Below are 56,448 nucleotides of genomic sequence, written 5' to 3' on the forward strand. Positions count from 1 at the left end.
CGTCTTGCGTCAAGCCTGGCACGCGAAGAGTCAGCCGGGCCTGGAGGAAGTAGGCCGGACCGGTCTGGCCCAGATCGACCTCAATATCAACGGCCAGATTGGGCGGCAGCGTCACCTTCATATTTTTCGCCGCCAGTTCGACGGCAGCGGTGTAGCAGGCCGACCATGCGCCGGCGAAAAACTGCTCTGCCGTTGGGTGCGGCACAATGGCTGCGAACTCGTGTGCCAGTCTAGGGTTTCCAGGCGACGAGAGCTCGATGGCGAGGCCGCGGGAAGAGTTGTCACCGTCGCTGAACGTCGTGTGGGTTTTGCCTGTGGCCAGGACTTTTTCGATCTTGTTCATGGATGAGTCCTCATCATTTTGTTGGGGTTGTGATTCGTATGCGCTTAAAGCGCATGCGATATATATGGTGTATCGACAATGCCGATCGACAGCAACGCCGCGCGGTGCGTCAAGCCGTGAGGACGTTCAGGGCCACGTCAATGTTACCCCGCGTCGCTTTCGAGTACGGGCAGATTTGATCGGCGGTGTGCGCCAGTGTGGTCGCAACATCGTTCGACAAACCCGGTACGCGCAGGGTCAATCGAGCCTGAAGGAAGTAGGCCGGACCGGTCTGACCCAGATCGACTTCGATGTCGACGGACAGATCCGACGGCAGCACCACGTTCATTTCTCCGGCCACCAAGCCGACGGCGGCGGTGTAGCAGGCCGACCATGCGCCGGCGAACAGTTGCTCGGCCGTCGGGTGCGGCTGGGTGGCGGCGAACACGTGGGCTGGCTTGGCGTTGCCAGGCGTCGACAGGGTGATGTCGAGGCTGCCGTCATGGCCGCGCGAGGTGTTGCTGACGGTGGTGTGGGTTTTGCCGGTGGCCAGTACTTTTTCGATCTTGCTCATGATGATTTCCTGAGTTGTTACTGTTTTCGTATGCGCTTATATCGTATGCGACATATTTAATGGATTAAAACGATCTTCACGCCGTCAGGACGTTCACCGCCACGTCGATGTTGCCCAGCGTCGCTTTCGAGTACGGGCAGAGTTCGTGTGCGGCGTGCGCCAGTGCCGTTGCGACGTCGTGTGCCACGCCCGGCAAGCGGACAAAGAATCGAGCCTGAAGGAAGTAAGCCTGACCGGTCTGGCCCAGATCGACCTCGATGTCGACGGACACATCGGCCGGCAGCATCACTTTTTTCGCCTTGGCTATGTGTTCGATGGCGGAGATGTAGCAGGCCGACCATGCGCCGGCGAACAGTTGCTCGGCCGTCGGGTGCGGTTGGGTAGCTGCGAACACGTGGGCCGGTTTCGCGTTACCTGGCGACGACAGCTCGATGTCGAGGTTGCCGTGGGCACGGGTCGCGTCGCTGAACGTGGTGTGGGTTTTGCCGGTGACCAGTACTTTTTCGATCTTGCTCATGGAATGAATCCTCAACGTTTCAATAGGTGGTGCTTGTCTGTCGTATACGTTTGTATCGTATGCGATAGAAATAATACTCGCGCAGAGCTCAATCGGTGTCAAGGGGTGGTGTGGCGTCCAGCCGACGAATGGCCGGGCTGCCGGGATATGCCGAATTCGTCGTCGACCGGGTCTAAAGCGATCAAGCCGTGGCGTCGGGAATGGGCCAGTCTGGGCGGTCTGTCCAAGGAGTTGATGATGAAACGACTGTCCCTGGCCGAAGCTCGCGAGCTGGCCGAATCGATCTTGCTGCACAACGGTTTCAACCTTGCCCACGCTCAGGCGGTGGCCGCCACGGTGATTGCCGGGGAGCGCGATGGCTGCGCCTCCCACGGTTTGTATCGGGTATTGGGGTGCGTAAATTCGCTTAGGGCCGGAAAGGTAATGGCCGATGCCGAGCCACGGGTGATCGACCAGGCCCCTTCGATCGTGCGGGTCGATGCGGCGGGTGGTTTTTCCCAGTTGGCGTTTCAGGCGGGTCTGCCATTGCTGGAGGAGAAAACCCGGGCAAACGGGATTGCGGCGCTGGCGATCAATCGCTGTGTGCATTTTTCCGCCCTGTGGGTCGAGATCGAGCAACTGACCGCTGCCGGCCTGGTGGCGCTGGCGTGTAATCCCAGCCATGCCTGGGTCGCGCCGGCGGGAGGCAGTCAACCGGTGTTTGGTACCAATCCCATTGCGTTTGGCTGGCCGCGTTCGGGCAAGGATCCGTTTGTGTTCGACTTCGCCACCAGTGCGATTGCCCGTGGCGAGATCGAGTTGCATCGACGCGCCGGCAAAGCGATTCCCGAAGGCTGGGGCGTCGATGCAGACGGGCAGCCGAGTACCGATGCGAACGTGGTGCTCGATGCCGGCGCGATGCTGACGTTCGGCGGGCACAAGGGCTCGGCGCTGGCCGCCATGGTGGAGTTGATCGCCGGGCCGTTGATTGGTGACCTGACCAGTGCGGAATCGCTGGCGTACGACGCGGGCAGCAAGTCATCGCCGTACCACGGCGAGCTGATCATCGCCCTCGATCCGCGGCGCTTTCTCGGCGAGGCCACCGAGCAGCACCTGGCCCGTGCCGAAGTGATGTTCCAGAGCATACAAGGGCAGGGCGCACGCTTGCCGTCGCAACGGCGTTACGAGGCGCGAGCACGCAGTTTGGTGGAGGGCGTGCAGATTCCCGAAGCCTTGTACAACGACTTGAAGGCACTGCTGGATTGATGAGAAACGGGCGCCAGTGGCGCCCGTTTGGTTTTACAGCGGTTCGCGGTGGCTGTTGCCGTCGACCAGACGGGCGATGCCCAGCGGATTGGCGTTTTTCAGCGCCTCGGGCAGGAGCGCATCCGGGCAGTTCTGGTAGCACACCGGGCGCAGGAAACGCTCGATGGCCAGGCTGCCGACCGAGGTGCCACGGGCATCGGAGGTGGCCGGGTAGGGCCCGCCATGCACCATCGCATCGCAGACTTCGACGCCGGTCGGGTAGCCGTTGAACAGTACCCGTCCGACTTTCTGCTCGAGCAGCGGCAGCAGTTCGCTATGGGTTTGCAGGTCACCGGCTTCGGCAATCAGCGTGGCCGTAAGTTGACCGTGCAAACTCTGCAACGCCCGTTGCAGTTCGGCCTTGTCGGCTACTTCCACCAGCACCGTGGTCGGCCCGAAAACTTCTTCCTGCAACAGCGGGTCGCCGTTGAGCAGCAGGCTGACGTCGGCCTTGAACAGCTGCGGCTGGGCCTGCTTGCCCTGCTGTTCGCAGCCAGCCAAGTGGCTGATGTGCGGATGCGCGTGCAGCGCCTGCACGCCCTTGGCGTAGCTGGTTAACGTGCCGGCGTTGAGCATGGTTTGCCCCGGCTGGTCGGCCATGATCGCACTGAGTGATTCAACAAATGCGCTGAACTCGGGGGAGCGAATGCCGATTACCAATCCGGGGTTGGTGCAGAACTGCCCGCAGCCGAGTACCACTGACGCGGCGAGTTCGCGGGCGATTTTATCGCCGCGCAGTTGCAGGGCTTCGGGCAGTACCAGCACCGGATTGATGCTGCTCATTTCGGCGAACACAGGAATTGGCTGCGGCCGTGCGGCGGCCATGTCGCAGAGGGCGCGACCGCCTTTGAGCGAACCGGTGAAGCCCACCGCCTGGATCGCGGGATGCTTGACCAGTGCTTCGCCGACACCCGCGCCGTAGATCATGTTGAACACGCCTTTGGGCATGCTGGTTTGCTCGGCGGCGCGGATGATCGCATCGGCCACGAGTTCGGCAGTCGCCATATGCCCGCTGTGGGCCTTGAACACCACCGGGCAACCGGCGGCCAGGGCGGCAGCGGTGTCGCCACCGGCAGTGGAGAACGCCAGCGGGAAATTGCTCGCGCCAAACACCGCGACCGGGCCGATGCCGATCCGGTACTGACGCAGATCCACCCGTGGAAGTGGCTGACGCTCAGGCAAGGCGCGGTCGATGCGCGCGCCGTAGTAGTCGCCACGGCGCAGGACCTGAGCGAACAGGCGCATCTGACCGCTGGTGCGGCCGCGTTCACCCTGAATACGCCCGAATGGCAGCGCCGTTTCGCGGGTTACCAGGGCAATGAACTCATCGTCCAGCGCATCCAGTTGCGCGGCGATGGCCTCGAGAAACTCCGCGCGCCGGTTCGCCGGCAAGTTGCGGAAGGCTGGGTAGGCGGCAGCCGCTGCCTGGGCGGCGGCGTCGACTTCCTCAACGGTGGCTTGCATGAACGAGTAGGGCAGCGCTTCACCAGTGCTGGCGTCATGGCTTTGCACGGTGATGTTGCCGGCGGCACTGCGCGCACCGCCGATGTAGTTGTGGCCGATGATGTGGGGCATGAAAAACTCCTGTCGAAAGAGGGCAAAGGGAAAGGCGCGTCGGACAAAAAACTGTGGCGAGGGGGCTTGCCCCCGTTCGACCGCGCAGCGGTCGCAAATTCAACGAATGCGGAGTGCCTGACGCAACCGATTGCTGGTTTTGGGGCCGCTTCGCGACCCAACGGGGGCAAGCCCCCTCGCCACATTTGATCGCCAGGCTCAGGCCAACGAATCGCCCCGGCGCGGGATGGCGGATTCGGCGGTATCCAGAGCAGCAATCCGTGCAGCAGATTCGCTATCCACCAGGTGCAGCGACTTGCCACGGGTTTCCCGAGTCAAACCGACGGCGACAATAGAGATCAGCGCAGCGCCGACCAGGTACCAGGCGATCGGTGTCGAGCTGTGGTACTTGTTGAGCAGGGTGAGGGCAATCAACGGCGCCAACGAGCCGGCGAAGATCGGTGCCACTTGGTAGCACAAGGACAACGCGGTGTAGCGCACGTGGGTCGGGAACATTTCGGCCATCAGCGCCGAGTAGGGCGCGTAGGTCATCGACTCGATCGCCAGGCCCAGGGTGATAGCCCCGATGATCAGCCAGTTGTTGCCGGTGTCCATCATCGGGAAGCCGATGAAGCCCCAGAACGCGGTGAGGATCGCACCCGTCAGGTATACCGGTTTGCGCCCGACCAGGTCGGACAGATAACCCATCAGCGGGATCATGAAGAAGTGCAGCAGGTGCGCGCCGAACATCAGAAACAGAATCTCTGAGGTGTCCTTGTGCACCACCAGTTTCAGATAGGTAATCGAGAAGGTCACGACGGTGTAGTAGAGAATGTTCTCGGCAAACCGCGCGCCGATACCGACCAGCACTGCACGCCAGTGATGACGCAGCACTTCGACCACACCCAGCTGTTGTTGCTTGTTTTGCGCCTGACGGGCCTGGGCTTCCTTGAAGATCGGCGCGTCATCGACGCTGGTGCGAATCCAGTAGCCGATCAGCACCACCACCGCCGAGAACCAGAACGCCACACGCCAGCCCCACGCTAGGAATTGCTCCTCCGACAGGTTCGACGACAACAGCAGCAACGCGACGGTCGCCACCAGGTTACCGGCCGGTACACCGGCTTGCGGCCAACTGGCCCAGAAGCCTCGGCGATTGTCCGGGCAGTGTTCGGACACCAACAGAATCGCACCGCCCCATTCACCGCCGAAGGCGAAACCCTGGATCAGCCGCAGCAACACCAGTAACACGGGCGCGGCGTAGCCGATCTGGTCGAAACCGGGCAGGCAGCCCATCAGGAACGTGGTGATACCGACCACCACCAGGCTCAGTTGCAGCAGGCGTTTGCGGCCGAACTTGTCACCGTAGTGACCGAACACCAAACCACCCAATGGACGGGCGAGGAAGCCGACGGCATACAGGGCGAAGGCAGCGAGGATGCCATCGATCGGGCTGTCGGTCTGGCGAAAAAACAGCTGGCCGAAGACCAGTGCCGAGGCGGTGCCGTAGAGGAAGAATTCATACCATTCGGCGACGGTGCCGGCCATGGCGGCGGCTACGACACGTTTGAGTCCCGAAGGTGTGGTTGCGCGGGCGGTGTTGTGAGGATTGGGCATGCTGACGTTTCCTGTAGAGGCGCAAAAAACAGGCAGCCGGGCTGGGTCCGCAAGGGACCCGCCCGGCAATCACTCAGAGACCGACGTCCGGCAGTTCCGGACGGTTGGCCAGGGCCTTGGCCATGATCTGCTCGACGAAAACCCGATCGGCTTCCGGCAGTGCCAGGCGTGGTGGACGGGTCAGGGCGCTGCCGCGACCGGCAATGGCTTCGCACAACTTGATGCACTGCACCAGGTCGGCACGGGCGTCGAGGTGCAGGATCGGCATCAGCCATTCGTAGATCGGCATGGCTTCGGCGAAGCGACCGGCCTTGGCCAGGCGGAAGATGGTTTCGCCTTCTTTCGGGAACACGTTGGACATGCCCGAGACCCAGCCTTCGGCACCCACCGCGATGCTTTCCAGTACCACGTCATCGAGGCCGGCGAACAGCACAAAACGGTCACCCACTTCGTTGCGAATGTCGATGAAGCGGCGGGTGTCGCCAGAGGAATCCTTGAAGCACACCACGTTGTCGCAGTCGGCCAGGGCAATCAGGATGTCCGGGGTGACGTCGTTTTTGTAGATCGGCGGGTTGTTGTAAACCATCAGTGGTACGTCGGCGTTTTTTGCCACGTAACGGTAGTGCTCGGCGGTCTCGAATGGCTTGGAACCGTAGACCAGCGCGGGCATCAGCATGACCCCGTCGACACCCACCCGGCGCACGGCATTGGCGACCTTGGCCGCTTGAACGCTGGTGAATTCGGCCACACCGCAAATGACCGGCACGCGGCCGCGGGAAGCGTCGACCGCGACTTCAGTCACGGCGATTTTTTCTTCGGCGGTCAGCGAGGTGTTTTCCCCCACCGAACCACACACCACCAGGCCCGACACGCCGTCACGGATCACGTTGGAAATCACCTGATGGGTTTTTTCCAGGTTGATGGTGAAGTCGTCGTTGAATTGAGTGGTCACCGCGGGGAAGACGCCACTCCAGTTAATGCGCTTGCTCATTGTTGCCTCCGGTTCATTTATTGTATTTCGTATACGATATTGCATGTGAAAAGACTCGGCCAGTGCTTTTTTCAGTTACGAAGGGTTTTTTACTAGCCGTTTGTCAGAGTTTTTGGGTGAGGGTTTGTAAGGCTGTGTTCAGGCCCCAGGCCAGGTGTCAGACAGTCGATAGCCTTGTGGCCACGGATCGCTTGGATCAAGCAGCAACTGGTGGGTGCCGGTGATCCAGGCCCGGCCGGAAATGCACGGGTAAATCGCGGGGCGTCCAGCCACTTCCGTCAACGAATCGATGCGGCAGTGGAACTCGGAACCGATGATCGAACGGCCGATAAATCGCTCGCCCACCTGCATCAATCCCTTGGCCTGCAGCACCGCCATGCGCGCCGAGCAGCCGGTACCGGTCGGCGAACGATCGATCTTGCCGGGTTGAATCACCACCGCGTTGGCGCCGGTGGCGATGCCATTTTCATAGACGAGGGGAGCCGCGATCTGACAGAAGGAAATGTGCGACCACTCGGGGTTCAGCGGATGAACGAAGCCCAGTTGTTCATTGGCTGCGCGGGTGATTTTCAGCCCGACCTCGACCAGCTCCGCCGCTTCATCAGGACGAATGGAAAAGCCCAGGCGCTTGGCGTCGGCGATCACAAAACTGTCGCCGCCGTACGCGGTGTCGACCTGCAATGAGCCGACGCCTTCGACTTCGATCCAGGCGTCGAGGCGGTCAGCGAAGGAGGGCACGTTCTTGATTTCCACTCGTTCGACCTTGCCGTCACGGCAGTCGGCCACCGCTTCGATCAGTCCGCCCGGTGCTTCGAGCACCAGCCGGGTTTGCGGTTCGGTCATCGGCAGGATGCCGCTGTCGAGCAACACGGTGGCCACGCACAGCGAGTTGGAGCCGGACATCGGCGGAGTGTCGGCCGGTTCCATGATGATCCAGGCCATCTGCGCCCGAGGATCCTTGGCCGGCACCAGCAGGTTGACGTGGCGGAACACGCCACCGCGTGGCTCGTTGAGCACGAAATTGCGCAGGGTCTGATCCTTGGCAATCCAGCGCGACTGTTCCCACACGGTGGCCCCGGGCGGTGGCGCGACGCCGCCGACGATCACGTCGCCGACTTCGCCTTCGGCGTGACAGCTGACTACATGGATGACTTTCGATGAGCGCATGGTTTGCTCCTTGTTTTGTCTGTTAGGGCGCCTTCGCGAGCAAGCCCGCTCCCACATTTGACCGAGTTCTTCCAGAAGAAATGCGAACAGTGTGGGAGCGGGCTTGCTCGCGAAGGCGCCATTAGTTATTTCACTGACTTGAGGAACGCCGCAGTTTCCGCATGCACCGGATTACCAATCACCTGATCCGGCGAACCAATCTCGTGCACCAGCCCATTGCGAAAGAACGCCACGCGGTCGGACACATCGCGGGCAAAGCGAATCTCATGAGTCACCAGGACCATGGTCATGCCGTCTTCAGCGAGCATGCGCATGGTGTCCAGCACCTCGCCTACCAACTGCGGATCGAGGGCCGAAGTGGCTTCGTCGAACAGCATGTAATCCGGCGACATGGCCAAGGCGCGGGCGATCGCCATGCGCTGTTGCTGGCCGCCGGAGAGCTTGCCGGGAAAGGCCTTGAGCTTGTCGCCCAGACCGACGTGGGTCAGTTGCTTGACCGCCAGTTCCTCGGCTTCGGCCTTGCTCTTGCCCAGCACTTTGCGCGGCGCCAGCATCACGTTTTCCAGCACGGTCAGGTGCGGGAACGCGTTCCATTGCTGGAAGACGATGCCGATCTTCTGTCGCAGACGGTTGAGGTCAGTGGCGCTGTGATGGACCTCGACACCGTCGACGCGGATGTTGCCTTTCTGGATCGGCTCCAGGCCGTTGATGCACATCAGCAGGGTCGACTTGCCCGAGCCGGAGCCGCCGATGATTGACACCACCTCGCCCTTGTTCACCGTCAGGTTGACGCCCTTGACCACTTCGAGGTTGCCGAAGGATTTGTGTACGTTGTCGATCTCAATCATTTTCTTGCCACCTTCTTTCCAGACGAGCGCCGAGGCGAGCGACCACCAGGCTCATGACGTAGTAGATGAGGCCCGCGATGCACAGCACCAGCAGCGGTTCCTGAATGCGGGTCACGATGGTTTGCGAAGCGCGCAGCAGTTCGACGATGCCGATCCACATCACCAGCGCGGTGTCTTTCATCACACTGAGCACCAGGTTCAGCCAGCCGGGAAAAGCTACCCGCGTGGCCATCGGGAGGACGATCCAGCGCAGGTCCTGCAGGAAGCTCAGCCCCAGGGAACGACTGGCCCGGCGCACAGTGAATGGCACCGAAAGCACACCGCTGCGCACGATCTCGGTGAAGTACGCGGCGGCGTAGACCCCGAGCACAATGCAACCAACGCTGAAGGCGCTGATGTTCAAACCGACGATGCTTTTCAGCGAGTTGAACAACACAAACTGGATCAGCAACGGCACGCTGCGAAACACGTCCAGCACCCAGGCCAGTGGCAGGCTCGCACGCGGAAACAGCGCCCGCAGCAAGCCGAACAACAGCCCGGCGAAAGAGCCGAGGATGATCGACCAGAACGTGAGTTTCAGAGTGACCCAGGCGCCATCAAGCAAGAACAACAGGTCATTCCAGGAAAAACTGGTGGTCAACATGGTCTCCTCCTCAGTAGCGGAACAGTCGCCAGGCCATCAGCCGGGCGACGGCGACGATCGCCTTGGCAATCAGGTAATACAACGCCGCTGCGATGGCGAAGTATTCGAAGGTGCGGAACGTCTTGACGTTGTAGTCCTGGGTCACGCCGGTGAGGTCATTGTTCAGCCCGACGATCACCCCCAGCGACGTCATCAATACCGCCCAGACCATCTGGTTGCTCAACGGGTAGAACACAATCCGCAGCAGCTGCGGGACGATGATCATCCGGTAAGCCTGGAAGGCACTCATGCCCAGCGAACGCGCGGCGCGAACTTGCGTGCCCGGCACAGCCTTGAGGCCACCGCGAAAGTTTTCCGCCAGGTAGCCGGCGTTGTTGAAGGTGATCCCGGCCAGCAGTGCGAACCATGAGCTGACATGCAAATCCAGCGAGCCGAGGCCGAAGTAGAGGACGTAGATCTGGAACAGCGACGGGGTGTTGCGGGCGATCGACACCCAGCCGTTGCCGATGCCGCGCAACAATGGCTGTTTGGTTTCACGCATCACCGTCAGGGCCAGGGCGATCAGTACGCCGAAGATCATCGACAGCGCGGCGGTCTCGAAGGTGACCCAGGCGCCAGCGAGCATGTCCGGCAGGGCGCGCAAGGTTGCGCGCCATTGGAAGGTGTAATCAAACATGCGCGGGGCTCTCCAGAGAGGCGGCCGATTGCAGCCAGGCCGGCAAACGACCACTGGCCGTGGCGCTGCAGGCGGCGTCGACACATTCGGCGAGGTTGGCGAAGTGCACCTTGCGGCCCACTAGGCCGGGTGCGTAATGGGCGTACTTGCCTGAGTTGGTCATCAAGGTTTTGGCGGCCAGCGGGATCACCGGCTCGCCGAGCATGCACCAGCAGGTGTCGGTGACCAGGGTCGCGCCGAAGGCTTCGATCACCGCGATATGTCCAGCCTCGCGGGCCTGCTCCAGCACCGCACGACCGCAGGTGATGGCGAGCACAACCTCGGGGTGTTTGTGCCGACCCCGACACAACCGCGCCAGATGCGCGAATTCGCTGAGGGAGAAATGCGGGTTGCCCAGCGAGACCACATCCACTCGACTGTCGCGGGCACTGTTGAGCTCGCGCCAGCTGAGCAGCAAATCCTTCAGGCGGATTTTTTCCACCGGCACATGGGCATTCGCCTCCAGCACCTGCGTCGGGTCGAGTGCTTCCGGGGTCACCCCGGCGATATGGAACAGCGGCGCGGCGGAGGTGGTGGCGAAAGCCGCACCGAAAGCCTTCAGGTCATCCAGGCTCGGCTTGCTGTGTTCCAGCCCCAGCACCAGCGGAATCCGGCTGCCGGCCAGGGCACCGATGTGGTAGCCGAGCAAAGGGTAGAAGGCATCGTCCAACTCTTGCAAAACCGGCAATTCGATTTGCAGTCTCGCTTTACGTTGCGCGTCCAGATGGCAGCCGATCAGGGGCGCGCGGCCGGTCAGGGCGATGCAGATATCCAGGTAGTCCGGGTATTTCAGGGTGCGTGCGCCGAGCACGCTGTTGGCATACACCACGGCGTTGGATTCGGCCCAGACGATTTGCTCGCCGGCCTTCGGCGCGCTGTCGAGCAGGTAGGGCGCGCAGGTGAAACTCAGCTGTGCACCCATCGCCATGTATGCATCGCCGAGGGCGCTGGCCGGTACGCCGAGTGCCGGATCAATGCCCAACTCGCGCCAACGGCGCTGGTCCACAGAAATGGAATTGAGGGTGGTCGGCACCCGTACTTTTGCTCCCCACTGCACCAGTTGTTCAGCGAAGCGCAGGCTCGCAGGCCCGGTATAAATGCAGCCGTCGATGTGCGCCTGGGTGACATCCACCAGGTGTCGCGCACCTTGCAGTTCAGCCATGCGCAGGACGATCTGCATCGCCACTTGGGCGGCTTTGCCATGCTCGCCGTCGAGTAGCGCCTGATCGTGTTCGGTGAGTTCGATAGCGGTACTTTTTTCTGCTGTCTGCAACGGACTGGCGAGTGCCTGCCAGGCATCGCCCGGCAGGTGTTCGAACAGGTTCACCGTTGATGCTTCGACCCGAGCAAAGGCCTTGCCGCGCAAGGCGGCGAAGGCCTCCCGGCCGATGCAGAGCACCGGCAGGGAACGCTCGAAAATGGTCTGTGCCACAAGCACGCCCAGGGTCAGGATCTCATCGGGTTCGGCCAGCACCAGTGCGGCCGGCGCATGACCGTTGCTGATCAGTTCCATCAGCACACTGCTGCCGGTGCACGAACCGCGGCCGCTGGGAATCGCCAGTACCCGGCCGGCCAGATGTTCGCCGCTCAGCGGGTGGTGACGGTCGATGACCTCGCCGCTGTACGGGTCGACCCCGCCCCAGAAACTCAGCCCGACATCGGCGAACAACAGGGCGCCTTGTGCGGCGCCGGCGACCAGGCTGCGACCGGTCAGAGAGGTTGGCCTAGGCATGCCGGACACCTCAGTAATAGACCTTGGGCACGGTCAGGTCGGTGGGTGAAATCTCGGTGCCGACCCATTTGGTGAACAGCTCGTTGTAGCGGCCGCTACGCACCTGCTGATTGACGAACAGGTTGAGGTAGTTGAGCAGGCCATACTCGTTGCGCTTGGCGCCCAGGGACACGTAGTCGATGGTGTACGGCGCGTTACCGGCGATTTTCAGGTTCTTGTATTTGCCCGACTTGATCGTGGCGGCGGCCACGGTGTTGGTGACTACGGTGGCGTCGATGTGGCCCTGAGCAACCGCCAGCAACGTGTCGTTCTGCGACTGATAGGCGCGGAAGGTGCCGGTGCCCCAGTTTTTCACATCTTTTTCCAGGGCGATGGCTTCATAGGTGCCGCTGGTGTTACCCAGCGCTTTGCCTTTGATATCGGCGAAGCTGTTGATGCCGGTGTTGTCGCGGGTCAGCACCACCATCTGGAAGGCGAAGTACGGCACGGTGAGGCCGACAGTCTTGGCCCGTTCGAGGGTGTCGGACGTGGACGCGACGATCACGTCTGCGCGCCCGGAGACCAGCGCCGGAATTCGATCGGGGAAGGGCGTTTCAACCACTTCGGCGTCGACCCCGAGGATCTTCGCCAGGTCGCGGCAGTAGTCCACGTCGAAACCGGCCGGGTTGTTACCTTCATCGCGGAAACCCATGGGTGGGAAGTCCAGCGTCACGGCGCAGCGCAGCTTGCCCGAACCGATAATGTCGTCGAGCTTGTCGGCCTGGGCGGTGGCGATGAAGGAAGTACTGAGAACAGCGCTGAGGGCTACGGCAAATGCGGGGTTTTTCATAGAGGCCTCGTTGTCGGAAAGTGCTGTTGGATATCGTATTGTGAATTTCGTATACGATATGTGATTAGCAATGACCATGCCTGTTTCCGAACAGAGGCGAGAATTAATCGCCAAGCCTTGAGCTAAAGGTCTTACAAGATTGTGGGAACAGGGTGTAGGAGAAGAACGCCTCGGCGGGCCGTATCAGGCGGTGTTACAGAAGGGAGCAGTGGGAACGCCGGGCGCCCCTTAAAGGAACACTCGCCCGGGTTCAGCGACGGCTTTCGCGATACTGACTCGGCGCCAGACTGGTCAAGGCGCGGAACTGCCGGCTGAACGCGCTGTGATCGGTGTAACCGCAGCGCAGGGCGATCTCGGTGATGGGCAGGTCGGTGTGCAGCAACAGTCGGGAGCCTTCTTCCAGGCGCGCCTTGTGAATCATCTGCCGTGGAGTGAGCTGGAACACCCGTTTGCAATGGCGCTCCAGTTGCGCCACGGAAAACCCGGCGATCGCGGTCAGTTCGGCAAGGCTGATCGGCCGGGCGAAATGGTTGCGGATATGCGCGTCCACCGCCGCGAGTTTCTGGAACGCCGGATGGCTGGACTGTGGCGTTTGCAGGTCGCGGGAGATGCCGGCCAGGCCGACGATCTGACCTTGCAGGTCGCGCAGCGCGAGTTTGTGGGTCAGGCACCAGACCGGTTGGTTACCGTAATACAGGTGCAGTTCGAGTTGGTCGGCCAGTTCGCGGCCGGTGGACAGCACGCGACGATCCTGCTCGGTGTACAGCGGGCCGAAGCGCTCGGGAAAGACCATGTCGGCGGTGCGCCCGAGCAGTTCGTCACTGTGTTTGAAGCCGCAGCGCCGGGCCAGGGTCTGGTTGACGAAGGCGTAGCGGGCATCGCTGTCCTTGATGAAAAACACCACGTCCGACAGGGTGTCGAGCAGCGCCGCGATCGGCTGCAGACTGCTCAGCAGAGTGGGCAGGTCGCAGGGTTTGAAGGTAGTGAGCGAGGCATACATGGCGCTGGGCGTCTGGAGGCAATGCCCGGGATCATAAAGACTCGGCGACGGACCCGAAAGCCCCGAGCCGGCATTCAGGCCGGCGGGGTGTCGTCCAGGCACAACAAGGTCTCGATCCGCGCCGGACTGAAGGGCGGGCGTGGCGCCGAAGGTTGCCAACCGAACAGGTGCTGCAAAGCGCCGCCACACACCCGGCCTTGGCAGGCGCCCATGCCGCAGCGACAGGCCAGTTTGACCTCGCGCCAGTCAGTGTGCCCGGCAAGCAACCCGTAAGACACGTCTTCGCAACGGCACACGAGGGTGTCGGGTTGCGCCAGCGACTTGAGTTGCGGGTCGAGGGTGAATGCTTTGTTGAGGGCCTTGGCGAAACCCTGCCAGCGCGCACGACGCGGCCACAATGCTCGGGCCGATTCAAGGTCACCGACGGCGGCGTGGCCAGCGATGGCGCCTTCGACCAACGCCAGTTCACTGCCACCGAAACCGGTGCATTCACCCGCCGCGTAGTGATCGGCGCGGCGAGTGGCCTGCCAGGCATCGACGGCGATCGCCTGGCCATCGAGTTCGCAGCCCAGAGCCTGGCCGAGCTGGGTATTGGGAATCAGACCGAAGCCGCAAGCCAGGCGATCACATGCCAGTTCGACGATTTTTCCTTGCTGTTGCAGGCGCACACCTTCCAGCCGTTCATTGCCCAGGGCCGCCAGTACATAGGTCCCGGTACGGTAATGGCGGTCGAACAAGGTGACCGACTGCATCAGTTTGTTGGGCCAGCGTGGCAGTTGCGCGGCGAAACCGGCGACGGCGGCCGCGCAGGCCTGCTCGGCGATGCGCAGCACCCGGGCGCCGTTGTGTTTCGCGGTGGCGGCGCTGGCCAGCAATAACGGTCCGCTGCCGGCAATCACAATGCGTTCGTCCTGCACCGGCAGCCCGCCCTTGATCAACGCCTGGAGGCCACCCGCGCCAGTCACGCCGGGCAGCGTCCAGCCGGGGAAGGGCAGCAGTAATTCGCGAGCACCGGTACACAGAATCAGTTTGTCGTAACCGATCAGCCATCCTCGATCGGCGTCTTCGACCAGCAGTTGTTTTGGCCCGGCGCAGGCGATGACCCGAGTGCCGGAGTGGTGGTGGATGTTGCTGCACGCCTCCAGTCGCTCGCGCATCTGACGCGCCGGGTTCGGCAGCTTGGCCTGAGGCCCGTCACGCCAGATTTGCCCGCCCGGCAGCGGGTTGTCATCGAGCAGGGCGATGCGCGCACCGCTTGGCGCTGCAGCGAGCGCGGCGGCCATGCCGGCGGGACCGGCACCGATGATCAGCAGGTCGGCGTATTCGCTCATGCTTGCGTCTCCACGTGCATACCGTCACGGCACAGCGTCTGGCAGGCCAGGCGTCGTCGACCGTCGATGGTCACCCGGCATTCCTGGCAAATGCCCATGCCGCACAGCGGTGCGCGGCGTTGGCCACTGACCGAGGTGCGCGTGCAGCCATCGCCGCTCAGCGCCAGTGCCGCGGCGACGCTGGTGCCCTCGGCAACCCGCAGGGCACGTCCGTCCAGCATCAATTCAGGCATAAACGGGCTCTCCCAGAAAACGTTGCGGCAGATACGGTTGCGCGGCCAGCGGCGGCGTTTCGTCGAACAGCTGCGCGACCAGCAGGTCGGCGGTGCCGGGGGCGGTCGTCACCCCGAGGCCCTCGTGACCGACCGCCAGCCATAAACCTTTGCGTTGTGGATGCTGACCCACCAGCGGCAAGCCGTCGGGGCTGGCAGCGCGAAAACCGGTCCAGGCGCGGATGCCGTTGAGCTGAGCCAGGCCCGGCATGTAGTCGGTGGCACGCCGGAGCATTTTCGCCAGCATCCAGCCCTCGACTTGCGGGTCGGTGGTGCCGAATTGCCGCGAGGCACCGATGAACAATTGTCCGGTCGGCCGGGGCTGAATATTGCACGCCGTCGATGGGCCAGTGGCGTTGTGGGCGCTGGTGACATAACCGAGTTCCACCAGGGTGTGGGTGACTTTGCCGGGATAGCGGTCGGTGATCAGCAAGTGGCCTTTTTTTGGTTCGATCGGCATCTCCGGGCAGAGCTCGTTGGCCTGGATGCCGTTGGCCAGAATCACTGCTTCGGCGCTCAGCCAGTGGCCGTCGTCGAGTCGCACGCGGTTGCCATCGACTTCACTGACCCGCGCCCGGCGTTGGCTGATGTTCGGTGTGTCGAGCATCCAATTAGCCGTCGCCGGCGCATAAAGAATGCCGTCGCCATTGATCAGCAGGCCGCCTTCCAGGCCCGCGCGCAATTCGGGTTCGCGCTGGTGCAAGGCACTGCTGGAGATCAACTCGCAAGCCACGCCTTGGGCCTGCAAATTCAGGTATTTGCTGTGGGCGACGGCCATTTCTTCGGCGTTGGCGGCCAGCCAGAGGGTGCCATTGCAACGGTAGGCGCAGCCGTCGGGCAGGGCCGGCGCGAGTTCGCGCCAGCGTTGCAGGGAGTATTGACTGAGGGCCAGTTCGGCCGGGTTGTCGTCGAGGACCAGCAAATGACCCATGCCCGCCGCCGTAGCGCCGGGCAGGCCGGCGTCCAGCACCAGCACGCGCAAGCCGCGCCCCGCCAGCGCCTGGGCACAAGCGGCGCCGATGATGCCGGCGCCGATCACGATCACATCGGCCACCAGGCCCTCGTTCACGGGCGAATGCCCCAGGCGAACGGGTCGTCCTGTTCGATGATCAGGCTGGCTTCGGCGCTGATAAAGGCGCGGCCGCGAATGGTCGGCACGATGCGTTCGCCCTGAAGTTCGTAGGAACCCTCGAATTCGCTGCCGATGACGCTGGCCTGACGCCAGATCTGTCCCGGCTGCAATTTGTCGTCGGCCGCCAGGCACGCCAGTTTGGCGCTGGTGCCGGTGCCGCAGGGCGAGCGGTCGTAGGCCTTGCCGGGGCAGAGGACGAAGTTGCGGCTGTCGGCCTGCTCGTCATCGGCGAACAGTTCGACATGGTCGATCAAGCCGCCGTCTTCGCCGCGAATCCCCTGAGCCTCCAGTGCTTGCTGCACGGCGAAGGTGTAGGCGGTCAGCACCTCAAGGTTATCGCCGGCAACGCGCAGGCCATGCTCGGCAATCAGGAAAAACCAGTTCCCACCCCAGGCAACATCGCCGGTTACTTGGCCGATCCCCGGCACCTGCAGCGACAGCGCTTTGCGGTAACGGTAGGCCGGCACGTTGCGCACGCTGACCGAATGGTCTTCGTGCAGTGTCGCCTGCACCGTGCCCACCGGGGTTTCGATGCTGTGCACCCCAGGGCCGATCTTGCCCAGATGCGCCAGCGAGGCCACCAGGCCGATGGTGCCGTGGCCGCACATGCCGAGGTAACCGCTGTTGTTGAAGAAAATCACGCCGGCGCAGGCGCTCGGGTCCACCGGCTCACAGAGCAGGGCGCCGACCAGCACGTCACTGCCTCGTGGTTCCAGCACGCAGGCAGCGCGCCAATGATCATGCTGTTCGGCCAGCCGCTGTCGACGTTCGGCCATGCTGCCGCTGCCCAGGTCAGGAAAACCGGCGGTCACCAGGCGGGTCGGTTCGCCGCCGGTGTGGGAGTCGATCACGGTGATGCGTTTCATGGGATGGCCACGTCCGTTCAGATGAGTGAACGAAAGAGTGGCCTGTGCGGGGGCTTGCCGGCTTGATGGTTTTATTCAGTGCCGATGACGAAATCGGCACAGTGCGGCGAAGGGTTAGTGGCTGTGAGGCAGGTGTTCGAACAGGGTTTTGCAGACGCCGGCAATGTGCTCGTCGAGCAACTTCACCGCCAGGTCCACATCACCGGCGCGACAGGCCGCAAGGATTTCCCGGTGTTCGTGATCGGCGCGTTCCTTGCCGGCCGACAGGCTCATCTGCATGCGCAGGTAGCGTTCCAGCTTGTCGTTGACCGAGCGTATCAGGCCGACCAGAAACGGTCGTTGCGCCGGTTCATAGAGACAAGCGTGCAGTTCCCAGTTGAGCTCGGCCCAGCGCCCCACATCATCTTCGCCGATGAACTCCTGGCAGATGCGTTCGGCGCGAGCGAAGGTTTCTTCGGTCATGTTGGGAATGGCCAGGCGCAGCACCTTGTCTTCGAGCAGCATGCGCACTTCGAACATCTGCGCCAGTTCTGCATCGGAAACGCGGGTGACCATCGCCCCGCGATTACGCTGGAACATCACCAGGCCTTCGGCCTCCAGGCGCTTGAGGGCTTCGCGCACCGGAATCTTGCTGACGTTGAACTGGCGGGCGATGTCGTCCTGGCGAATCGGCTCGTCCTCGGCGAAATGCCCGGCGACGATGGCGTCACGCAGATGACGGGTGATGATTTCCGACGTCGAAGGCGAATTGCCAAGGTCGGGAGCGTTGAGTTTTGTCAGGGCCACGGTCGTGATAGTCAGGATTGAATTGCAGATATGGTATACGAATTTTCCCTGGGTGTTCCTTCGTCGATGTCCAGGACCTCCCGCCACTGCAATATCTTCCCGATCCGATGGCAACTGCTACGCTACGTTCTGGCAGCGCACGAGTCGTTCATGGCCATCGAGGTGGCGGGCGACAGGCGGTTACCTGCAAGGAGGCAGGCTGTGGTGATCAAGCACATTGGCAATGCAAGTGCAGACATCGTTCCCGAGCCTCTCGCTCGGGAAGAGGTGGAGCGGGTGCTCGCGCTGTTATTGGCCAGCCCGTTGTTCGCCAAGTCCAGGCGGATGGGCAGCCTGCTGCGCTTTCTGGTCGAGCACGACCTTCAGTTCCCGGATATTCCCCTTACCGAGCACGCCATCGGCATCGCGGTGTTTCGCCGTGATCCGGCGGTCTACTGCACCGGCGATGATCCGGTGGTGCGGGTTCAGGTAGGCCGGTTGCGGCGCAAGCTCGCCAGTCATTACGCCACGTTTGGCCAACAGGATCCGGTGCGTCTGAGCCTACCGGCCGGTTGTTATCGGCTGGCGTACCAGCGACTCAGACTCAAAGGCATCGCTATTCGCCATCCTGTTCTGCAACTCCAACCGTTTACCTGCATCACCCGCGATGGCGACGACTTTACCCGGGGCTTGTGCGAAGAGTTGAGCTGCAGGCTGTTCGAGTCGTTTGAACAGACGCAAACCCGCGTCAGTCATGTGCTGATGAAGGTGCCGCGAAGCAGCGTGAAAACACTGGCCCAAGGGCGGACGGGGCGGGGTAGCTATTCGCTGGAAGGCAGCGTGCGGGTGGAGCCGGCTCGTGTCCGGGCCTCGGTACGCCTGATTGATGTCGCTCAGGGTCGCATTCGCTGGTCAGAGCAGTTTGATCGCAATCGACCGTATGGCATCGCCACTCAGGAAGATCTGGCCGAGTCCATCTGTCAGTCGTTGACGGGGTATTTCGCCCGGGGTGACGGTGACGATTGATGAGCACGGGGGCAACGCGAGGTTGCCCCTGGATGCTGGCGTTACACGATAGTCCAGCTACCGCCAGAGTAGAGGCGGGTCGCACTGTTATCGAAGGTCAGGTCGATTTCGACGGATTGCGAGCGCGAGGTGCTGAACATGGTGCTGGTCTGCACGTTCTGTTCGAACCACACCAGAATGGTCTCGACGGGGGTTAGCACGGTCTGGCCGGTGACTACTTGTGCCGAGGCCACATAGATGGGCGTGCTGATCTGCTTGCCATCGATGCCTGTGGACAATTGGCTGATGCCGGGGTGGATCGCACCGTAGTTGTTCACCAGGGTGATGGAGGTGTCGGGGCCACCGCTCGTCGCCGAACCCAGCAGGCCGGCATTGTCGAGTATCGACTGTTGGCCCAGCCCGATATTGACGAGGTTGGTCGATACATCGACCTGCACGTTGGCCTGGAAAGTGTTGGCGCCGAACAACTGATACTGGGGCGTCCAGCTGAAAGTGCTGTTGCTCAAGTACTGAACGTAGGACTGCCAGACCACGTTGTAGGCTTCATTGCCGACCTTCTTGGCAAAGCACAGCTTGTAGCCTGATTGTTTGAGCTGGGTCAGATCAGCGGAGGCGATCTGGATCTTGACCGACTTTTGGGTGGCGGCCAGGGTTGACGTCAGCACCTTGCTGTAGTCGGTGGTTTTCAGGGCCGTTGGGGCGACGCTCTGGAACGACTTGAAAGCCTCTTGCACGTCTTTGTGCAGTTGCTGGATTTGTTTGCTGACTGCGTTTGACTGACTCATGGTTTCCCTCTTCCTTGGTTGAGTGTTGGACAATCAATGGGCAGCGGGCTTCGAATCCGGCGGACGGTGCCGATGATGTGTCACGACCCTGTAAGCACATTGACGGCTTTACGGTAGGCGGATCGTGCAGTGCGGCGAAGTGTCTTGGCGTTACAGTCAGAAGGGGCATTGGCGCCGGTGCAGATCAGGAAGTAACAGCCGGCGTAACGGTGTTGTATCAACGTTCGGGAAGGTTCCAGCTTTCGCGGATTTGCTCATATTCCGCCTCGGGCATTTGAACCAGCAGAGGGGACTGGCGAGGATCCAGCCAATTGAATAAACGAGAAATATCCGCTTGATCCATGGCGGTGCAACCCAGCGTCGGCGAGGTGGGACCGCGCCAGATGTGGAAGAAAATGCACGAGCCCGAGGTGGGGGACGCCGACGTATTGTGCTCGATGAAAATGCCTTTTCGATACGTGTCGTCATCGCGACGCATTCGTTCGGAGCTGTTCCAGTCTTTCGAAATAGCCGCTCCATCGACCAGCTCGTTATAGCGCTCGGAGTGGCTGTCATCCACGCATTCGATGGTCGAGGTCAGCGCCAGGTAAGGCAGCTTGGTGTTGGCCGTACGGTCGTAGCCAAACGCCGTCCCCAGTTTGAATACCCCGGCAGGTGCTTTGCCATCACCTTCACGTTTGACCGGACCCTCGCGTTGCTCAACGATGCTCAGGCCCTTGCCCCACGCCATTCCGCTCTTGCCGACCACCACCGGAAACGACCCTTCGTATTTTCGAAAGGTGTTCCCTTGTCGTTCATAGCGCTGGGCCGTGCCCTGGATGTCAGTCCAGTTTTTTGTGGTGACCACAATCAGCTGATTGGCGGTGTCGAGAGCGTCGCGTGTACCCAGCGGCGTGATGGGGAAATCCATGACGTTCTTCGGCGAACCTTCGCCGCTGTAGGTGAAGTGCCACCATTCCTTCGAGTACCCGGTAAACCCTTCTTTCTCCATGGCCCTGCTGAGCTTCTGGCGATTGTCCCTGGCGGCAGCGCTGATCGTCGGATTGTCGGTATGCGCACGCTCATCGAAGCAATCGAAACCGGTGCCCATGTCGAGCGCACCGTCGCGCCAACGCTGGCCATAGGGGGCCGTGCAATCGACTTGCCCGGCTGAAGGCGTCCAGCTATCGGCGGGCAGGGCATCGGGCCCGGTCAGTGTCAGGTCCACAGTTGAGCCTTTGGAGTGGTTCGACACCCGGGCCACGTAACCCAGACGCCAGAAGTCCTGTTTGTCCACGCGCGGATAGAACTCGGCCTTGCGCGGGTCACTCGCCTCCGACGCAAAACGCCCCATATCGGCAACGGCACGGCTGGGCCGATAACAGTCAAACACCTTCAAACCGTAACCTTGAGCCCGCAATGCCGTTTGTACCCGAGCGAGGGCCTTGGCGGCGTCCAGCGATAACAGACACTGTGCCGCGGCGTAACCGTCGAGTGGGTGCCCGGTGAAGTTGTGAGCGCTGGCATAGCGAATGTCCTGCTCAATGCCCGGATCAATCGTACGCAGATACACCATGTTCTCGGGTCGAGTCTCTGCACCGGCCATGCCGGGTGTGACAATGCTCAGGCACAGGATCCATCGCAGACAGGTTCGTGTGAGCCAGTTTTGCGGACGGGCTGGAAATGGCGTCGAGAAGGACGGAGGTTTGATTGGGCACAAAGGGCGCATGCGATACCTCCAAAGATTCTGGTTTCTAAACAAGATCATGCAATGACACGAGTCGGTGACAGTATCAATGCTCGACCCGCTTTCCACTGCTGTAAAAGGCTCAGTCTCGCTAAGAGGTGTGAGTAGGTCGTGGAAGCGGCTACGATGGACTGCAATCGACTCCGAGCGGACGTTGAAGCCCTCGCAAGAGACGAGTGAGCGAAGCGAACGACTTGAACCGTTTTTAGGCGTACAAGCCATACCCTGCCGCGATGATCAGCGGAGAAACCAGCAGCATTGCCCAGAACCCCGATTTTGGAACAGCAATGACGCAAATGATCGAGATCATAAGCACATAGATGCCAACCATTTTAAGTAGCGCGAGATCGCCAACGGCTACGGCGTGAATCGCTGTCTGCCCTGCGAGCATAAAAAGCGGCCCCAGCATGGTAAACCAGAGGGCAGTACGCCGATCTTCGTGCGCTCTGAACTGGTCAACGAAGCCAGAGCCTACAGCGGCGGCGAATGCTGTTTTGAACTTGATGATACCGAATGGAATATGGAGGACGCCCAGGGCGAACAGGGTCCATGCGACGATGTTTGACATGTCTTATACGCTCCGTACGGTAAGGTTGGATAAGTGCCTAACGTTTGTTTAAGGGCGCGCGGCACGGTCCCAGCTTTATCGCGCAGCGTCCAGCAACCGAAGAGAGCGACAGTGAGTGCATTGTCAGACCGGGTCCTCGCGGTACGTGCCATCGGAATACCTGGCCCAAATAGACTTGTAAATTTCAGTGGTGTTTAAGATGCTTAGATCAGCTCTCAGGGGAAATGATCGAGTCTGGACTGGGTTCAGCCTCTAGTTTCAATCGGTCAGCTTTACTAATGTATTTAGACTTGCTTGGCGGTGCCAATTTGGCACTGGCCTTTTTTGCGTGAGCCTTTAATAACTGCTGTATTTTTTTACGACGATTCATGTTTTCCGCTCGGCTTATCAGTTCTTGAATGATGATACCAGCAGCACCCGCTACAGCCCAAAGCAGACATTCACCGCCGCATCTCTCAGGCAAACGCAGCCTCGACAAATGCCTCCAGCGCCTTTTCTTCCAGGATCTCGATAGAGAAGTGCCCGAAGCGCTTGGGCAACCAGATGATGCGTGTCCCGGACGGGGATTGCAGGTTTGCGCGGGCCAATGGCTCTCCGTTTTCATCTTCTGGCTGAACACCGGCGACCATCAATTCGTCATAGGCCTTCTCGATGTCCGGTGTCGAGTAGCAGTGGCGATAAATCATCCCCTCGCCCGAGGAGTCCAATAGCTCCTTCAGGTTCCCCGCCAACGGCTGCACCAACATGAATCGCTCTTGGCCGATCAGCGCAATCGCGTAGCGTACGTGCAGTCCACCTCGTTCCCAGACGAGCGTTTTGGAGATCCTGGCATTAAGTATCTGCGCATAGTAAGCACAGGCTTCCTCGAGGTTCTTGACCAGTACATCGACGTGACTGAATTTCAGTTCCATTGCATGCCTCCTGCCACATTTGCAGTGGCACGCGAACTCTATTTATTCAGTTACCCAATTTAGCTCATGACTTAGACCCGCCACGGTGGAAGAGCCCCTTCGAAAAGTGAAAAGGCTCGATGCAGGAAACTGTTGAAGCGAGCGGCATCACGCCGCAGCCCTGCCTGTTGACCACCAATCAGGCACAGATGGGCCACCTGACCAATTACTTCTGCTTCGCCTGGCATATGGACCAAGCGGCGGCACGTCCGTATCGCGAAGTCCAGTCGTCTTGTGTCAACACGCTGCTGAAACTCGCCTACCAACGGATCGTGCAGCGACCAGGCTCGGATGGAAACTTCCCGCCCAGGTTGTTTCTCAGCGGCAATACTCAAGTAGCGTTTCAAGGTTTCGCCCACGCTACGACCCTGCGCCGCATAAGCGAGCATGCGCTCCGTGTAGTCTTCTTCCCAAGCGGCCAGCAAGGTGCGGACAAAGTCTTCGCGATTGCGGAAATGGTGATAGAACGATCCGCGGGTCACTTTCAATCGGCGCGATAGACTCTCGGCCGAAACGCCAATATGCCCTATTTGGTCGAGGGCCTCAAAACCAGCCGCGATCCAATGGTTACGAGTTAGTTTTCTCACCAGTTATTTCGCTCCATATTTAGCGCCATACAGACTGTGTATGGTGCGCAACCGATTGATACGCTGCGAACACCAGCAAAGATGGCCGTTGCGTTTTGCACGCCAGCACTTTTCATGGAGCTCGCCTTGAAGAAAATCGTTCTGGTTGCTTTCGACCAATTCACTGATATCGACCTATTCCTGATGTGGGACATTTTAGGCCGCAACACTGAGGACTGGCACGTCCGAATATTGGGTTCTAGCTCTATCGTGCGATCGGCGCACGGCCTGCCTGTTTCGGTGCACGGTCCGCTTTCCGAGGCCAATAGTGCCGACGCGGTATTGTTCGTCAGCGGCAAGGAAGGGATACCCGCTGCACTTGCCGCCCCAGATTTCCTGCCGTCGTTTGAACTTGACTCCAGACGCCAGCGAATCGGCTCCATATGCGCCGGAACTTTCATTCTCGAACGGCTTGGACTGCTCAGCGGCCAAGCAACTACACACCCGGATGCACGATCGAGCTTGCACGCTCTGGGACTTGAGCCCGTGGACCAGCCTCTTGTATGCCAGGGGAACGTTGCAACCGCTGGCGGATGCCTTTCGGCGCTCTATCTGGTGGGATGGTTGGTTGAATCCTGGTTCGATGTCGACAAGCGCCGTGCGACGTTGCTCCCTGTTCTGCCAGCTGGGCAGCAAGAGCTCTATGATGCCTTGATCGGGTTCAGTATTCGACAAGGAGCGTTATACGACAAACCATCGCAACAAGAAACGCGACATGGCATGTCGACTAATTGGTAGTTAGAACTCAGGAGAGATCCCCGATGCCCAGAGAATTTGAGCTCATTATGTCCGTGCCAGTCCCCTCGAGGTCCGGCATCACCCACCTTTACAAGTCGATGAACCTGGCGGACGCTTTTGCGATTCGGCTCCCTGCGGGCACATCTGGCAATCCAGATTTGCTAGCTCGATTCATCTTTTCCCACCAGCCATCCTGGATCGGATGGCTCACGAAAGTCCGAGACACTATTGTTGCCTGTTTTGGTCTCAAGACAGCCAAACACTTGGCAACACTTGCTAATCGGATTGGAATCTTCAAGGTCTACAGCACGAACCAGACTGAAATCGTGTTGGGAGAGGACGACAAGCACCTCGACTTCCGGATATCGATCCTATGTTCTGGAGAGGTAGAGCCAGAAGGCAGTCGCCAACTCGTTTTTTCAACCGTGGTCGAGTGCCACAACCGTCTAGGCCGGGCCTACATCTTCGTCATTGCCCCACTTCACCGTTTGGTTGTTAAGGCCAGTCTCCTGCGTGCAGCGCGCATCGGCTGGCCTCTGGCTACCTGCCCCTAAGGCTGAGAGCGCTGTGTGCCCCCTGAGGTGCCACTGCGAAGCGACCCGGCAAACAACCAGTTTGAGCGCCCAAGTGCCCATGGTCGGATTTGGTTCTCGACTTGATTATTGTCAATGGGCACGGCCCCGTCTTCCAAGTAGCGCGTCAACGCTACCCAGCGTTTAAGGCTGTAATCCAGAGCTTTGGCCGTTGCTGATCCATTGGGCACGAGATCGCGCTGGGCCAGCATCCAGTCATGCAGCGTTTTGATGATTGGGGCTGCCTTTTCCTGGCGTATTCGCAAACGATCCTCATCGCTCATGTCTCGAGCTTGGCGTTCACCCCTTCAAGTCTAAACATACAAGCGAGCTTGCTCGCTCCCACAGGTCCGTATTTTTTTGGCTATGACAATCAGCTTCCAGCCCGTTTATTCAACGCCTCTTCCGCCGCCGCAATTTCAGCCTGACGCTTGACGATCATGTCTCCTATCGGCGGACCCTGGAAGCGTCGGGCTTCAAAACCGAACCAGACGATGGCCGTCAGCACCAGAAAGCCGATGGTGATGTACAACGCCCATTCGTTCGGTGGCTGGATACCGATGACGAAAATGATCACCATCGAGAGGATCGAGAGGAGGGCGAACACCGAGTACCAGAAGCGCCCCATGTTCCACGGCCCCATGGTTGGCCACTTCGACGTCCCGAAGGTAAACAGGCCCAGGATGATGGGAATGACGAAGGAGAAGAACAGGAAGATCACCGTGCAGGACACCACGATGGTATAGACCGGCGTTTCACCGATCGAGATCACCGACGATCCCCAGACGAACAACACCGCGAGGGTGGCCCCGGTCCAGATCGCCGCCACCGGGCTGCGAAGGGTCGGCGAGACCGAGGACAGCGCTTTGGAGAAGGGCAGGCCGCCGTCACGGGAGAATGCGAAGATCATGCGTGAGACCGAGGTCACGGTCGCCAACCCGCAAAGAAATTGCGAGATGAAAATCGCCACATAAAGCGCCAACTTCACAGTCGGATTGACCTGGGTGTCCATGGCCCAGAAAAACACGGTCCAGCCATGCTTCGCCGCCTCGTCCATGCTCGGCAGCATCAGCACAAACGAACTGAGCATGACCCAGCCGAACAGCAACGACCAGACCACCGACATGACCATGCCGCGTGGCACCGACATGGCCGCATTCCGGGTCTCCTCGGAGGTGTGTGCGGAAGCGTCATAGCCGGTGATGGTATAGATCGGCAACAGCAGGCCGAGCATGAAAATCCAGCCGTTCGACACCTGTGGCCAGACGCTGCCGCCAGCCTCGCCGGAGTAGTTGCTGAAGGTCCATAACCGGGCGAACTCATAGCTGGGTGCAGAGATCAGGCAAACGATGGTCAGCGCGAGCGCCGTGGCGAAGATCAGATACCCCGAGAAGTCGGTGAGCTTCGCGGTCAGGCCGATACCCAGGTGGTTACACAAGGCCTGGAGACCGGTCAGGATCGCCAGGAAAATCACCCGGGTCGTGGTGGTGTCCTCCATTCCCAGCGCCGGTCCGAAGGCGCCGAAAAAGAAGTAATAGGTGCCGACGTTGATCGCACCGAGCACTGTGACCAACCCCAGCAGGTTGAACCACGCTGTCAGCCAGCCGGTGAAGCGGTTACCGAGAATCGAGCCCCAGTGATAGAGGCCGCCAGCGGTAGGGTAGGCCGAGGAAATCTGCGCCATGGCCATGGCGAAAACCCCGGAGATCAGGCAACCGATCGGCCAGCCGATGCCGATTGACGCACCGCCTGCACCCGAGGTGCCCTGGGCGAGTGAATTGATACCACCCGAGAGGATGCAGATGATCGAAAAGGAAATGGCAAAGTTGGAGAAAACGCCCATGCGTCGCGAGAGCTGCTGGGCATAGCCCATGTTGTGCAGCACCTTGACGTCATCGTCTTGCGGCGTGCTCGTGCCGGGCTGGCTTGCTGGATTCATGTTGTGTGCCCCTCAGGTTTTGATACGCATCCATCCGGGTTTTACGTAGCCGGATGGGCTGGCCTTCAACCCCTTGTCGTACTGCTCCTGTTTCTTGCGGATAAATCCCGCCCATGCTGCGCGTTCGCACCTTGGCCATGGACAGACAACTGCTCTACAGACGGCCGTGGTACGCCGCCTCGAAAATTTCTGCCGCGCCATTTCGGGTCAATGGCAGCGGATTGCCGCCGGCGCAAGGGTCGACAATCGCCATGTCCGCGATCAGGTCGGCCTGCCGGTCATCCACTCCCAGCTCAACCAGCGTATGGGGCACGCCGATGTCCTTGCGCAACTTGAGGACGAAGGCCAGAAAACTGTCGAAGCCGGGTGAGGGCAGACGCAAATAAGCCGCGAGGCGGGTGATGCGTTCCTCGATGGCCGGGCGATTGAACTTCAGGACATAGGGCATGAACGTGGCGTTGGTCATGCCGTGATGGGTGTCGTACAGGGCGCCCACCGGATGTGAGAGGGCGTGCATCCCGCCCAGACCTTTCTGGAAAGCGGTAGCGCCCATCGCGGCAGCCGCAAGCATTTCCGCGCGCGCCTCCAGGTCCGAGGGTGTGTGTACGGCTCGCACCAGGGCATTGGCGACCAGGCGCATGCCTTCCACCGCAATGCCTTCGGCCATGGGGTGAAAACCGGGGGCGCAATACGATTCCAGACAATGCGCAAACGCATCCATGCCGGTGCCCGCGGTGACCTTGGCCGGCATGCCGACGGTGAGCGCCGGGTCGCTGATGACCACGCGCGGCATCATCTTCGGGTGGAAGATGATGCGTTTGGTGTGCGTACGCTCATCGATGATCACCGCGGCACGGCCCACCTCGGAGCCGGTACCTGCCGTGGTCGGCACCGCAATGATCGGGGCGATGCTGCCTTCGTCGGCGCGGGTCCAGTAGTCGCCGATGTCTTCGAAATCCCACACCGGGCGGGTCTGGCCGCTCATGAAGGCGATGAGCTTGCCCATGTCCAGGCCACTGCCGCCGCCGAAGGCGACTACGCCATCGTGTTTACCGGCTCGCCAGGCGTCGAGCCCGCCCGCCAGATTGGCTTCGACCGGATTGGGTTTAAGGTCGCAGAACAGCGCGACGCCAAGGCCGGCGGCGCGCAAGGCGTCCAGCGCTGCAGCGGTGATCGGGGCTCGTGCCAGGCCACTGTCGGTGACCAGCAACGGTCGCTGGATCCCTTGGCTGCGGCAGGTCTCGGCGAGCTCGGCGATGCGGCCGACACCGAAGCGGATGCTTGTGGGGTAGTTCCAGTTCGCGGTCAGGCTCATGGCTCAGATCTCGTGGCGCAAATGGAAGGATTTCGCTCGGGTCAGGTTGTCATAACCCAGGCGCGACAGCGTGACGCCGCGCCCGCTGTTCTTCACCCCGGTCCAGGCCAGGGCCGGGTCCAGGTAATCGCAGCGGTTCATGAATACGGTGCCGGTGTCGATCTCGTTGCCCAGGCGTTCGGCGGCGGCAAGGTCTTGCGTCCAGATGGACGCGCTGAGCCCGAACTCACTGTCGTTCATCAACGCGATGGCTTCGTCGTCGCTGGCCACCGGCATGATGCCGACCACGGGACCAAAGCTTTCTTCGCGCATCACCGACATTTGATGGGTGACGTCGACTAATACTTGCGGTGCGAGGTAGGCGCTGCCCGGCGCGTCGGCAGGAAAATCCTTTGGATCGATCAGCGCCCGAGCGCCCTGCGTCAGTGCGTCGGCGATCTGACCACGAACGAAATCAGCGGCGCTCGGTGTGACCAGCGGGCCGAGCGTGGTGGCTTCGTCCAGTGGGTTGCCCAGCACGTATTGGCGGGTCAAAGAAACGAAGCGTTCGACAAACACCGGATAGATTTTTTCATCGACATAAATACGCTCCACGGCGCAGCAGCTTTGCCCGGAGTTGAAGAAACTGCCGTCCACCAGATTTTCCACCGCATGTTCGAGGTTGGCGTCTGCGCGGACGTAGGCCGGATCTTTGCCGCCGAGCTCCAGGCCTACACCGAGGAAACCTCCGATGGTAGCGTGTTGCATGTCCTTGCCACCCTCCACCGAACCGGTGAAGTTCACCTGTTGCACGCCTCCAGAGGCAATGATCACCGAGGTATAAAGATGACTGAGCACCAGGTTCTGGAACAGCCCTTCGGGCAGGTTGGCACGGCGAAACGCCTCGGCGAACCGTTCACCCACCAGCAGCGTTTGTGAGGCGTGTTTGAGGATGACGCTGTTGCCGGCCATCAGTGCCGGAATGATCGTATTCACTGCCGTCAGATAGGGGTAATTCCAGGGCGCGACGACCAATACCGTACCCACCGGCTCGCGTTTGATACAGCGTCGAAAACCGGCAACGGGCGTGGGTTCAAGCGCTGCCAACGCTTCAGGCGCAATGGCGATCATATGCCGGGCACGCTCTTCGAAACCGCGCAGTTCGCCAGCGCCAAAGCGCACCGGTCGGCCCATCTGCCAGGCCAGTTCCGGCACGATGTCAGCCTTCATGGCCAGCATCGCGTCCACCGCTGCGCTACAGAAGGCGGCGCGTTCGCTCAGTGGCCGGCGTTTCCATTGCATCTGGGCAGCTTCGGCCGCCGCCAGAGCCTGGTCGATTTGCGCCGCATCGGCGCAGCGGCGTTCGGCATAGACCCGGCCATCGACCGGTGAGATCAGTTGAATGGTTGAAGTCATGTTGGCGGTCTCAATAGCGCTCAAAACCGCGCTGCAGTTCCCAGTCAGTAATCCGCCGGTCGTACTCTTTCTGTTCCCATTCGGCGGTGTGCACGTAGTGGTCGATCACTTCATCGCCGAACGCCTCGCGCAACATGGTCGAGCCCTGGAGTGCGGCGCAGGCTTCGCGCAGGGTCTTCGAGACTTCAGGCAAGTGTTCGTCGACGTAGGCATCGCCCTCGAAGGGCGGCGCGAGGCTGAGCTTCTCGTCGATACCGGCCAGTCCCGCAGCGATCAACGCGGCGAAGGCCAGATAAGGGTTGAGGTCGGCGCCACCAATGCGACATTCGATGCGGATGGATTTGCTGCCTTCTGCGCACAAACGGAAACCGGCGGTGCGATTGTCCCGACTCCACACCGCCCGGGTCGGGGCAAAAGTGCCGGCCTGAAAGCGCTTGTACGAATTGATGTAGGGCGCGAGAAAACAGGTGATGTCGTTGGCATATTTAAGCTGCCCGGCCACCCAGGAACGCATCAGTTTCGACATGCCGAACTCAGCCTTGGTGTCGAAGAACAGCGGCTTTTTACCGTTCTTGTCCCACAGCGAATTGTGGATGTGGCTGCTGGAACCGGCGGCGTCATAGCGCCACTTGGCCATGAACGTGATCGCCTTGCCCTGCAGTTGCGCGATCTCTTTGCAGGCGTGCTTTATGATGACGTGGTGGTCGGCCATGGTCAGCGCATCGGCATAACGGATGTTGATCTCTTCCTGGCCCGGCCCCCATTCACCCTTGGAGTTTTCCACGGGAATGCCGCTGGCCTGCAGATGTTTGCGAATCGCCCGCAGCACCGGCTCTTCGCGGGTGGTCTGCAGGATGTTGTAGTCCTCGATGTAGTGACCGGCCGTTTTCGGCTTGTGGTAGTTGCGCTCGTGGATCGCCTCGTAGGTCTCGTCGAACAGATAAAACTCCAGTTCCGAGGCGAACATGCCGGTGTAGCCGCGCTCGCGCAGTCGCTCGACCTGCTTTTTCAGGATCGCCCGCGGGCTGTGCGGCAGGTCGCGCCGATGGTGATGATCGAGCACATCGCAGAGCACCAGCGCCGTGCACTCAAGCCAGGGCACCCGCCGCAACGTGGTCATGTCGGGTTTGAGCACAAAGTCGCCATAGCCTTTGCTCCAGCTGGCCGCGGCGTAACCCGGCACCGGTTCCATGTCGATGTCGTCGGCCAGCAGGTAATTGCAGCAATGGGTTTCTTCATGGCCGCTGTCGATGAAAAACTCGACCTGGAATCGCTTGCCGACCAGTCGGCCTTGCATGTCGACCATGCAAACAAGAACGGTATCGATCTCGCCAGAGGCGGCGGCACGCTTGAGTTGATCAAAACTGAGGAAGGGCTCGGTCATCACGTAGTCCTGCGTGAATTGTTTGGGCCTGTCTGAAATAGCTGTTGCAGACGCTCTCCAGAACAAACCAAAACCTGCAGACGCGAGCATCGTGTGCAATAAGCTGCTGTAAGCGTAGCCTACTGTTGCAGTGTGCAAGTTTCGGAAATCGCAGCCTGATGACTCGGGCGCAAAGGCGAGAACTGATCACCCTCCAACGCGAGGAAACAACCATGGCAAAGAAGAGAGAGCACAACACCTACCAACGTCTCGAACAGCAGTACCCGGATTACATGACCGCCGTGGAAGCCTTGGGTACGGCGGTGCGTCATACCGGTCCACTGGAAGAGATCGTTGTCCAGCTGATCCAGCTCGGTGCCGCGGCGGCCATCCGCTCTGAGGGCGCGGTGCACAGTCATACCCGGCGGGCACTGGAGGCGGGCGCCACGCCAGAGCAGATCCGTCACACGCTGATCTCACTGACCAGCACCATCGGTTTCCCGACCGTCGTTGCGGCCATCAGTTGGGCGGATGATGTGATTGAGACGTGAGCGTGTTGGCTGCAAGACAACACACCGGTCCCCCCTGAACCATCAGCGATGGGATGCGTTCTGGCTGAGGTATCGGGCCCGTTCACGCCCTTTGTATGACCCTCGCTTCTACTTATTCATAACCTGGGCTGTTTGCTCCCAAACCCGGCTGCGCCTAGGTTAGCGCTTAGCCGAGCTTCAAGCTTTGCGTAAAAGAACAACAACAAGAGAAGCGAAAAATGCCTGTGATAACCATCGGTATGGTGGGAATCGGCCAGCTTGGCCTTCCTATCGCAACCAACCTGCTTGCGGCCGGATTTCGTGTTGTCGGTTACCGACGTCGAGATCGTGAAGCCTTCATCTGTCAGGGTGGCATCGCGCTCGAAAGCCCAGCCGCCGTAGCGGCGCAATCAAACTTCATCCTCACTTGCCTGCCCAGCGAAGTGGCTCGCATGGGAATCATGGAGGGGCCCGAAGGCTTGCTTCAGTCCATAGGGCCGCAGCACACGCTGATCGAGATCGGCACCTATTGCAAAGCCGCGCGGCGCTGTCGAGCGATCCAAGGTGGCGGGCCGAGGGCTGGCGGCTTTTGCCCCCGTGCTGCTCAGTGGCATTGCCAGCTTTTATAGCCTGGCAGCGGGATTGATCGTCTGCGCCGGTTTCTACGTCATCTCTGTAGTGTTCGTAATTTCCATGCCAAGGAATAAAACAGTGGGCGAGATGAGTACTCCGGCTGCGGCTTCAGACATTGCCAAGGAGGCAATCGGTTGACCTGCTTCGTGGGTGCCAATGCCTCGTATCTACGGATACGGGGCATTTTTTTTTTGCGTGCGCCAAGCTTGACGCGTTGCGCGGAAGTGCAACCAGCTTGGCTGTGGTGGCCTCGCTGGTGACCTGGAGGTGAAAGTCCTCTACACACCCGGCAAGGGGAAGTGTTAGCCAGAGGTAAGGGTGTCGCACACACCAGATGTTGAAAAAAAGAACTGGATAGTTTGTAGGAGGAGTCTTACAAGCAGTCAGGAAGATTCTTTCGTTGATCAAGGATATGGATTTCAATGTTTGTAAGTTGTTTCTGATTCTTTTATGAAATATTGACGAATTGTCTCTATCGGTACTAGGGTTTTAGCACGTGAGTGCTGCCCCCTCTGCGTTGAGGTGGATACATCAAAATATTTTAATTTTCCTTGGGAAATGCAACGTCGCAGGTTTTACAAAAGCGTTTCGGGCTTTGTCCTCTTTAAGTAGACATTTGTGTAGGGAGTTTCGTGTAATGACCGTTCTCGTGAAAACTTCGCAGTCAGAAATTTTCGACAATGAGATTTCCATTTTAGATGGATTAATTTCTATCCCGAAAAATTATCTGCGAGATAGGGTTTTTCTTGAAAGTACGAGTATTCTGGTTGTTTCAGGATCTTTGATTGAGGGTATTGGAACCATTCATTCTGATATTGATTGTATTGTCCTGTGCGACGAACGGCCTAAAGCGAGTGATGTTAAGGCAACTGGGCATGCATTAGTTACCGATATTGATTATCACTTTATTACTCGGGATGAGGGGGTTCATAATACGACTGATTTTTACGGTGATACGAGTATTCATATTGATGTTGATTATATAACGTTTGCTGAGATGGCGGAAATTATCGTAAAAATTGAACAGGCATTTGATGAGGTTACTTGTGATCAGCGATTTTTGTATGGTGAGGTATTATCTAATACAGAGAACAATGCCATTCATAGATCATTAATTGGATATGCATTGGAGAATGAAGGGGGATTTAATAAGTTAAAATCAAAGATTCCGGTCGAAAAGCATATTTATGTAGCTCATCGTGAAAAGCTTCCGGTATTTTATGCATTCCAGGATGTTCAAGGCTGCTGGCAGTCGGGGAATCTCTGGATGGGGTGTGAAATTGCAAGAGATATGATGCTAAAGACGACAATGAGTTTCACTTACTTAACAGGAATAACGAACAAACACTATAAGTGGGTTTATTCGAATATGTTTAGAGTGGATGGATTTGACGAGATTAAAAATAAATTTTTCACTTTGTCCAGGAAGGGCGCTGTCACAGAGGATGAATGCCGTTTATACATTCAAGATGCACTCGAGTATATGGATCTGGTGTTTTTGGCAATCGAAGGGTTGCTAAAAGAATCGAGATTATACCCATCCGCGCAAAAGTCTCTTTCTGCACTGAATGATGAATTTAATACTCGGAAGCAGACAGATCATAAAATATCGACGTGTGAGTATTACTTTAGAAAAAAATACTTCGCTGCGGAAGGCACCCCATCTCTAACCAGTCTTCTTAAATCGTGGGATTAAGGGGCTGGTATGCATAAAATGACAATTTTTTAAATTACTATTAATCTCGGCGACCTCTTAGTTTAACCGGCTATTAGATGCGCTCGATGAAATGCAGTGGTCCATACATTGGTGAACACATATGGATGTCGCCAGGATATCCGTTCCGCTGATATTTTCCAGACTGGGTGAAATGGTTGCATCGCTATTTTGTTTCGTCTTTGTTGGACATTTTATAGTTGGCTCGCTGAGCCTTGCCTCATTGGCGTGGGCATTGGTTTCCTTTCTCACGGTTGTCGGTATTGGTTTTTTTTCAATATTGCTGGTGAAAGTAGCTGGTTCGAATGACTTAAATGCTGATGATATTGAGCATAATTTAAATATATCTTTTAGGTGCGCGATTTTTTTTGGAGTGGTAATTGTTGTTGGAGTATTCCTGTACGTCGTTAGTGCGACAAATTCTCTTGGGGCTAACGATGGTTTACCAGGGTTTGAAGTGCTACTGATATTTTCATTTTCCATTCCTGCTCTCTATGTACAGCTAGTTATTTTCAATTTTTTTAATGCTGTCAAGCAAGCGCATTATGAGCTTTTATATACGTGGCTTTTCAATATTGTTGTTGTTTTGATGGGTGCTCTGCTGGTGTTGATGGAGTTGGATTCGAATGTTATTTGTTTTGTGTCCGCCTATGTTGCCTTGCGGTGGTTTTTTGTTGTACTAGCGTTCATCTTGTTTGATAGAAGAATTCGCCTATATATTTATCGATTTCGATATCGGCGGAATATTTCAAACAAGATGTATGTAGATTATTTTTTGAATGGGCTACCACTGGCACTTTGTTTTGGTGGTGAAAGTTTTCTGTTTTTTACGCTTTCTTTTGTTTCAAAAAGCATAGGCGATTCGAGCCTTTCAGCTTATCAAGCATCTCTACATTTTTTGAGTATCGTATACATGGTTTCAATTGGAGTGGGGAATGCAACTGGAATAGTAACTGCTCGCCACTATCGTTTAAAGGACTTCCCTTCGTTACGTAGAACGTATATTCAAGGAATGAAGTTTGGGTTTTTCATGCTGGCACCGTTTTTGTTAGCTTGTTTTTTCTTAAAGGAATACATATCCCTGATTTATACGTCTGATGAATTAGTAAGGCGATTGATTGAAAGTAATGTTTTGATCTCGATACCTTTTTTGGTCTTTGAGTATATTTATGTTGTAACGCGAATGACATTAAGAAGCCTAGGGGATTTCTGGATGCCGACATTGTTTACAATCTCATTGCTTAATGTGCTTGGCTTGGTTCTTTCTGTAGGGTTGCTTTCGTTTTATGACTATAGTGTTAGCTCTATATTTATAGCTCTTGTACTTTGTTCGTTCTTTTTGATGCTGTTTTTGCTTTTACGTTTAGGGCGTATTTTGAAAGTACATGAACAGCGCTCACTCAGTGCAAGCTTGTGTGGTTAACCCTGCAATATGCTTGTTGGTGAATTAGTTTTTCGGGGAAAATAAAATCGTGATGAACTTGGTTCTATAGTTTTGGCGATTGCCAGGATATGTCACATGGGCCTTACAACATGCTGGGTTATCTAGGGCCGAAGAAGGAAAAAATGATTTTTGCTTGAGTGAGTTTAGTGTTTTTCTGTTGGTTTTGTTATTACGCACTATGTCGTGAGGATTGAACTATGGATTATGCTAATCCCCCACTGTGCCCGTTAAGTCAGCGGGCGAGCTTTATAACTATCATTAGCGAACATCATGGCTGGCGAACGTTGAGCGGGTTTCAAACAAGTGACTATTACGCCTACCGTAACGCCATACGCGATGGATGCCATCTTCAAAGAGCTTCTTTCGATCTTCGCCATCCAGAAGAAATGGTTTGTGATTTGAGCAACCTCGAACCCATTTACAATGGCATGTACGGTGACGATATTATAAGGATATGGGAGTACTTGAATTCAAGCACAAGAAGAATGAAGGGTGGTGAAGTGCGTAGAATTGAAGGCGATGGGCTATCACCAGAAATAGCTATTTCAGGCCCATCTAAATCGCACCTTATCAAGCTAAAACATTCACTTGTGAGTGAGGCATTTTCGCATCTTCACCGTGATGCACTCCCCGCAACCACGAAAGAAACTATTCGAGGCGTAACTAAGAATCGGTTGCTTATCAATACAAGTGTCGAGACCATGGAGTTTCATAATAGGTTCTGCGCTTTTTATAGTAAGTACATATCCAATGAACATTGGAATAGCAGTTTCGCGCTCAATACAAGATATATTTACGAGGACCACGCGATTTGGCGTCAAATCGAAAAAATATCAAAAAATAAGTTATTTTTGCTATCGGCCGGTTTACCCCTTGCGCTTGGCTATTTAGCAGCAACTGGTGACCAGAATATTTTCTTTTCTGAAATTCATCGGCAAAACGATTCTAGCCTGCTAGATAGAGATATCGCATTTCAAGAAATATTTCCTATACCCAACTCATCTAACGATCCATGGTTGATTATAGACAAGGCCTATACCGGGGGTAGCCTTAGGCAGGCGGCAAACGCGATTAGAAAAAAGTTTGGGTATGACATTGAAATTAAAACAGTAGCATTGTTTCCAAAGTCATTCAGTGCATTTATGAGTGCTGATTACGCAGTTTACGCTGGAAAGCTATTTGATGTCAGGGCATACGCTCCACGATTAGATAGGGATTTTTGGCATATGCAGTTGATTATGGGGTAAATAATATGAGGCCACTATTTGGGTGCGAGAAAGTTGCTGAGTTAGAAGAGTGTCTTTACGAGGCTAGAAAAGAATTGCGTCGTTATTGGGCGGGCACATTGGCTTGTATGCCAGACTCTATTGATGGGGATGAAATCTGGGATGGCTCGCAAACTCAATATGATTTAGATTGTCAGAAAATAATATATGATTGCCTCTCTAATATCAGCCTGCAAATCACGATTTTTTCTGAAGAAGAAGCTTCAGCATTGACACTTGGTGTCGGTGGAGATTTTTACCTACTTGTGGATCCTCTAGATGGTACGCACAATGCAATTTTAGGGTTTCCTGCTTATACATCTAGCGTGGCACTTTACCATGAGGGTGCGTATGTATTTGGCTGGGTTTATGATATTTCAAGAGATCTAGTTTATACCGCCGCATTAGGTGAGGGTGCGTACCTTCAGTCGCCAATAATTGTAAAGAGACTTCGGACTCGTAAAGTCGACCGTATAGAAGATATGCGTATCGCTTTTCATCGCCCAAAAATGGATAGAGAAAGGGTCAGAATAGAAAAGCTTATATGGACGGCCAGCAAGGTTAGAGTCTATTCATGTTCATCATTGGAAATGTGTCTTATTGCTGCCGGGGTTCTTGATGCATTTATTGATATAGATACGCCAGGGCATGAGCGTAGTTGTGATATTGCTGCAGCAGAGTTGATTCTAAGAGAAGCAGGCGGCTCGCTATTTGATGGATCAGGGAACCCTAGATTTTCCCTGCCTCCATCAGCTGCTTCTCTCTCAGACCGTGGAACGTTGATTGCATTGTCCTCTGAGGAACTGATACGGCTTGTAGTGTGGGATTAATTTATTTGAAGATAAAGTATGTTAATCGAAACTGTAGGTTTGAAACTTGAATTACTATGCAAAGGGGTAAACTTTACTAGTGTGTTTCTAGAATATTACCAAGTTAAACCTGATAATATCGAAAAAAGACGGGCTTACGGAACAGGCGACAGTATTGTCCTTAATTCGAATGTTCGTACGCCACAAGAAATAATTCTTAACGGGCAGATTATAGTAGCAGCAAATTACAACCCGAACTCAAATTGTTGCATAGATTTAGAGCAGGGAGCTCCAGTGCTAAAATGTGGAAATAAAACTGTGAAGGTTACATTTCCTAGGCGACCTAGATCCTATGGAAAATATTTGAGCAGTGGTGAGCTATTTGAGCAGCATATAACCGTATACGGTAATTCAACCCTCGGCATTTTTTCTCCAGGACACTGCTATTATTTTAATGATGGACGTGAATGTAAATTCTGCTCTTTGGGGGCGGCCAGAGATAGTTTGTCTGATCATAAGATGCGAATAAAGGGCGATGCGGCTGGAGAAGCAGTAAGTATGGCTGTTAAGGATGAGGGGCATCGATATGAAAGGGTCTTGTTGAACGGCGGTACGATCCCTAACTACGATAAAGGGTATTCAATACATATGGATCTACTTGAGAGGGTGAAAAATATAAATTCAAGTAGCAGTTTGGACTATCATTTGATTTCTATGCCGCCTAAGGATTTTCGTCTCTTTGATCGCTTCAAAAAAATTGGTAATAATATGTCAATGAGCTTGGAGGTGTTCAATCCGAAACTGTTTTCCGAAGTTTGCCCAGGGAAAGCCCAAGATTATACTCGCGAACGATTCCTTGCCGCTTTCGAGGCCGCAGTGGAGGTTTTAGGTCGTGGCAATGTATATGCGGGATTTGTCGCGGGCATGGAACCTCTTGAGTCAATTATTGAAGGCGTCGAGTATTTCGGGAGCGTGGGGGTAGTGCCTGCCGTTGCAGTATTTCACCCAGATGCAGGTTCCCAATATTCTAGCAGGCAGCGACCCTCAATAGACTTCCTAATGACGCTTGGAAAAAAAATGTCGGAGATATATCGTAAAGAAGGGTTTCGTCCATTAATTGAGGGAAGCGGTAGGAACTCTTTAGATACCGAAGCATACTTGGGAGGGTTTGTATGAACAGAGTAACTGGACAACCTTTTTTAATCGTCTTTGAAGGCACTGACGGTGCCGGGAAATCTACAGTTGCGCGGGCAACATATGACAAGGTATCCGAGACCTACTCTGAATTGAAATTTATAGATAAGAATCGCCCGCCAGTGCCATCAGGTTATTCGGAATTTCACATGGCCCGTATGCGTGAGATTCTTTGGGATTATCCAGATGACGCACCTCTAGAACAACTAGGCGATAGACATTGGTTGAATCTTATAGCTGCTTGGTTTCAAGCCACAGATTACTCTGCTGTTAGGCCTCTGATGGAGTCTGGAGTTAGCTGTATTGCTGATGGTTGGTATTATAAGTATTTAGCACGTTTCTTACTTAAAGATTCCAGTTTGGCTGGCGAAGCTATATCAATATTCTCAGCTATTAGAAAACCTGATGCCGTCATTTTCCTTGATGTCGATCCAGTTCTTGCAGCGGAGAGAAAAGGGGCTTTTCGTCTTAGCGAGAGTGGAGCATACGATGGTGGTGATGACGACCGTCTTAAAAGCTTTATTAAGTATCAGAAGCGGGTTCGATCTAGCTATGAACAGTGTGGTTTATCAAGCTGGGTGAAGATTGATACTACCGATCTTAGTGAGGAAGCAGTACTCGATAGAGCGGTGAGCGCCGTACACAGCATACTCAGAAGGACATAGAATAATTCTCGGTCCCCCTGGCGGGACGCTGGCTGAGCCGGCAGATGTGGGCCAAGCGCAATATCGCGCCGGTGCAAGTTCATTCAGGGGCTCATCGTCAGCCGATATGGCCGAGCGGTTGGGTCGGCTCCATCAGCCACACATCGACTATCGCCGTCAGTTGCCTGGCCAAGTCTTGCGAGGTCGGACTGCTGGGCCTGGACCTGGAGAGCTGGCTGGCACCAGAGGTCGCCGACAGGATCAGCGCCACCATCGTCGACCGCCAAGAAGCCCACTACCTTGGAATGTTGGGGCCTTTTGAGCACATGTTGACCTTGGCTTTTTCAGCCAAGGAAAGTCTGTTCAAGGCCGTTTTTCCGCAGGTTGGCCGTTATTTTGATTTCGATGCGGCGCGCCTGGTAGAGGTCCATTGGCCCTCGGGACGTCTGATGTTGAGGGTGACACAAGATCTCTCGACGTCGATCAGGGCCGGCATGCTGTTCGAAGGTTATTTTCAAATGTGGGCAGGCGCCGTGTTCACGGTCATTGCCCATCCGCCGGATGCTGTTGCGCACCATCAGGGAGTGGTTCAGTGCCTATCGGGCCGATTGTTTAAGGAAGCGTCATGACTCAGCGGTTACTTCAACTTGATCAAGTGTCGTTCAACCTGCCCGACGGGCGCGTTCTGTTCGATCATTTGAACCACACCTTCAGCGGTAGGGCCACCGGCATCGTGGGCGCCAATGGCTGTGGTAAGTCCTTGCTTGGCCGGCTCCTGACGGGGGAGCAACTGCCCGCCAGCGGCATCGTCCGTCGCGAAGGGCGGGTTTACGCCGTGGCGCAGTTACTGGAACCGGAGCGCTTTCCCAGCGTTGCCGCGCTGGCCGGGGTCGACCATATTCTGGCGGCGCTGGAGCGCATTGCTCAGGGCAGTGTCGACGAAGACGACCATTCGCTGGCGGTCGATCAATGGGGTTGCGCCACACGCCTTGAGGCGGAGCTGCAGCAGATCGGCCTGGGTCATTTGAATGCCGACGCACGCACCGACGCACTCAGTGGTGGCGAGCGACAACGGGTGGCGCTGCTGGGGGCGTGGTTATCTAGGGCCGACTGGCTCATTCTGGATGAGCCCAGTAATCACCTGGATATTGATCAGCAACACAAGTTATCGCAGCAGATCGATCGCTGGCCCAACGGCCTGGTGTTGATCAGCCACGACCGGGGCCTTCTGGAGCACGTGAACGAAATTGTCGAGCTTTCGCCCTTGGGGCTGGCGGTTTATGGCGGCAACTACGGTCAGTATGCGGCGACACGCGAGCAGGAACAGCAGTCGTTCCAGTCGGAATTGCAAGGGGAGCGGGCGCAGGCCAAGCGTGAGCAACGTGAGATGGTCGTGCAGATGGAGCGTCAGCAACGGCGTAATGCTCGCGGCGACCGTCAGGCCCGCGACGGTAATCAGACCAAACTAATCACCAACGCCCAGAAAGAGCGCAGCGAAAACAGTCAGGGAAAATTGCGCCTCAATCAACAGGTGGCTCGGGAACAGCAACAACAACGTATCGCCGAGGCCCGTGCGCGGTGCGCGCCCGACATTCAACGCATGATGTTGTCTCCGGAAAGCGTAGTGCCCAATGGCAAGCTGATTGTGCAGCTCAACGACGTCATTCTCCCTTTCGGTTACGCGGCGCCGGTCAATCTGACGCTGACGGGGCCTATGCGCATGGCAATCCTGGGCGCCAACGGCAGCGGCAAGTCGACCCTGTTGCGAGTGATCGCCGGCCAACTGCCGGTGCGCGACGGCGAACTCATCCGCAGTTGCCATGTTGGCTGGCTGGATCAACACGCCGGATTACAGTACCCCGAACGCACCGCGGTGCAATGGCTCTACGAGAGTAATCCGGAGTTGCCCGAAGCCGAGGCGCGAACCCGGTTGGCGCAGATGGGCATCGATGCGGATCGTGCGATGCTCAAGACCTGTCAGTTGAGCGGCGGCGAACGCCTGAAAATAGCACTGGCTGCGCAGCTGTATGCGCAACGGCCCCCGCAATTGCTGTTGCTGGACGAGCCGGATAACCATCTGGATCTGCCCAGCAGAATCGCGCTGGAGCAGATGCTCAATCAGTACCAAGGGGCATTGATCGTGGTCTCTCACGACAGCGCTTTTTTACAGGCCATTCATCTGGGCTACAAACTTGAGTTGAGCAAGTGAGCGCCGAGGCTATTTCCCTGAGCCTTTCTGTTTGATGTCTCCGCAAAAAATATCGACGTTGCCACTGTCCGGTGCACTTCGCACGACGATGGAGTACTCACCGGAAAGCAGGACCGGCAGTGCGACAGGTGCGCTTCTAGAGAAAGCCCAGCCGCGTATAGCCTGGGGTTCGGTGGTGACACGATCATTCATGGCGTAAGCGACTGGCCCGGGTTGCTGGCAGCTGCCTTTATTGATGAAGGTGAAGAGGCGCAAAGGCAGAGACGCTCCGCTTGGAGCACCACTGATGAAGAAACTGAACCCGGTTTCTTTGCCCCAGTCGGCCAACGTTACATTGCCGATCTGACCGGTGTTCTGCCGGGTGGCAACCAAAGGAACGCTCACGCCATGGTTTGATGAAGTGGTGCAGCCGAAAAGGCTTGCGGTGACCATTAGAACTGCAAGTGAGTTTCTGCGCTTCATTGCCAACCTCCTGTGCTGAAGAACTGCAATGAGAGATTAGGGGGGTATAGCTCATTAATCGTCTTCCTGGCGTTGCCTGTTCGAAATTCTCCATTCATGCGGAATCCGGCAACAGTGTTTGTCCAGTGGGCTGCTGTTTGAGGGCGAGGTAAACACCTAGCATCGTCTCTACCGAGTGAGCCAATAGAGTCAATATCAACCCGCTCACGAGGTTAACTTTTGACGATAGGGTGAATACGATGAAAATCTCAAAACTGGCGATGTTTCTTGCGCTCGGCGTTTTAGGTTCACAGGCATTTGCGGGCGAAAGCCATTCAACTGCCGCGGACAGCAAGTTGCCTGTTGAAACGTACACTTACGACACGAAACTGGATATCCAGAAAGTCATTACGGTGACTGATATTCCTGACCAGTGCGGGCCAGTCCCGGCGCAAATGACGTATGAAGACTCTCACGGTCAACGGCATATCCTGCAGTATCAAGTCATGGGAACTGGCTGTTCAAATGGTTGAGTCGTGTGTGGAAGATGGAGGGTCGACACTCCATGCCTGCCGCACTCGTAATTTAAAAGCTTGTTATCGTTTCCTCGGCGAGCCTGTGATTTTTTCATCGGATGCCAACAAGCCTGGAATATAACTTTTAAGAAACTCCACCCATGTCCTGATCTTTGCATCCACGAATTTTCGTGATGGGTAGATTGCAAACAAATTCAACGCTTCAAGATGATAGTCGGGTAATACCCGCACTAACGTGCCCGCCCTGAGTCCATCGACTGCCGAAGCAATCGGCTGAATGCCGATGCCCATCCCGTTTGTAATCGCGATGGTCATGCCATCGGCGGTGTTGATGTGCAGGGGAGACAGCGGGATGTTGACGGTTTCCATGCCTTCTGGTCCCTCAAATGCCCAGTTTTCAGCCGGCATGACGGTATTAACAATTCTCAAGCAATCATGTGAGCCAAGAGCACTCGGGGACTCCGGGTGTCCGCGTTTCTTCAGGTACGCAGGCGAGGCGCAGAGGATGCTGTAGGTCATGCCGAGCCGCTGAGCGACAAACCCTGAATCGGGTAAATCCCGCGCTAAGACAATCGACATGTCATAGCCTTCTTCCAGCAAGTCAGGGAGCCGGTTGGTCAGGGTCAAATCAAACATCACCGAGGGATGAGTCTCTCTATAGCGGGCGATGGCATCGATCACGTAATGATTGCCAATGGCTGACATCGCGTGAATTTTCAGCCGGCCGACGGGCAGGGTATGAGCGGTGCCTGCTTCTTCATCCGCTTCGCGCATCTCTTCAAGAATTTTCTCGCAGCGTTGCAAATAGCGCAGACCGGCTTCGGTCAGCGCCAGGCGTCGGGTTGTCCGGTTAATCAGGCGAGTTTGAAGCCTGGCCTCCAGGCTGGAGACCGCTTTGGAAACGTTGGTTGTTGTGGTGTCCAACACCTCTGCCGCCGCGGTAAAGCTTCCGCTCTGAGCGACCGCCACAAAAAAACGCATGGTTTGGAAAACGTCCATCGTTTCCACCTCAAGGGGTATGGATGAAGAGGGCGGCCCTGCAAAAAGACCGCCCCCTCGTGGTGTATTACTTTTTCTGCGGAATAAATCCAGGTACACCCGTTTCCACGACTGAGTTGAATCGCACTCTAGTCGTAATATCGTCCTGAATTTCACGCATGGCCCTGTGTGGCAGGGTAGAAATATCAATGTTTTCCTGAATATGGCTCGGCGTCGCAGACGTGGTCAGGAAAGCGACTCCCCGCTGTACCGACCAGGCCAAAGCCACTTGAGCCGGGGTTTTCTGTATGCGCTTGGCGATCCCTGTAATCACCGAGTCTTCCAGTACGTTCGGCTCCATGCCATGCCCGAGTGGCGCAAACGCAAGGACAATAATTCCGTGCTGCTGACAATATTCAAGCAGTTCCCATTCAGGAAGATAAGGGTGGGATTCAACCTGCACGACGGCGGGTTTTATCCGGGCCACTGCCACAATCTCTTGTAACCGCTCCAGCGTGATATCAGACAAGCCGATGGACTTGCAGCGTCCTTCATCCACCAGGCGCTCAAGTGCCCGCCAGGTCTCTATTAACGTCACGCCTGAATCGTAGATGACTCGACCGTGCTCGTCTCTTGGGTCCTGATCATCACCGGGTTGAAAGGCAAACGGCGTATGGATCAGATAGCAATCGATGTAATCAACTTGTAGCCGTCGGCAACTCGCCTCAAAAGCAGGTTCGACTCGCTCGGGACGATGGTTGGTGTTCCACAGTTTCGTGGTAATGAACACGTCCTCGCGTCGGACCTTACCCGCCTCAATCACTTCCTGTAGGGCAACGCCGACCCTCTCTTCATTTCGATAACGTTCTGCGCAATCGAAATGGCGAAAGCCTGCTTCCAGCGCGGCCTTGACCGCTTGTGTTGTGACGCTGAGATCCCTGAACAACGTGCCAAATCCAACGGCTGGCATCTCACCGGATCCGTGTATCAGAGGGAATCGGGTATCGCGAAGCGCATCGTGAAATGATTCGTAAGGCATATCTTTTACTCCAATGTCTGGCGCTACTGATAGGAAGGTTTCTGGTCTTCGCGACTGGCCACTCGTTGCTCAAACACACCGGCGGAATTACCGCCGAGTGCCACGTACAGCCGCACCGTGTCGAGGTACTGCGCAGTCTTCACTCTGATTTGGCCCAGTAACGCTTGCTCATAAGCACGCTCAGCCTCCAGCACCTGGAGAATGCTGTTCTCGCCCTGCGCATAGGCTTGTTGGTTCAACCGAAAACTCGTTTCAGCCGCTCGCAACGCGTCCTCCTGCGCCAGATTTTCCTCGGCGTCATGATTGATTGCTTGCAGCGTGTCGGCGACCTGACCGAACGAATTAATGACGGTTTGCTGGTAGCCGGCGAGGGTTGCCTTGTAACCGTCGACGGCGGCCTGGCGTTCAGCTTTGAGCGTTCCGCCATTGAAGATGGGCGCCGTGAGCCCGGCAGCGAAACCCCAGAGTGCGGCGCCGCCATTGCCGGAAGCCGCTTGTGCAAGAGACGCAGACAACTCGACATGCGGATAGAGGTTGGCCGTCGCCACGCCAACCGCGGCGCTGGCCATGTGCAGTTCTGCCTCTGCTTGCCGTACGTCCGGCCGGTCGTGGGCCATTTCGGAAGGCAGGCTGACGGGCACGTTTGCCGGCAAGGCAAACTCGGCGAGCGTGAAGTCAGGTGCGATCCAGTCAGCCGGGCCTTTCCCCGTCAGAATCGAGAGCGCGTGGCGGGCCGAATCACGCTGCTGGGCGAGGGGCGGCAACAGCGTGCGGTCCTGAGCGAGCCGCGTTTCGGCCAGCGAAACATCGATCTGCGTGGTGCTGCCATTGGCGTGCGCCATGCGCACCAGTTCGAGGTTCTTTGCGTCATTGGCGAGCAACTTCTCGACGGCTGCCATCTGCGCGTTGGCCGAGGCCAGCAACAACGCCTGGCTCGCGACATCGCCCGTCAGGGTCAGGTACGCCGCTTCGTAGCGATGCTTCTGCAGATCGGTAAACGCTTGCTGTTGTTCGACCTGGCGCTTGTTACCACCGAAAACGTCAAGGTCGAAGCCAACCCGTGGCCCAATCGCATAGAAATTGGAGATGGAAGGTTCTTTCGCGTTGTGCACCCGTTGGCGGCCAGCCTGGGCGCCAAAGTCGACCTGCGGATACAGCGCTCCTTCCGCCGCAGCGACGAAGGAAGCCGCTTGCCGGATCGTCGCGTCTGCCGCTACGAGCTCAAGATTGCCGTCAATGGCGCGACGTACAAGCTTGTCGAGCTTCGGCGAGCGAAACGCAGACCACCAGTCACCGTTGACCTTCTTGCCCAGGTCAATGTGCTGTTCACCGGGTTTGTTGCCACCTTGGCCAAGACGCTGCTCGGCCTGTTGGTCGTAGTGCTGCGACAGGCTCGGTGGCGGCATTTGATAGTCAGGGCCGACGGTGCAAGCGGTCAGGAATGCAAGAGCCGACACCGCGGCGAACGTGGTTTTGAACGTCTGTCTATTGATGAAGCGCGCATGGGATTTCATTTGGCAAACTCCACGAAAACTAGTTGGTCGGAACGGGCTTGCGAAGAAAGACAACCAGTGGGCTGACCACCAGCATCGCGAACATCAAAATCTTGAACTGGTCGACCACCGCGATAAAAGCAGCCTGGCCGGTGATCATTTCGTTGAGCCCCGCCAGTGCTTGCAGGGACGTCGGCGCGGAATGCGCAGCGGCGCGATACGGCGTCAGGTTGCTGACCAGCGCCATGTGCATCGCCTGCGTGTTGTTGAAGAAAAACAGCTGCACAATCGCAACGCCCAGGGTGCTGCCGTACACCCGTGACAGATTGAACAGACCGGTGCCTTCCGGGCGTAACGTCGGGTCGAGCGTACTGAACGCGACCTTGGTCAGCGACGGCATCAACATGCCGATGCCAATCCCCTGGATTGCACCCGCCACCGCCACGGGCGACCAGTCCATCAGCGGCGAATAGCCGAGCATCAGCCAGTTGGCATAAATCACCACGGCGACGCCTGCCGCCACGAACAATCGGCGGTCGAAACGCTCGGGCACACGGCCCATCAACAGGAACGCACCGACCAGCCCGATCCCGCGCGGAATCGTCAGGGAGCCCGTGGTGTCAGGCGGGTAGCCGAGAATCTCGTCGAGCATCGGCGAGGTCAGCGCCATGGTCGACAACAGCACGAAACCCACGGCGAAAAAGATGACCGTCGACAGCACGAAGTTGCGGTCGTTGAACAAACGCTTGTTGAGGAAATGCACCTTCGCGGTCAGCACATGCACAGCGAACAGGTAGAGCCCCAGTGCACAGCCGATCGCTTCCAGCCAGATCTCGGTCGAGGAAAACCAGTCCAGGCGTTCACCACGGTCGAGCAACATTTGCAGGCTGATCAAACCCAGCGTGAAGCTGCCGAAGCCAAAGAAGTCGAACGACGGACGTTTCTCGGCCTTTTTCTCGGCAAGCAAAAGCGCCATTGCGAGGAAGATAAACGCCGATAACGGAAGGCTGATGTAGAAGATCGGGCGCCATCCGAAATGTTCGCCGAGCCAACCACCGATGCTCGGGCCGCTGACGATGCCGAACAGCACGATGGCCGTCCACGTCGCACCAAATTTCGCACGCTTTTCGAGTGGCAATGTCTCCAGCGCGATCGCCATCGACAGCGGTGCCAGCACGCCACTCGCCAGGCCTTGAACAATGCGCGCGCCAATGAATTCCAAAGACGTCGTTGCCTGCGTAGCGAGCAGCAAGCCAAGGACGAAGAAGGCCAGCGCAGCTTGGTAAACCCGCTTCAAGCCATAGCGCCCGGCGAGCCATTGCGCAATCGGCATAGTGATGGCGCTGGCAGCCAGGTACGAGGTGAATATCCAGCCAGCCTGGTCGTCGGTCATCGACAGGCTGCCCTGAATCAACCTGAGTACCGCATTCGGAAGCGGCAGGTTCGCCGACTGCATATAGGTGGCGAGCAGCGCGGCGAACCTTAATGCCCCCGCACCTTGAGGTCCTGCAAGTTTGGCGTTCATCAGAAGTTACCCGCGGTCAAAAGCGCCTTGAGCGGATGCCACCAAGGCGTGCGATACCCGGTATCGACCTTGACCGTGGCGCTGGTGCCCGAGAAAAGGGGCAGGGCAGGGTCCATCTCATCGAGTTCGAGTCGGACCGGCACCCGCTGGACAACCTTGACCCAGTTGCCGGTCGCGTTTTCCGGCGGCAGCAATGCGAAGTCCGATCCAGCACCCGGACTCATGCTGGTCACGTGGGCTTTGAAGATGCGATCAGGATACGTATCGATACTGATGGTCGCTTCCTGGCCTCGACGCATGTGGGTCACGTCGGTTTCGCGGAAGTTGGCCTCTACCCAGATCTCGCGATCGGACAGCAGCGCAAAGGCTGGCGCACCGTTGTTGACGTAGTTGCCGACCTGTAAATCGTCGACCTTGGCCACGATGCCATCGTCCGGCGCATACACCGTCGCGTACGAGAGATACAGCTGCGCCTCGTCGAGCTGAGCCTTGGCCTCGCGAACCGATGGGTGACTATCGGCTTCGATGTTCGGATTACCGTTCAAGGCAACGACCGTACTGGCGATCTGTTGTTCGACCGACGCGATTCGTTGTCGGGCAACTTTAAGGTCGGTGTCGGCGCGCTCGTAAATGGCGCGCGAGACGAACTCGGTAGCGACCAGCGCCTTCTTGCGGGCAAACTCCCGCTGGTCGAAATCGGCCGACTCTTTGGCCGATTGCATTTCAGCCTGCTGCTGGCGGTAGCTGGCCTTGAGGCCATCAATACGAAGTCGCGCGACGCTCAGTTGTGCTTGTGCACGGTCAACGGCGATCTGGAGTGGTTTCGGGTCGATCCGAAACAGAATCTGGCCCTTGTGGACAGGCTGATTGTCCTCGACTGCGATCTCGACAACTTGCCCGGAAATGCGCGCATTGATCGATGCCTTCGCCACTCGGGCGTAAGCGTTATCGGTCGAAACAAAGGGCTCGCCCGCTACATAGTGGGCGTAACCAACCGCGGCGAAAAGGAGAGGAAAACCCACCATCAGCACTGGCCGTAATTTCTCTTTTAACGGCTTTTTGATGGGCAAGTCAGACGGGTTCGGCCCTGGATGCTCGAAGGTCTGTGTAGCTGGGATGTCGAACTGTTTGGTCATGATCGAATGCACCTATTAACCGGGAAGTCGGGCTAACACCCACAAAAACAGCCATACCGTGTGCGGTCAGGAGGATCGCTCCGCCGCCTCTGTTTCGTCGCCGCAATACCCAGTTCGAGCTCCGCTACAACAAACCTCAAAGCCAAGGAATTTCTGGTTCCTTAATTTTGTGCGATGGTGTAAGAATATCCCCCGAGCCCATCTTCATTCAAGGATTTTGTACGACATGGCACAAAAAAAGATTACAGAGGCGAAAGGCCGCGGCCGTCCACGCGCGTATGACCCGCAGACAGCGCTTTTGCAGGCACTTGATGTTTTTTGGAGCACCGGATATTCCGGCGCTTCTCTGGACAGCATCGCCACGGCCGCCGGCATGAATCGCCCAAGCCTCTATGCGGCATTCGGCGACAAGCACGCGCTCTATATCAAAGCGCTTGAGCAGTATTGGGAGTTTGCCGCTGCCGCCATGCAGGAGGCGCTGACGGACAACGAACTGACCTTGAGCCAGGCATTGATGCGGTTTTATGAGGGGCAGTTGTCGATCTACTTCTCGGGTGACGGCCAACCGCGCGGTTGTTTTGCAATCGGCACGGCGACGACCGAAGCCGTCGAAGATTCTGAAATACGAGACGTGCTGTCGGACCGGCTCAGCAGGCTCGATGCCGATCTCGAAACGCGTCTGCGAACGGCCATCAGTTCCGGCGAATTGAAAGGCGATGTTGACCCGGCAGCTCTTGCGGTACTCACGTCATCCCTGCTGCATAGCATTTCCATACGTGCACGGGCGGGCAAATCCCGCGCTGAATTGACCGAGCTTGCCCGCAGTGCGGTCAACGTGATCTGCGGTGTGTGAGGTTCACTGTGAGTGAAGGACTCGACGATATTCTTGCCGAACAGCTAGCCGTGATTTTTTGTGGCATCAACCCAGGCGTAACTGCCGCTGCCCAAGGCCATCATTTTGCGGGCCGGGGCAATCGCTTCTGGCGCACGCTGCATCTCGCCGGCTTTACGCCTGAGGAGGTGCGCCCGGAAAACGATCGGATAATCTTGCAGTATCAGTGTGGATTAACGGCCGTGGTGGAACGGCCTACGGCGCGAGCGGATCAGCTGGCTGCCCATGAATTCATCGCTGCCGCTGCAGACTTTGAACAAAAGATCGTGCGTCATGCGCCACGCTTTGTGGCGTTTCTCGGTAAAGCGGCGTATTGCGCGCTATCCGGCCAACGAGACATTGCATGGGGGCTTCAGCCAAAGACCTTCGGCAATGCCTCGGTATGGATCCTGCCCAATCCCAGTGGGAGAAATCGCGCGTTCACACTTGATCAACTGGTGGGCGCGTACCGCCAACTCTATTTAGCGACAGGCGAGCAACCTCACCATTAAGCCAGGTACCGCCGAAACCACCCCAGCGTCCGGTCCCAGGCCAGCTTGGCCGCGGCCTCATCGTATCGAGGCGTGGAGTCGTTATGGAAACCATGATTGGCCCCAGGGTAGATGTACGCTTCATAGGTCTTGCCCGCGGCTTTCAGTGCCTTCTCATAGGCGGGCCAGCCTTCGTTGATGCGCGTATCCAGTTCGCCGTAGTGCAGCATCACCGGCGCCTTGATGCGGGCGACATCCTTGGTCTCTGGCTGTCGGCCATAAAAAGACACGGCAGCCGCCAGTTCTGGATAAGCCACGGCCGCCGCATTGACGACGCCACCGCCGTAGCAGAACCCGGTGATCCCTACTTTTCCAGTGGTTGCGTCATGCTTCATCAACCACTCGATGGCGGCGAAAAAGTCGTTCATGAGCTTTTCAGGGTCGACGGTCGCCTGCAGCTCCCGGCCTTTTTCATCGTTGCCAGGATAGCCGCCCACCGACGTCAGGCCATCAGGGGCGAGGGCGATGAAGCTTGCCTTGGCCACACGCCGCGCGACGTCTTCGATGTACGGGTTGAGCCCGCGATTTTCATGCACAACCACCACCGCCGGCACCTTGCCGGTGGCTTTCGCCGGACGCACCAGATAGCCACGAACCTGCCCGTTGCCCTTGGGGGATGGATAGGTGATGTACTCGGCAACAATGTCCGGGTCGGTAAATTCAACCTGCTCGGCGAGCGCATAATTCGGACTCAGCGCGGCGAGGAGGGCGCTGGCGGCCAAACCGCCCAAGGTGAACAACGCCGCCCGATCCAGAAACTCACGTCGGTTGATCTTGCCGTGGGCGTAGTAGTCGTACAGTTCGAGCAGTTCCGGGGCAAAGTCTTTCGCAGTGAGACGGGTCATCTGTGCGCTTCCTCTTGGGCGGGCCGATTGCTCTGTCGGTTGGACAGGGTGGGCGATACCTGTCGAGCGTAGCTGTTCACAAAAAAGAGGCCTCGCAGACGGGGTGAAAACGCGAAGAGGGTGGCTCAAGCAAACGCCCGAGATTGTTTTGGGGGCTTGCTTTTGGGTTAGGACGCGGCTGCCCGGAACTTACTACTGTCGATCGCCACAAGCTCACTTACGGCCAAGCTCGAATCATCAGGCGGTAGCTAAGTTTTCACACAATCTGTGATGGTCGATTTTTAGAGTAATTGTTTTTACTAATTATGTAACTTTTAATAAGTTTTTATAGACTGATTTTTTAAGTTGACTGGGCAATCTGTGATCTAAGTGCGGAGTTTCAGCGCTTTAGCTCCACTGCAATGTGTGTAGAATTATTTCGAAGATACAATATGAAACAAATAGTCGGTTGAATCGTAATGTAACGAAATTATAGAAGTGTTCTGTTTTCCAACGAGAAAAGTTGATTTTTCTTACATTGCGGGTAATCGTCTGAGGTCAAAACATGGAGTTCGACGTCATTGTTGTAGGTGCAGGAGCAGTTGGTGGGTCAATCGCGTATGAGTTGTCCACGCGTGGTTTAAATGTCTGTCGAGTCGGTGAGACTGATCGTACAAATGCAGCGTCAAGGGCTGCCGGAGCGATGAATGGATGTTTCGGGGAGGTTAACAAGCGGCCTGCTGGCAAGTGATTTTGGTCGATTGAAATTAGACATGGACCGACAAGCTCAACACCTGTGGTCAAGTTGGGCGGAGCGTTTGGCAATTTCTTCGGGTGATTCCAGCTCGTTGTTTACAGCGATTGGGACCCATGTGCTGCTCAACACCGCCGGCATGGATGAGGTGGACAGCGTTAACTACGACACCATCGAGAGAACCCTTCGTGAGTATGGTGAGCCGTTCGAAACTGTTGATCCACGCAAAATGGAGTGGCTGAAGCCCAACCATCTGGTTCGCCCTTTGCGTGGGCTGTACATACCAAACGAGCATTCCGTGAACTCTCATCTTTTGCTGGAGAAACTGGATGCTGCATTTGTCTCCGAGGGCGGCACTCTGAAAAATGAGAACGCCCAACGCGTGTTGGGTGAGGGTGGAGTAGTCACCGGCATTGAGTTATGCAATGGAGAGGTTCTTTGGGCTAAAAAGGTTGTGATTGCGGCAGGCGTTCAATCTTTAGACCTGCTTAGTGATTTCGACGAGCTCGTAAAGAAAATTCCACCGTTGTTCAGTGGATATGGCGTTTCAATTCTCGTGAAAATGCCAGAAGGGGTTGAGTTGCCTAGTTCTGTCATACGGACGCCAAATCGTGCTTTTGCGTGCGGCTTGCACTGTGTCCCTCGTGGGGACGGGGTCCTGTATTTGGGAGCTACTAATATAATTTCCGAGCAGCCTAAACAACAGGCTCTCATATCGGATGTTCAGTTTTTGCTTGACTGTGCTGTTGATCAGTTGAATCTGGACCTTCATGGTGCTGAAATCATTTCCATACAGGTTGGCAACAGACCAATTCCGGCAGATGGTTTCCCATTGATTGGCGAGTGCGGCATTGAAGGTCTTTGGCTTGCAACAGGCACCTACCGAGACGGCCTGCACCAATCACCATTGCTTGCGCGGTATATAGCTGATTGCCTTACCGATATAGAGACTCCCGATCTAGATCTCAGCCCTTTCAAACCTGTGCGTGCTCCGTTATCTGGGTTTGCCCGCGAGAATACGGTCAGGGAAACGGTACAGCAGATGTTTGCCACAGGATATGAGTATCGTTGGGATATAAAACCTTACTGGTTTCCTTTGCTGGATGAAGGACTTTCGCGCAACTACGAACAACTTATAAATGACTTGCACCCGTCATTTACGCCTCCGCCGGAGTTGGTCGCATTCTCCTATCTGTATGAGTCAATTTTGAAAAGACTTTCGCAGTATTACAAGGAGTGGTCATGAGTCTTACAGATCGTGAGTATCTTGCTATTAGTCAAGCGCGGGCCATGTTGCAAGCGTCTGGGGTCTGGGACTTGGAAGCCGACTTGAGTTGTCTTATAGATCGCTATATCGAACGGGTGGATAAAAGCCGTGCGCTCGATGAATTTATGTTAGCGGTTAAAGAACGCTGTAACCGAATTCCTCTCGGGCATATTGTTGGCATGGTGGAGTTTGACGAAATGCCGCTGGTGGTTGGTACCGGCGTGTTTATCCCCCGCCCTCACAGCCAAATCATTCACAAATGGCTGGAGACCAGTGCTGCGCTGCGACCGGGAGCTACTGTTCTCGATTTGTGTGCCGGAAGCGGCGCGATTGGCTTGGCGATCGCACGGCGCAGACCGGATCTGAAAGTGACATGTGTGGAGTTTGATGAGATAGCGATGCAGTATCTCAAACGCAACATCGATCGACTGGCCTGCAAGGGGGGGCAGGTCAATCACTTGCAGGCAGACATTCGCGACAAACAGGCATTTACGCGATTCACAGATCAGGTTGGTTTGATTGTCGCTAATCCTCCGTACGTCCCACAGTCCCAAGAGTTGTTACCTGAGTGGAGCAATCACCATCCACGGGAGTCGGTCTATTCCGGGGTCGATGGGCTTGAACTGATACGGCAAATCATCTCGCTCGCGAACCAGTTACTTAGTCGTGAAGGTTGGCTAGTCATTGAGCACGGCGAGGAACAGGCCAGAGCGGTGCGTGAACTGTTCAAGCAGAGTCAGCTGACAAATACACAAACTGTAATCGATAAGGAAGCGTCCGACGCCTCGGGCAGCTCAGTAATGACCATCGGATGCAAATCTCATTGATTTTCAGAAAGGAACTTTAGCTATGGATGTGCAAACTAGACAAGACTGGATGAGCATTCGTCGCGGCAACACCACTGGTGCACTGGCGAAGGCTTACGAGGAAGGGCTGACAGGTTTTACGGTTGCGAGTCGTGTGGGTAAGCACATTACCTTGCAGAACGGAGGCACATTCACAGAGTTTGTTTCCTGTTCGTACTTGGGCTTGGAAACCCACTCTGCATTGATCTATGCCGCACACCAGGCTATGGAAACTACCGGACTACACCTGTCGTCTTCTCGAAGTGCGATGCGCCCAAGTTACCTCCCTCAACTGGAAGAGTTGCTTGCTCAGATTTACGGAGGTAGCGGCGTTGCGGTGTTTACCTCTACCAGCAGTGTCCATTTAGGTGTTTTACCGTTGCTGGGGAGTGGTTCGTTGAGTGGGTATCCAGTCAAAAAACGAATCCACTGGCTGATGGATAAAACCGCCCATGCTTCGATGCAGGTACTTAGGGGGATTTTGGAGCAGTTCGGACCTGTTTCTAGAGTTGAGTCCACCAGCCAAGAATCAATGACCACAGCGCTGAAAGTCTGCACCGACAAAGGTGAAACTCCTGTGCTCTTGATCGATGGAATTGGCTCGATGAGTGGTCTTGTACCCATCGCCGAGCTCTCTCGGCAGCTAGAGTCGGCACAGGGATACCTATACGTAGACGATGCTCATGGTATTTCGATCGTCGGACGTCATGGTGCGGGATATGCCTTTTCAGCGGTTGATCACTCATTACCTGCAAATATTATTCTGGCAGGGTCTCTCTCCAAGGCATTTGGTGGCGCGGGTGGTTTTGTCGTGGTTTCAGATCCACGGGATGTTGAAGTTATCCGAACCCTGGCCAATCCGCTGATATTTGGTCATTCCATTATGGTGCCCATGCTGGCGGCTAACGTTGCCTCGGCGAAAATCCATCTCAGTGACGAGATCGATATGCTGCAACGGCGACTTTGGGAAAATGTCGCCCTTTTAGATTCCCTCACCGACAACCAGTTGCTCAACGCAGGTATCCAGTCACCCGTCAGAGGAGCCTTCTTTGACACAGAGGAGGCCGGCTTGCAGGCTGCGAGAACCCTGCGTGACCAAGGCATGCTGCTCTTTCCTGTGTTTTACCCAATCATTGCCAAAGGCAAAGCGATGCTGCGTTTTGCAATTTCAGCAGACCACAGTGGCAAAGACATCAAGTTATTGGGGGCTGCTCTAGGGGCTATGACGAACAAGGGGTTATGGGTGCCTGCTATCAATGAGCAGGATCACGCCTGACTGACGACTCTCTACCAGAAATTGGCAAACGGAGGTGCAAAAGATGAAACAACAGGGACAGTTATCACCGACAGGCACGTCTAACATTTTGCAGCCGCAGCGGGAGCGGCTTGACTCGATAAATTTGCAAGTTGTCGACCTGCTCTCTGAGCGAATGAAAGTGTGCATGGACATTGCCGAGCTCAAAGCCGTCCATGGCATTGCGATGATGCAACCCGGACGAATTTCCTACGTGCTCGATATGATTAAGACTAGATCGGAGGCGGTAGGATTGAGGGCAGAATACACCGAGTCGATATTCAAACTGATTATAGAAGAGACGTGTATTCAGGAAGATGTCCTGATTAATCGGTGTCTGGCTGAGGGGCGGCCTTCATGAAAATATTGCTGATTGATAACTTTGATTCCTTCACCCAGAACATTGCTCAGTATTTGTATGAGGTGACAGGTATTTGCGCGGATGTAGTCAAAAATACCTTTTCGTACAATGAATTGGGCATCGAAAAATATGATGCTGTAGTGCTGTCGCCCGGTCCAGGGCACCCCGGTCAGGAGGCTGATTTTGGTGTGTGCGGTGACGTCATTCTCCGTTCTCCTGTCCCGTTGCTTGGTATTTGTCTAGGACACCAAGGCATCGCTCAATTTCTTGGGGGGACTGTGGGGTACGCTCCCAGCCCTGTGCATGGCTACCGCAGTCGGATTACTCATTCCGGTAAAGGGCTCTTTCGAGATTTACCGGAGCAGTTCGAAGTGGTCAGATACCATTCGTTGATGTGTACCAGCCTCCCAGCAGAGCTCCAATGTACGGCTTGGACGTCTGAAGGTGTGGTCATGGCAATCGAACATATCACTAGACCGGTTTGGGGTGTCCAGTTCCACCCCGAATCCATCGATTCAGAGTATGGCCATGCGCTATTGAGCAACTTCATACGCATGGCGCTGGAACATAACGTCAGTGCTAGAGCTCACTTAGAATCAGACACGGAATGTACGTCATCAAAAGATGCATACGTCGCAGTAGGGGGGATGCTGAATATGCAGCTTGCCTATCGCGAGTTTTCCGAATGCACGGATCCACTAGCAGTATTTTCAACGCTCTATACAGATGATCGTTATGCTTTTTGGCTAGACAGCGAGAAGTCAGAAAGACCTAATGCTCGCTACTCGATCATGGGTAGTGGGGAGGCGCAAGGAGCGATAAGGCTTGAGTACGATGTTAACGATGAGTGCCTGAAGCTTGAGGGCCCCAAAGGTAAAAAAAGTATCAAAGGAGACTTTTTTACACTGATTGCACAGATCTTCGAAGCT

The 56,448-nt window shown here is 56.8% G+C and carries 57 protein-coding genes and 3 pseudogenes (2 of these 60 cut by a window edge); 24 read left to right on the forward strand and 36 right to left on the reverse strand.

Going from position 1 to position 56,448, the window contains the following annotated elements; translation table 11 throughout:
- From KGB23_RS13440 to KGB23_RS13450, 3 genes are all read right to left on the reverse strand, one after another.
- Positions 1-343, reverse strand: the 5' portion of a protein-coding gene (locus tag KGB23_RS13440; protein ID WP_150657331.1) for an Ohr family peroxiredoxin. It extends 98 nt beyond the left edge of the window; 343 of the gene's 441 nt are visible here — the first part of the coding sequence; the start codon lies at positions 341-343; its stop codon lies beyond the left edge, outside the window.
- 109 nt (positions 344-452) lie between these two features.
- Positions 453-896: an Ohr family peroxiredoxin gene (locus tag KGB23_RS13445; RefSeq protein WP_223431425.1), complete on the reverse strand. Its 444-nt coding sequence runs from the start codon at positions 894-896 to the stop codon at positions 453-455.
- Between the two features lie 76 nt (positions 897-972).
- On the reverse strand, positions 973-1,413 hold the full coding sequence (locus tag KGB23_RS13450; protein ID WP_223431426.1) for an Ohr family peroxiredoxin: 441 nt from the start codon (positions 1,411-1,413) through the stop codon (positions 973-975).
- A 237-nt stretch (positions 1,414-1,650) separates the two neighbouring features.
- Here KGB23_RS13450 and KGB23_RS13455 point away from each other — a divergent pair, with 237 nt between their 5' ends.
- A complete protein-coding gene (locus KGB23_RS13455; RefSeq protein WP_223431427.1) occupies positions 1,651-2,658 on the forward strand; it encodes an Ldh family oxidoreductase in 1,008 nt (335 codons plus the stop codon).
- 33 nt (positions 2,659-2,691) lie between these two features.
- Here KGB23_RS13455 and KGB23_RS13460 read toward each other — a convergent pair whose 3' ends face one another.
- The 15 genes from KGB23_RS13460 to KGB23_RS13530 all read right to left on the reverse strand — a co-directional run bounded on the left by KGB23_RS13460 (position 2,692) and on the right by KGB23_RS13530 (position 18,180).
- Positions 2,692-4,272 (reverse strand): aldehyde dehydrogenase (NADP(+)), encoded by a 1,581-nt coding sequence (locus KGB23_RS13460; protein ID WP_223431428.1) that lies wholly within the window; start codon positions 4,270-4,272, stop codon positions 2,692-2,694.
- Between the two features lie 198 nt (positions 4,273-4,470).
- On the reverse strand, positions 4,471-5,868 hold the full coding sequence (gene abaF, locus KGB23_RS13465; protein WP_223431429.1) for a fosfomycin efflux MFS transporter AbaF: 1,398 nt from the start codon (positions 5,866-5,868) through the stop codon (positions 4,471-4,473).
- Positions 5,869-5,941: 73 nt separating this feature from the next.
- Positions 5,942-6,859, reverse strand: coding sequence for a dihydrodipicolinate synthase family protein (locus KGB23_RS13470; RefSeq protein WP_223431430.1), 918 nt, complete (start codon positions 6,857-6,859; stop codon positions 5,942-5,944).
- A 138-nt stretch (positions 6,860-6,997) separates the two neighbouring features.
- Complete coding sequence (locus tag KGB23_RS13475; RefSeq protein ID WP_076030925.1) at positions 6,998-8,026, reverse strand: trans-3-hydroxy-L-proline dehydratase; 1,029 nt, start codon at positions 8,024-8,026, stop codon at positions 6,998-7,000.
- A gap of 125 nt (positions 8,027-8,151) precedes the next feature.
- A complete protein-coding gene (locus tag KGB23_RS13480) occupies positions 8,152-8,874 on the reverse strand; it encodes an amino acid ABC transporter ATP-binding protein (protein ID WP_008157200.1) in 723 nt (240 codons plus the stop codon).
- Positions 8,867-9,517, reverse strand: a complete 651-nt coding sequence (locus KGB23_RS13485; RefSeq protein ID WP_056745275.1) for an amino acid ABC transporter permease — start codon at positions 9,515-9,517, stop codon at positions 8,867-8,869. The genes KGB23_RS13480 and KGB23_RS13485 overlap by 8 nt, the downstream gene beginning before the upstream one ends.
- Before the next feature lie 10 nt (positions 9,518-9,527).
- Entirely contained in the window at positions 9,528-10,193 is a 666-nt protein-coding gene (locus tag KGB23_RS13490) for an amino acid ABC transporter permease (RefSeq protein WP_008157202.1), read from the reverse strand.
- The gene (locus tag KGB23_RS13495) at positions 10,186-11,964 is read right to left on the reverse strand and encodes an aconitase X (RefSeq protein ID WP_223431431.1); all 1,779 of its coding nucleotides are present in this window, start codon (positions 11,962-11,964) and stop codon (positions 10,186-10,188) included. The genes KGB23_RS13490 and KGB23_RS13495 overlap by 8 nt, the downstream gene beginning before the upstream one ends.
- 10 nt (positions 11,965-11,974) lie before the next feature.
- Entirely contained in the window at positions 11,975-12,793 is an 819-nt protein-coding gene (locus KGB23_RS13500) for a transporter substrate-binding domain-containing protein (RefSeq protein ID WP_008157204.1), read from the reverse strand.
- Positions 12,794-13,043: 250 nt separating this feature from the next.
- The gene (locus tag KGB23_RS13505; RefSeq protein WP_223431432.1) at positions 13,044-13,793 is read right to left on the reverse strand and encodes an AraC family transcriptional regulator; all 750 of its coding nucleotides are present in this window, start codon (positions 13,791-13,793) and stop codon (positions 13,044-13,046) included.
- Positions 13,794-13,867: 74 nt separating this feature from the next.
- Complete coding sequence (locus KGB23_RS13510; protein WP_223431433.1) at positions 13,868-15,124, reverse strand: FAD/NAD(P)-binding oxidoreductase; 1,257 nt, start codon at positions 15,122-15,124, stop codon at positions 13,868-13,870.
- Positions 15,121-15,357, reverse strand: a complete 237-nt coding sequence (locus KGB23_RS13515) for a (2Fe-2S)-binding protein (RefSeq protein WP_008157207.1) — start codon at positions 15,355-15,357, stop codon at positions 15,121-15,123. The genes KGB23_RS13510 and KGB23_RS13515 overlap by 4 nt, the downstream gene beginning before the upstream one ends.
- The gene (locus tag KGB23_RS13520; RefSeq protein WP_317851615.1) at positions 15,350-16,465 is read right to left on the reverse strand and encodes an FAD-dependent oxidoreductase; all 1,116 of its coding nucleotides are present in this window, start codon (positions 16,463-16,465) and stop codon (positions 15,350-15,352) included. The genes KGB23_RS13515 and KGB23_RS13520 overlap by 8 nt, the downstream gene beginning before the upstream one ends.
- Positions 16,462-17,394 (reverse strand): 4-hydroxyproline epimerase, encoded by a 933-nt coding sequence (locus KGB23_RS13525; protein WP_223431434.1) that lies wholly within the window; start codon positions 17,392-17,394, stop codon positions 16,462-16,464. The genes KGB23_RS13520 and KGB23_RS13525 overlap by 4 nt, the downstream gene beginning before the upstream one ends.
- Before the next feature lie 114 nt (positions 17,395-17,508).
- Positions 17,509-18,180, reverse strand: coding sequence for a GntR family transcriptional regulator (locus tag KGB23_RS13530; RefSeq protein ID WP_185049412.1), 672 nt, complete (start codon positions 18,178-18,180; stop codon positions 17,509-17,511).
- Between the two features lie 201 nt (positions 18,181-18,381).
- Here KGB23_RS13530 and KGB23_RS13535 point away from each other — a divergent pair, with 201 nt between their 5' ends.
- Entirely contained in the window at positions 18,382-19,185 is an 804-nt protein-coding gene (locus KGB23_RS13535; RefSeq protein ID WP_223431435.1) for a hypothetical protein, read from the forward strand.
- A 41-nt stretch (positions 19,186-19,226) separates the two neighbouring features.
- On the opposite strand, the gene KGB23_RS13540 is transcribed toward KGB23_RS13535, so the two are convergent.
- The 6 genes from KGB23_RS13540 to KGB23_RS13565 all read right to left on the reverse strand — a co-directional run bounded on the left by KGB23_RS13540 (position 19,227) and on the right by KGB23_RS13565 (position 23,801).
- Positions 19,227-19,970 (reverse strand): hypothetical protein, encoded by a 744-nt coding sequence (locus KGB23_RS13540; RefSeq protein WP_150657342.1) that lies wholly within the window; start codon positions 19,968-19,970, stop codon positions 19,227-19,229.
- A gap of 217 nt (positions 19,971-20,187) precedes the next feature.
- Entirely contained in the window at positions 20,188-21,678 is a 1,491-nt protein-coding gene (locus tag KGB23_RS13545) for a M15 family metallopeptidase (RefSeq protein ID WP_223431436.1), read from the reverse strand.
- A gap of 223 nt (positions 21,679-21,901) precedes the next feature.
- Complete coding sequence (locus KGB23_RS13550; protein ID WP_223431437.1) at positions 21,902-22,264, reverse strand: DUF6463 family protein; 363 nt, start codon at positions 22,262-22,264, stop codon at positions 21,902-21,904.
- A 208-nt stretch (positions 22,265-22,472) separates the two neighbouring features.
- Positions 22,473-22,634: a DUF2986 domain-containing protein gene (locus tag KGB23_RS13555; RefSeq protein ID WP_223431438.1), complete on the reverse strand. Its 162-nt coding sequence runs from the start codon at positions 22,632-22,634 to the stop codon at positions 22,473-22,475.
- Positions 22,635-22,719: 85 nt separating this feature from the next.
- Positions 22,720-23,175, reverse strand: a complete 456-nt coding sequence (locus KGB23_RS13560) for a VOC family protein (protein WP_223431439.1) — start codon at positions 23,173-23,175, stop codon at positions 22,720-22,722.
- A 71-nt stretch (positions 23,176-23,246) separates the two neighbouring features.
- Complete coding sequence (locus tag KGB23_RS13565; protein WP_223431440.1) at positions 23,247-23,801, reverse strand: TetR/AcrR family transcriptional regulator; 555 nt, start codon at positions 23,799-23,801, stop codon at positions 23,247-23,249.
- A gap of 126 nt (positions 23,802-23,927) precedes the next feature.
- Here KGB23_RS13565 and KGB23_RS13570 point away from each other — a divergent pair, with 126 nt between their 5' ends.
- Both KGB23_RS13570 and KGB23_RS13575 read left to right on the forward strand, forming a co-directional pair.
- Positions 23,928-24,578 (forward strand): DJ-1/PfpI family protein, encoded by a 651-nt coding sequence (locus tag KGB23_RS13570; protein WP_223431441.1) that lies wholly within the window; start codon positions 23,928-23,930, stop codon positions 24,576-24,578.
- Between the two features lie 23 nt (positions 24,579-24,601).
- A complete protein-coding gene (locus KGB23_RS13575; RefSeq protein ID WP_223431442.1) occupies positions 24,602-25,132 on the forward strand; it encodes a DUF2867 domain-containing protein in 531 nt (176 codons plus the stop codon).
- 29 nt (positions 25,133-25,161) lie between these two features.
- On the opposite strand, the pseudogene KGB23_RS13580 reads toward KGB23_RS13575, so the two are convergent.
- The 5 genes and pseudogenes from KGB23_RS13580 to KGB23_RS13600 all read right to left on the reverse strand — a co-directional run.
- A pseudogene (locus KGB23_RS13580) lies at positions 25,162-25,452 on the reverse strand (IS66 family transposase); the annotation flags it as partial.
- Between the two features lie 71 nt (positions 25,453-25,523).
- Positions 25,524-27,089 carry an amino acid permease gene (locus KGB23_RS13585; protein ID WP_223431443.1) on the reverse strand — a complete coding sequence of 522 codons (1,566 nt, stop codon included), beginning with the start codon at positions 27,087-27,089 and terminating at the stop codon, positions 25,524-25,526.
- A gap of 154 nt (positions 27,090-27,243) precedes the next feature.
- Complete coding sequence (locus KGB23_RS13590) at positions 27,244-28,404, reverse strand: iron-containing alcohol dehydrogenase (protein ID WP_223431444.1); 1,161 nt, start codon at positions 28,402-28,404, stop codon at positions 27,244-27,246.
- Between the two features lie 3 nt (positions 28,405-28,407).
- Positions 28,408-29,799: an aldehyde dehydrogenase family protein gene (locus KGB23_RS13595; protein WP_223431445.1), complete on the reverse strand. Its 1,392-nt coding sequence runs from the start codon at positions 29,797-29,799 to the stop codon at positions 28,408-28,410.
- Between the two features lie 10 nt (positions 29,800-29,809).
- Positions 29,810-31,183, reverse strand: a complete 1,374-nt coding sequence (locus KGB23_RS13600; protein WP_223431446.1) for a glutamine synthetase family protein — start codon at positions 31,181-31,183, stop codon at positions 29,810-29,812.
- A gap of 212 nt (positions 31,184-31,395) precedes the next feature.
- On the opposite strand from KGB23_RS13600, the gene KGB23_RS13605 reads away from it, so the two are divergent.
- The 11 genes and pseudogenes from KGB23_RS13605 (at position 31,396) to KGB23_RS13650 (ending at position 41,604) form a co-directional block, all read left to right on the forward strand.
- Positions 31,396-31,713: a carboxymuconolactone decarboxylase family protein gene (locus KGB23_RS13605; protein WP_223431447.1), complete on the forward strand. Its 318-nt coding sequence runs from the start codon at positions 31,396-31,398 to the stop codon at positions 31,711-31,713.
- A gap of 209 nt (positions 31,714-31,922) precedes the next feature.
- Positions 31,923-32,321, forward strand: a pseudogene (locus KGB23_RS13610) (NAD(P)-binding domain-containing protein); the annotation flags it as partial.
- Positions 32,263-32,463 (forward strand): annotated as a pseudogene (locus KGB23_RS30230) (MFS transporter); the annotation flags it as partial. The pseudogenes KGB23_RS13610 and KGB23_RS30230, both read left to right, overlap by 59 nt.
- 499 nt (positions 32,464-32,962) lie before the next feature.
- The gene (locus KGB23_RS13615; protein ID WP_223431449.1) at positions 32,963-34,021 is read left to right on the forward strand and encodes a hypothetical protein; all 1,059 of its coding nucleotides are present in this window, start codon (positions 32,963-32,965) and stop codon (positions 34,019-34,021) included.
- Between the two features lie 121 nt (positions 34,022-34,142).
- Positions 34,143-35,462, forward strand: coding sequence for an MATE family efflux transporter (locus tag KGB23_RS13620; RefSeq protein ID WP_223431450.1), 1,320 nt, complete (start codon positions 34,143-34,145; stop codon positions 35,460-35,462).
- A gap of 218 nt (positions 35,463-35,680) precedes the next feature.
- Positions 35,681-36,730 (forward strand): hypothetical protein, encoded by a 1,050-nt coding sequence (locus KGB23_RS13625; protein WP_223431451.1) that lies wholly within the window; start codon positions 35,681-35,683, stop codon positions 36,728-36,730.
- Entirely contained in the window at positions 36,703-37,578 is an 876-nt protein-coding gene (locus KGB23_RS13630) for an inositol monophosphatase family protein (RefSeq protein ID WP_223431452.1), read from the forward strand. Before KGB23_RS13625 ends, KGB23_RS13630 begins: the two co-directional genes overlap by 28 nt.
- An 18-nt stretch (positions 37,579-37,596) precedes the next feature.
- A complete protein-coding gene (locus KGB23_RS13635) occupies positions 37,597-38,733 on the forward strand; it encodes a radical SAM protein (RefSeq protein WP_223431453.1) in 1,137 nt (378 codons plus the stop codon).
- Positions 38,730-39,416, forward strand: a complete 687-nt coding sequence (locus KGB23_RS13640; RefSeq protein WP_223431454.1) for a dTMP kinase — start codon at positions 38,730-38,732, stop codon at positions 39,414-39,416. Before KGB23_RS13635 ends, KGB23_RS13640 begins: the two co-directional genes overlap by 4 nt.
- Before the next feature lie 17 nt (positions 39,417-39,433).
- On the forward strand, positions 39,434-40,024 hold the full coding sequence (locus tag KGB23_RS13645; protein ID WP_263288613.1) for a 4'-phosphopantetheinyl transferase: 591 nt from the start codon (positions 39,434-39,436) through the stop codon (positions 40,022-40,024).
- A complete protein-coding gene (locus KGB23_RS13650; RefSeq protein WP_223431455.1) occupies positions 40,021-41,604 on the forward strand; it encodes an ATP-binding cassette domain-containing protein in 1,584 nt (527 codons plus the stop codon). The genes KGB23_RS13645 and KGB23_RS13650 overlap by 4 nt, the downstream gene beginning before the upstream one ends.
- 9 nt (positions 41,605-41,613) lie before the next feature.
- Here the strand turns inward: KGB23_RS13650 and KGB23_RS13655 are convergent, their stop codons facing one another.
- Positions 41,614-42,066 carry a hypothetical protein gene (locus tag KGB23_RS13655; RefSeq protein ID WP_223431456.1) on the reverse strand — a complete coding sequence of 151 codons (453 nt, stop codon included), beginning with the start codon at positions 42,064-42,066 and terminating at the stop codon, positions 41,614-41,616.
- Positions 42,067-42,305: 239 nt separating this feature from the next.
- On the opposite strand from KGB23_RS13655, the gene KGB23_RS13660 reads away from it, so the two are divergent.
- The gene (locus KGB23_RS13660) at positions 42,306-42,578 is read left to right on the forward strand and encodes a DUF2790 domain-containing protein (RefSeq protein ID WP_223431457.1); all 273 of its coding nucleotides are present in this window, start codon (positions 42,306-42,308) and stop codon (positions 42,576-42,578) included.
- A 63-nt stretch (positions 42,579-42,641) separates the two neighbouring features.
- On the opposite strand, the gene KGB23_RS13665 is transcribed toward KGB23_RS13660, so the two are convergent.
- The 5 genes from KGB23_RS13665 to KGB23_RS13685 all read right to left on the reverse strand — a co-directional run bounded on the left by KGB23_RS13665 (position 42,642) and on the right by KGB23_RS13685 (position 48,752).
- Positions 42,642-43,580 carry a LysR family transcriptional regulator gene (locus tag KGB23_RS13665; protein ID WP_223431458.1) on the reverse strand — a complete coding sequence of 313 codons (939 nt, stop codon included), beginning with the start codon at positions 43,578-43,580 and terminating at the stop codon, positions 42,642-42,644.
- Between the two features lie 67 nt (positions 43,581-43,647).
- Complete coding sequence (locus tag KGB23_RS13670; protein ID WP_223431459.1) at positions 43,648-44,598, reverse strand: aldo/keto reductase; 951 nt, start codon at positions 44,596-44,598, stop codon at positions 43,648-43,650.
- Positions 44,599-44,621: 23 nt separating this feature from the next.
- Positions 44,622-46,112, reverse strand: coding sequence for an efflux transporter outer membrane subunit (locus tag KGB23_RS13675; RefSeq protein WP_223431460.1), 1,491 nt, complete (start codon positions 46,110-46,112; stop codon positions 44,622-44,624).
- 19 nt (positions 46,113-46,131) lie between these two features.
- Complete coding sequence (locus KGB23_RS13680) at positions 46,132-47,616, reverse strand: DHA2 family efflux MFS transporter permease subunit (RefSeq protein WP_223431461.1); 1,485 nt, start codon at positions 47,614-47,616, stop codon at positions 46,132-46,134.
- Positions 47,616-48,752, reverse strand: a complete 1,137-nt coding sequence (locus tag KGB23_RS13685) for an HlyD family secretion protein (protein ID WP_223431462.1) — start codon at positions 48,750-48,752, stop codon at positions 47,616-47,618. The genes KGB23_RS13680 and KGB23_RS13685 overlap by 1 nt, the downstream gene beginning before the upstream one ends.
- A 226-nt stretch (positions 48,753-48,978) precedes the next feature.
- On the opposite strand from KGB23_RS13685, the gene KGB23_RS13690 reads away from it, so the two are divergent.
- Both KGB23_RS13690 and mug read left to right on the forward strand, forming a co-directional pair.
- Positions 48,979-49,605, forward strand: coding sequence for a TetR/AcrR family transcriptional regulator (locus KGB23_RS13690; RefSeq protein ID WP_223431463.1), 627 nt, complete (start codon positions 48,979-48,981; stop codon positions 49,603-49,605).
- A gap of 8 nt (positions 49,606-49,613) precedes the next feature.
- On the forward strand, positions 49,614-50,135 hold the full coding sequence (gene mug, locus KGB23_RS13695; RefSeq protein ID WP_223431464.1) for a G/U mismatch-specific DNA glycosylase: 522 nt from the start codon (positions 49,614-49,616) through the stop codon (positions 50,133-50,135).
- Here mug and yghX read toward each other — a convergent pair.
- A complete protein-coding gene (gene yghX / locus KGB23_RS13700) occupies positions 50,132-51,019 on the reverse strand; it encodes a YghX family hydrolase (RefSeq protein WP_223431465.1) in 888 nt (295 codons plus the stop codon). The genes mug and yghX overlap by 4 nt on opposite strands.
- A gap of 544 nt (positions 51,020-51,563) precedes the next feature.
- Here yghX and KGB23_RS30145 point away from each other — a divergent pair.
- The 6 genes in view from KGB23_RS30145 to pabB are tightly spaced (at most 43 nt apart) and all read left to right on the forward strand, a layout consistent with a single transcriptional unit that may run on beyond the window.
- A complete protein-coding gene (locus tag KGB23_RS30145; protein WP_263288605.1) occupies positions 51,564-51,749 on the forward strand; it encodes an FAD-dependent oxidoreductase in 186 nt (61 codons plus the stop codon).
- Entirely contained in the window at positions 51,706-52,998 is a 1,293-nt protein-coding gene (locus KGB23_RS13705; RefSeq protein ID WP_263288606.1) for an NAD(P)/FAD-dependent oxidoreductase, read from the forward strand. Before KGB23_RS30145 ends, KGB23_RS13705 begins: the two co-directional genes overlap by 44 nt.
- A complete protein-coding gene (locus KGB23_RS13710) occupies positions 52,995-53,846 on the forward strand; it encodes a HemK/PrmC family methyltransferase (RefSeq protein ID WP_223431466.1) in 852 nt (283 codons plus the stop codon). Before KGB23_RS13705 ends, KGB23_RS13710 begins: the two co-directional genes overlap by 4 nt.
- A 22-nt stretch (positions 53,847-53,868) precedes the next feature.
- Entirely contained in the window at positions 53,869-55,140 is a 1,272-nt protein-coding gene (locus KGB23_RS13715) for an aminotransferase class I/II-fold pyridoxal phosphate-dependent enzyme (protein ID WP_223431467.1), read from the forward strand.
- A 43-nt stretch (positions 55,141-55,183) separates the two neighbouring features.
- Positions 55,184-55,519, forward strand: a complete 336-nt coding sequence (locus KGB23_RS13720; RefSeq protein WP_223431468.1) for a chorismate mutase — start codon at positions 55,184-55,186, stop codon at positions 55,517-55,519.
- Positions 55,516-56,448, forward strand: partial view of an aminodeoxychorismate synthase component I gene (pabB, locus tag KGB23_RS13725; protein WP_223431469.1) — the 5' end (the start) only. 1,140 nt of this gene lie beyond the right edge of the window; only the first 933 of its 2,073 coding nucleotides appear in the window; the start codon lies at positions 55,516-55,518; the stop codon falls past the right edge of the window. Before KGB23_RS13720 ends, pabB begins: the two co-directional genes overlap by 4 nt.

Origin of the sequence: Pseudomonas sp. GL-B-26 (assembly GCF_019947405.1) — a bacterium.
GTDB lineage: Bacteria > Pseudomonadota > Gammaproteobacteria > Pseudomonadales > Pseudomonadaceae > Aquipseudomonas.

Excerpts from the sequence above, each read along its gene's own strand:
- KGB23_RS13635 (WP_223431453.1), top strand. The coding sequence starts at position 37,597 with ATGTTAATCGAAACTGTAGGTTTGAAACTTGAATTACTATGCAAAGGG.
- KGB23_RS13620 (WP_223431450.1), top strand. The coding sequence starts at position 34,143 with ATGGATGTCGCCAGGATATCCGTTCCGCTGATATTTTCCAGACTGGGT.
- KGB23_RS30145 (WP_263288605.1), top strand. The coding sequence starts at position 51,564 with ATGGAGTTCGACGTCATTGTTGTAGGTGCAGGAGCAGTTGGTGGGTCA.
- KGB23_RS13540 (WP_150657342.1), bottom strand. The coding sequence starts at position 19,970 with ATGAGTCAGTCAAACGCAGTCAGCAAACAAATCCAGCAACTGCACAAA.
- KGB23_RS13560 (WP_223431439.1), bottom strand. The coding sequence starts at position 23,175 with ATGGAACTGAAATTCAGTCACGTCGATGTACTGGTCAAGAACCTCGAG.
- KGB23_RS13660 (WP_223431457.1), top strand. The coding sequence starts at position 42,306 with ATGAAAATCTCAAAACTGGCGATGTTTCTTGCGCTCGGCGTTTTAGGT.
- KGB23_RS13595 (WP_223431445.1), bottom strand. The coding sequence starts at position 29,799 with ATGACTTCAACCATTCAACTGATCTCACCGGTCGATGGCCGGGTCTAT.
- KGB23_RS13680 (WP_223431461.1), bottom strand. The coding sequence starts at position 47,616 with ATGAACGCCAAACTTGCAGGACCTCAAGGTGCGGGGGCATTAAGGTTC.
- KGB23_RS13495 (WP_223431431.1), bottom strand. The coding sequence starts at position 11,964 with ATGCCTAGGCCAACCTCTCTGACCGGTCGCAGCCTGGTCGCCGGCGCC.
- KGB23_RS13500 (WP_008157204.1), bottom strand. The coding sequence starts at position 12,793 with ATGAAAAACCCCGCATTTGCCGTAGCCCTCAGCGCTGTTCTCAGTACT.
- KGB23_RS13550 (WP_223431437.1), bottom strand. The coding sequence starts at position 22,264 with ATGTCAAACATCGTCGCATGGACCCTGTTCGCCCTGGGCGTCCTCCAT.
- KGB23_RS13460 (WP_223431428.1), bottom strand. The coding sequence starts at position 4,272 with ATGCCCCACATCATCGGCCACAACTACATCGGCGGTGCGCGCAGTGCC.
- KGB23_RS13450 (WP_223431426.1), bottom strand. The coding sequence starts at position 1,413 with ATGAGCAAGATCGAAAAAGTACTGGTCACCGGCAAAACCCACACCACG.
- yghX (WP_223431465.1), bottom strand. The coding sequence starts at position 51,019 with ATGACCCGTCTCACTGCGAAAGACTTTGCCCCGGAACTGCTCGAACTG.
- KGB23_RS13655 (WP_223431456.1), bottom strand. The coding sequence starts at position 42,066 with ATGAAGCGCAGAAACTCACTTGCAGTTCTAATGGTCACCGCAAGCCTT.
- KGB23_RS13575 (WP_223431442.1), top strand. The coding sequence starts at position 24,602 with ATGCCCAGAGAATTTGAGCTCATTATGTCCGTGCCAGTCCCCTCGAGG.
- KGB23_RS13605 (WP_223431447.1), top strand. The coding sequence starts at position 31,396 with ATGGCAAAGAAGAGAGAGCACAACACCTACCAACGTCTCGAACAGCAG.
- KGB23_RS13710 (WP_223431466.1), top strand. The coding sequence starts at position 52,995 with ATGAGTCTTACAGATCGTGAGTATCTTGCTATTAGTCAAGCGCGGGCC.
- KGB23_RS13525 (WP_223431434.1), bottom strand. The coding sequence starts at position 17,394 with ATGAAACGCATCACCGTGATCGACTCCCACACCGGCGGCGAACCGACC.
- KGB23_RS13720 (WP_223431468.1), top strand. The coding sequence starts at position 55,184 with ATGAAACAACAGGGACAGTTATCACCGACAGGCACGTCTAACATTTTG.
- KGB23_RS13640 (WP_223431454.1), top strand. The coding sequence starts at position 38,730 with ATGAACAGAGTAACTGGACAACCTTTTTTAATCGTCTTTGAAGGCACT.
- KGB23_RS13470 (WP_223431430.1), bottom strand. The coding sequence starts at position 6,859 with ATGAGCAAGCGCATTAACTGGAGTGGCGTCTTCCCCGCGGTGACCACT.
- KGB23_RS13480 (WP_008157200.1), bottom strand. The coding sequence starts at position 8,874 with ATGATTGAGATCGACAACGTACACAAATCCTTCGGCAACCTCGAAGTG.
- KGB23_RS13515 (WP_008157207.1), bottom strand. The coding sequence starts at position 15,357 with ATGCCTGAATTGATGCTGGACGGACGTGCCCTGCGGGTTGCCGAGGGC.
- KGB23_RS13665 (WP_223431458.1), bottom strand. The coding sequence starts at position 43,580 with ATGGACGTTTTCCAAACCATGCGTTTTTTTGTGGCGGTCGCTCAGAGC.
- KGB23_RS13675 (WP_223431460.1), bottom strand. The coding sequence starts at position 46,112 with ATGAAATCCCATGCGCGCTTCATCAATAGACAGACGTTCAAAACCACG.
- KGB23_RS13600 (WP_223431446.1), bottom strand. The coding sequence starts at position 31,183 with ATGACCGAGCCCTTCCTCAGTTTTGATCAACTCAAGCGTGCCGCCGCC.
- KGB23_RS13615 (WP_223431449.1), top strand. The coding sequence starts at position 32,963 with ATGACCGTTCTCGTGAAAACTTCGCAGTCAGAAATTTTCGACAATGAG.
- KGB23_RS13510 (WP_223431433.1), bottom strand. The coding sequence starts at position 15,124 with ATGAGCGAATACGCCGACCTGCTGATCATCGGTGCCGGTCCCGCCGGC.
- KGB23_RS13475 (WP_076030925.1), bottom strand. The coding sequence starts at position 8,026 with ATGCGCTCATCGAAAGTCATCCATGTAGTCAGCTGTCACGCCGAAGGC.
- KGB23_RS13705 (WP_263288606.1), top strand. The coding sequence starts at position 51,706 with ATGGATGTTTCGGGGAGGTTAACAAGCGGCCTGCTGGCAAGTGATTTT.
- KGB23_RS13490 (WP_008157202.1), bottom strand. The coding sequence starts at position 10,193 with ATGTTTGATTACACCTTCCAATGGCGCGCAACCTTGCGCGCCCTGCCG.
- KGB23_RS13690 (WP_223431463.1), top strand. The coding sequence starts at position 48,979 with ATGGCACAAAAAAAGATTACAGAGGCGAAAGGCCGCGGCCGTCCACGC.
- KGB23_RS13650 (WP_223431455.1), top strand. The coding sequence starts at position 40,021 with ATGACTCAGCGGTTACTTCAACTTGATCAAGTGTCGTTCAACCTGCCC.
- KGB23_RS13555 (WP_223431438.1), bottom strand. The coding sequence starts at position 22,634 with ATGAATCGTCGTAAAAAAATACAGCAGTTATTAAAGGCTCACGCAAAA.
- KGB23_RS13455 (WP_223431427.1), top strand. The coding sequence starts at position 1,651 with ATGAAACGACTGTCCCTGGCCGAAGCTCGCGAGCTGGCCGAATCGATC.
- KGB23_RS13625 (WP_223431451.1), top strand. The coding sequence starts at position 35,681 with ATGGATTATGCTAATCCCCCACTGTGCCCGTTAAGTCAGCGGGCGAGC.
- KGB23_RS13685 (WP_223431462.1), bottom strand. The coding sequence starts at position 48,752 with ATGACCAAACAGTTCGACATCCCAGCTACACAGACCTTCGAGCATCCA.
- KGB23_RS13670 (WP_223431459.1), bottom strand. The coding sequence starts at position 44,598 with ATGCCTTACGAATCATTTCACGATGCGCTTCGCGATACCCGATTCCCT.
- KGB23_RS13445 (WP_223431425.1), bottom strand. The coding sequence starts at position 896 with ATGAGCAAGATCGAAAAAGTACTGGCCACCGGCAAAACCCACACCACC.
- KGB23_RS13505 (WP_223431432.1), bottom strand. The coding sequence starts at position 13,793 with ATGTATGCCTCGCTCACTACCTTCAAACCCTGCGACCTGCCCACTCTG.
- abaF (WP_223431429.1), bottom strand. The coding sequence starts at position 5,868 with ATGCCCAATCCTCACAACACCGCCCGCGCAACCACACCTTCGGGACTC.
- KGB23_RS13545 (WP_223431436.1), bottom strand. The coding sequence starts at position 21,678 with ATGCGCCCTTTGTGCCCAATCAAACCTCCGTCCTTCTCGACGCCATTT.
- KGB23_RS13485 (WP_056745275.1), bottom strand. The coding sequence starts at position 9,517 with ATGTTGACCACCAGTTTTTCCTGGAATGACCTGTTGTTCTTGCTTGAT.
- KGB23_RS13590 (WP_223431444.1), bottom strand. The coding sequence starts at position 28,404 with ATGAGCCTGACCGCGAACTGGAACTACCCCACAAGCATCCGCTTCGGT.
- KGB23_RS13585 (WP_223431443.1), bottom strand. The coding sequence starts at position 27,089 with ATGAATCCAGCAAGCCAGCCCGGCACGAGCACGCCGCAAGACGATGAC.
- KGB23_RS13715 (WP_223431467.1), top strand. The coding sequence starts at position 53,869 with ATGGATGTGCAAACTAGACAAGACTGGATGAGCATTCGTCGCGGCAAC.